The organism is Parasphingorhabdus sp. (assembly GCF_036568145.1).
Lineage (GTDB): Bacteria > Pseudomonadota > Alphaproteobacteria > Sphingomonadales > Sphingomonadaceae > Parasphingorhabdus.
In genome coordinates, this window is record NZ_DATCTC010000009.1 from 1 (window position 1) to 40,911 (window position 40,911).

General features: G+C 56.0%; 43 protein-coding genes and 1 tRNA gene. 21 read left to right on the plus strand and 23 right to left on the minus strand.

The features are described 5' to 3' along the window. Positions 1-27: 27 nt before the first annotated feature. The 4 genes from VIN76_RS01940 to VIN76_RS01955 are packed head-to-tail and all read right to left on the minus strand — an operon-like array spanning position 28 to position 1,764. Positions 28-771 (minus strand): YebC/PmpR family DNA-binding transcriptional regulator, encoded by a 744-nt coding sequence (locus tag VIN76_RS01940; RefSeq protein WP_332040133.1) that lies wholly within the window; start codon positions 769-771, stop codon positions 28-30. A 23-nt stretch (positions 772-794) separates the two neighbouring features. Further along, positions 795-1,115 (minus strand): heavy metal-binding domain-containing protein, encoded by a 321-nt coding sequence (locus VIN76_RS01945; RefSeq protein ID WP_332040134.1) that lies wholly within the window; start codon positions 1,113-1,115, stop codon positions 795-797. 44 nt (positions 1,116-1,159) lie between these two features. Beyond that, positions 1,160-1,402 carry a DUF2312 domain-containing protein gene (locus VIN76_RS01950; RefSeq protein ID WP_332040135.1) on the minus strand — a complete coding sequence of 81 codons (243 nt, stop codon included), beginning with the start codon at positions 1,400-1,402 and terminating at the stop codon, positions 1,160-1,162. 53 nt (positions 1,403-1,455) lie between these two features. Further along, positions 1,456-1,764: a DUF1244 domain-containing protein gene (locus VIN76_RS01955; RefSeq protein ID WP_332040136.1), complete on the minus strand. Its 309-nt coding sequence runs from the start codon at positions 1,762-1,764 to the stop codon at positions 1,456-1,458. 100 nt (positions 1,765-1,864) lie between these two features. On the opposite strand from VIN76_RS01955, the gene pyk reads away from it, so the two are divergent. Together pyk and VIN76_RS01965 are read left to right on the plus strand one after the other, a co-directional pair. Further along, on the plus strand, positions 1,865-3,316 hold the full coding sequence (gene pyk / locus VIN76_RS01960; RefSeq protein WP_332040137.1) for a pyruvate kinase: 1,452 nt from the start codon (positions 1,865-1,867) through the stop codon (positions 3,314-3,316). An 11-nt stretch (positions 3,317-3,327) separates the two neighbouring features. Beyond that, entirely contained in the window at positions 3,328-3,882 is a 555-nt protein-coding gene (locus tag VIN76_RS01965) for a manganese efflux pump MntP family protein (protein ID WP_332040138.1), read from the plus strand. Positions 3,883-3,910: 28 nt separating this feature from the next. On the opposite strand, the gene VIN76_RS01970 is transcribed toward VIN76_RS01965, so the two are convergent. Both VIN76_RS01970 and VIN76_RS01975 read right to left on the minus strand, forming a co-directional pair. After that, positions 3,911-5,305, minus strand: coding sequence for a putative O-glycosylation ligase, exosortase A system-associated (locus VIN76_RS01970; protein WP_332040139.1), 1,395 nt, complete (start codon positions 5,303-5,305; stop codon positions 3,911-3,913). Continuing rightward, complete coding sequence (locus VIN76_RS01975) at positions 5,298-5,465, minus strand: hypothetical protein (protein WP_332040140.1); 168 nt, start codon at positions 5,463-5,465, stop codon at positions 5,298-5,300. Before VIN76_RS01975 ends, VIN76_RS01970 begins: the two co-directional genes overlap by 8 nt. A gap of 109 nt (positions 5,466-5,574) precedes the next feature. Here VIN76_RS01975 and VIN76_RS01980 point away from each other — a divergent pair, with 109 nt between their 5' ends. Both VIN76_RS01980 and VIN76_RS01985 read left to right on the plus strand, forming a co-directional pair. After that, positions 5,575-6,807, plus strand: a complete 1,233-nt coding sequence (locus VIN76_RS01980) for a TIGR04063 family PEP-CTERM/XrtA system glycosyltransferase (RefSeq protein WP_332040141.1) — start codon at positions 5,575-5,577, stop codon at positions 6,805-6,807. 25 nt (positions 6,808-6,832) lie between these two features. Next, positions 6,833-7,807 (plus strand): hypothetical protein, encoded by a 975-nt coding sequence (locus VIN76_RS01985; protein WP_332040142.1) that lies wholly within the window; start codon positions 6,833-6,835, stop codon positions 7,805-7,807. Here VIN76_RS01985 and VIN76_RS01990 read toward each other — a convergent pair. Further along, positions 7,804-8,154, minus strand: coding sequence for a hypothetical protein (locus tag VIN76_RS01990; protein WP_332040143.1), 351 nt, complete (start codon positions 8,152-8,154; stop codon positions 7,804-7,806). The genes VIN76_RS01985 and VIN76_RS01990 overlap by 4 nt on opposite strands. Then, a complete protein-coding gene (locus VIN76_RS01995) occupies positions 8,144-8,332 on the minus strand; it encodes a hypothetical protein (protein WP_332040144.1) in 189 nt (62 codons plus the stop codon). The genes VIN76_RS01990 and VIN76_RS01995 overlap by 11 nt, the downstream gene beginning before the upstream one ends. Before the next feature lie 165 nt (positions 8,333-8,497). Between VIN76_RS01995 and VIN76_RS02000 the strand changes: the two genes are divergently transcribed. Together VIN76_RS02000 and VIN76_RS02005 are read left to right on the plus strand one after the other, a co-directional pair. After that, positions 8,498-9,202: a S24 family peptidase gene (locus VIN76_RS02000; RefSeq protein ID WP_332040145.1), complete on the plus strand. Its 705-nt coding sequence runs from the start codon at positions 8,498-8,500 to the stop codon at positions 9,200-9,202. Positions 9,203-9,260: 58 nt separating this feature from the next. Beyond that, entirely contained in the window at positions 9,261-9,923 is a 663-nt protein-coding gene (locus VIN76_RS02005) for an MBL fold metallo-hydrolase (protein ID WP_332040146.1), read from the plus strand. A gap of 25 nt (positions 9,924-9,948) precedes the next feature. On the opposite strand, the gene VIN76_RS02010 is transcribed toward VIN76_RS02005, so the two are convergent. The 3 genes from VIN76_RS02010 to hisC all read right to left on the minus strand — a co-directional run bounded on the left by VIN76_RS02010 (position 9,949) and on the right by hisC (position 12,225). Continuing rightward, a complete protein-coding gene (locus VIN76_RS02010) occupies positions 9,949-10,092 on the minus strand; it encodes a hypothetical protein (RefSeq protein WP_332040147.1) in 144 nt (47 codons plus the stop codon). Positions 10,093-10,192: 100 nt separating this feature from the next. Then, entirely contained in the window at positions 10,193-11,119 is a 927-nt protein-coding gene (locus tag VIN76_RS02015) for a prephenate/arogenate dehydrogenase family protein (RefSeq protein WP_332040148.1), read from the minus strand. Then, positions 11,119-12,225 (minus strand): histidinol-phosphate transaminase, encoded by a 1,107-nt coding sequence (gene hisC / locus VIN76_RS02020; protein ID WP_332040149.1) that lies wholly within the window; start codon positions 12,223-12,225, stop codon positions 11,119-11,121. The genes VIN76_RS02015 and hisC overlap by 1 nt, the downstream gene beginning before the upstream one ends. 122 nt (positions 12,226-12,347) lie before the next feature. Here hisC and metX point away from each other — a divergent pair, with 122 nt between their 5' ends. Genes metX through VIN76_RS02035 form a run of 3 tightly spaced genes read left to right on the plus strand, consistent with a single transcriptional unit; the run spans position 12,348 to position 15,906 of the window. After that, the gene (metX, locus tag VIN76_RS02025; protein WP_332040150.1) at positions 12,348-13,472 is read left to right on the plus strand and encodes a homoserine O-acetyltransferase MetX; all 1,125 of its coding nucleotides are present in this window, start codon (positions 12,348-12,350) and stop codon (positions 13,470-13,472) included. Then, positions 13,469-14,059, plus strand: coding sequence for a methionine biosynthesis protein MetW (metW, locus tag VIN76_RS02030; protein WP_332040151.1), 591 nt, complete (start codon positions 13,469-13,471; stop codon positions 14,057-14,059). Before metX ends, metW begins: the two co-directional genes overlap by 4 nt. Before the next feature lie 53 nt (positions 14,060-14,112). Continuing rightward, positions 14,113-15,906: an SLC13 family permease gene (locus VIN76_RS02035; RefSeq protein ID WP_332040152.1), complete on the plus strand. Its 1,794-nt coding sequence runs from the start codon at positions 14,113-14,115 to the stop codon at positions 15,904-15,906. A gap of 18 nt (positions 15,907-15,924) precedes the next feature. On the opposite strand, the gene VIN76_RS02040 is transcribed toward VIN76_RS02035, so the two are convergent. The 7 genes from VIN76_RS02040 to VIN76_RS02070 all read right to left on the minus strand — a co-directional run bounded on the left by VIN76_RS02040 (position 15,925) and on the right by VIN76_RS02070 (position 23,825). Further along, positions 15,925-17,496, minus strand: coding sequence for a peptide chain release factor 3 (locus VIN76_RS02040; protein ID WP_332040153.1), 1,572 nt, complete (start codon positions 17,494-17,496; stop codon positions 15,925-15,927). Positions 17,497-17,555: 59 nt separating this feature from the next. Then, positions 17,556-19,946: a phenylalanine--tRNA ligase subunit beta gene (gene pheT, locus VIN76_RS02045; protein WP_332040154.1), complete on the minus strand. Its 2,391-nt coding sequence runs from the start codon at positions 19,944-19,946 to the stop codon at positions 17,556-17,558. A gap of 115 nt (positions 19,947-20,061) precedes the next feature. Next, positions 20,062-21,180, minus strand: a complete 1,119-nt coding sequence (pheS, locus tag VIN76_RS02050; protein WP_332040155.1) for a phenylalanine--tRNA ligase subunit alpha — start codon at positions 21,178-21,180, stop codon at positions 20,062-20,064. Positions 21,181-21,321: 141 nt separating this feature from the next. Beyond that, positions 21,322-21,684, minus strand: a complete 363-nt coding sequence (gene rplT, locus VIN76_RS02055; RefSeq protein ID WP_332040156.1) for a 50S ribosomal protein L20 — start codon at positions 21,682-21,684, stop codon at positions 21,322-21,324. A 39-nt stretch (positions 21,685-21,723) separates the two neighbouring features. Further along, positions 21,724-21,927 (minus strand): 50S ribosomal protein L35, encoded by a 204-nt coding sequence (gene rpmI, locus VIN76_RS02060; protein ID WP_066741203.1) that lies wholly within the window; start codon positions 21,925-21,927, stop codon positions 21,724-21,726. Between the two features lie 173 nt (positions 21,928-22,100). After that, entirely contained in the window at positions 22,101-22,880 is a 780-nt protein-coding gene (gene hisN, locus VIN76_RS02065; RefSeq protein ID WP_332040157.1) for a histidinol-phosphatase, read from the minus strand. Between the two features lie 9 nt (positions 22,881-22,889). Continuing rightward, positions 22,890-23,825 (minus strand): ribose-phosphate pyrophosphokinase, encoded by a 936-nt coding sequence (locus VIN76_RS02070; RefSeq protein ID WP_332040158.1) that lies wholly within the window; start codon positions 23,823-23,825, stop codon positions 22,890-22,892. 262 nt (positions 23,826-24,087) lie between these two features. Between VIN76_RS02070 and VIN76_RS02075 the strand changes: the two genes are divergently transcribed. From VIN76_RS02075 to VIN76_RS02095, 5 genes are all read left to right on the plus strand, one after another. After that, positions 24,088-25,755: an NAD+ synthase gene (locus VIN76_RS02075; RefSeq protein ID WP_332040159.1), complete on the plus strand. Its 1,668-nt coding sequence runs from the start codon at positions 24,088-24,090 to the stop codon at positions 25,753-25,755. Between the two features lie 95 nt (positions 25,756-25,850). Beyond that, positions 25,851-27,188 carry a glutamate--tRNA ligase gene (gene gltX / locus VIN76_RS02080; protein WP_332040160.1) on the plus strand — a complete coding sequence of 446 codons (1,338 nt, stop codon included), beginning with the start codon at positions 25,851-25,853 and terminating at the stop codon, positions 27,186-27,188. A 53-nt stretch (positions 27,189-27,241) separates the two neighbouring features. Beyond that, positions 27,242-27,646, plus strand: coding sequence for a hypothetical protein (locus VIN76_RS02085; protein WP_332040161.1), 405 nt, complete (start codon positions 27,242-27,244; stop codon positions 27,644-27,646). Next, the gene (ribD, locus tag VIN76_RS02090) at positions 27,640-28,617 is read left to right on the plus strand and encodes a bifunctional diaminohydroxyphosphoribosylaminopyrimidine deaminase/5-amino-6-(5-phosphoribosylamino)uracil reductase RibD (protein ID WP_332040162.1); all 978 of its coding nucleotides are present in this window, start codon (positions 27,640-27,642) and stop codon (positions 28,615-28,617) included. The genes VIN76_RS02085 and ribD overlap by 7 nt, the downstream gene beginning before the upstream one ends. A 48-nt stretch (positions 28,618-28,665) precedes the next feature. Next, positions 28,666-29,280, plus strand: a complete 615-nt coding sequence (locus VIN76_RS02095; protein ID WP_332040163.1) for a riboflavin synthase — start codon at positions 28,666-28,668, stop codon at positions 29,278-29,280. A gap of 131 nt (positions 29,281-29,411) precedes the next feature. On the opposite strand, the gene VIN76_RS02100 is transcribed toward VIN76_RS02095, so the two are convergent. Beyond that, complete coding sequence (locus VIN76_RS02100; protein ID WP_332040174.1) at positions 29,412-30,296, minus strand: DUF1134 domain-containing protein; 885 nt, start codon at positions 30,294-30,296, stop codon at positions 29,412-29,414. A 317-nt stretch (positions 30,297-30,613) separates the two neighbouring features. On the opposite strand from VIN76_RS02100, the gene VIN76_RS02105 reads away from it, so the two are divergent. Beyond that, positions 30,614-30,705, plus strand: a tRNA-Ser gene (locus tag VIN76_RS02105). Positions 30,706-30,981: 276 nt separating this feature from the next. On the opposite strand, the gene VIN76_RS02110 is transcribed toward VIN76_RS02105, so the two are convergent. The 4 genes from VIN76_RS02110 to VIN76_RS02125 form a co-directional block, all read right to left on the minus strand. Beyond that, a complete protein-coding gene (locus tag VIN76_RS02110; protein ID WP_332040164.1) occupies positions 30,982-32,235 on the minus strand; it encodes a DUF5996 family protein in 1,254 nt (417 codons plus the stop codon). Between the two features lie 279 nt (positions 32,236-32,514). Then, complete coding sequence (locus tag VIN76_RS02115; RefSeq protein ID WP_332040165.1) at positions 32,515-33,417, minus strand: LysR family transcriptional regulator; 903 nt, start codon at positions 33,415-33,417, stop codon at positions 32,515-32,517. 164 nt (positions 33,418-33,581) lie between these two features. Beyond that, positions 33,582-34,466, minus strand: a complete 885-nt coding sequence (locus VIN76_RS02120) for a LysR family transcriptional regulator (protein WP_332040166.1) — start codon at positions 34,464-34,466, stop codon at positions 33,582-33,584. A 425-nt stretch (positions 34,467-34,891) separates the two neighbouring features. After that, positions 34,892-35,632, minus strand: a complete 741-nt coding sequence (locus VIN76_RS02125; RefSeq protein ID WP_332040167.1) for an SDR family NAD(P)-dependent oxidoreductase — start codon at positions 35,630-35,632, stop codon at positions 34,892-34,894. Between the two features lie 404 nt (positions 35,633-36,036). On the opposite strand from VIN76_RS02125, the gene VIN76_RS02130 reads away from it, so the two are divergent. From VIN76_RS02130 to VIN76_RS02155, 6 genes are all read left to right on the plus strand, one after another. Beyond that, entirely contained in the window at positions 36,037-36,681 is a 645-nt protein-coding gene (locus VIN76_RS02130) for a hydrolase (RefSeq protein ID WP_332040168.1), read from the plus strand. A gap of 65 nt (positions 36,682-36,746) precedes the next feature. Beyond that, positions 36,747-37,010: a putative quinol monooxygenase gene (locus VIN76_RS02135; RefSeq protein ID WP_332040169.1), complete on the plus strand. Its 264-nt coding sequence runs from the start codon at positions 36,747-36,749 to the stop codon at positions 37,008-37,010. Positions 37,011-37,026: 16 nt separating this feature from the next. Continuing rightward, the gene (locus VIN76_RS02140; RefSeq protein WP_332040170.1) at positions 37,027-37,857 is read left to right on the plus strand and encodes an alpha/beta hydrolase; all 831 of its coding nucleotides are present in this window, start codon (positions 37,027-37,029) and stop codon (positions 37,855-37,857) included. A gap of 6 nt (positions 37,858-37,863) precedes the next feature. Beyond that, positions 37,864-38,016 (plus strand): hypothetical protein, encoded by a 153-nt coding sequence (locus tag VIN76_RS02145; protein WP_332040171.1) that lies wholly within the window; start codon positions 37,864-37,866, stop codon positions 38,014-38,016. Further along, complete coding sequence (locus tag VIN76_RS02150) at positions 38,013-38,891, plus strand: pirin family protein (protein ID WP_332040172.1); 879 nt, start codon at positions 38,013-38,015, stop codon at positions 38,889-38,891. The genes VIN76_RS02145 and VIN76_RS02150 overlap by 4 nt, the downstream gene beginning before the upstream one ends. A 505-nt stretch (positions 38,892-39,396) precedes the next feature. Beyond that, on the plus strand, positions 39,397-40,863 hold the full coding sequence (locus tag VIN76_RS02155; RefSeq protein WP_332040173.1) for an O-antigen ligase family protein: 1,467 nt from the start codon (positions 39,397-39,399) through the stop codon (positions 40,861-40,863). Positions 40,864-40,911: the final 48 nt, after the last annotated feature.

Genomic DNA, 40,911 nt, shown 5'->3' on the forward strand with positions numbered 1-40,911 from the left:
CCCTCCCCTGAAGGGGAGGGGCTATGGTCACCCTAATTTCTCCAAAATTTCGTCCGACACGCTGTAATTGCCGTGTACATTCTGGACATCGTCATCTTCTTCCAGAGCGTCGATCAGGTTCAGCAAAGTTTCGGCCTGCGCTTCATCGACTTCAACCTCTACCGTAGGCCGCCATGCGAGCTTTACGCTTTCCGCTTCACCAAGTGTTTTTTCCAAAGCACCGGCAACTTCGTGCAGATCTTCCATCGCGGTCCAGATTTCGTGGCCGTCTTCATCGGAAGAAATATCTTCCGCTCCGGCTTCCATAGCCGCTTCCAGAACCTGTTCTTCGTCACCCGCAGATGCCGGATAGCTGATATAGCCGACCCGTTCGAATCCGTGGGATACCGAACCTGTCTCACCCATATTACCGCCATTGCGAGAGAATATGGTGCGCACATTGGTCACGGTGCGGTTGATATTGTCGGTCAATGTTTCAACGATCAACGACACGCCGCCGGGGCCAAAGCCCTCGTAACGGACTTCCTTGTAATCATCGCCCTCATTGGCCGATGCCTTGTCGATGGCGCGCTGAATATTGTCCTTGGGCATGGATTGCCCCTTGGCGTTGTTCACGGCCAGCCGCAGACGCGGGTTCATGTCGGGGTCAGGCATACCCGATTTTGCTGCCACGGTGATTTCGCGGCTGAGTTTCGAGAACATTGCCGAACGCTTTTTATCCTGCGCGCCCTTGCGGTGTTTGATGTTATTAAATTTACTGTGGCCTGCCATATTTTCTTAAACTTCCAATCTAGTCATTGTGCAATTACGGCGGTTCCGGATGCGGATACCATCAACATTGATCCCTTGTCGCCGACAACCTCATAGTCAAGATCGACGCCGACCACGGCATTGGCCCCCAGTTTTGCGGCCTCATCCTGCATTTCCTGTAGGGCTTCATCCCGTGCACGTTTCAGGACATTTTCATATTTGCCGGAACGGCCGCCGACAATATCCGTGATGCTGGCAAACAGGTCGCGGAAAAGATTGGCCCCGACAATAACCTCCCCGATCACAATACCGCGATAATCGCTTATCGTCCGTCCTTCGATACTGGGGGTTGTGGTAACAATCATATTTCGGCTCCCTGCTGCCTAAAGAAGTGATATTACTCTATAGATCAGGCCAAACCAAGCGCTGACTTATAGACATCAAGTATTGCTTCCATTTCCTGGCGGTCATGGGGCTCCATTTTACGCAGACGGACGATCTGCCGCATGATTTTTGCGTCATAACCCTGTGATTTTGCTTCGGAATAAACATCACGAATATCGTCGGCTATGCCCTTTTTCTCTTCTTCCAGACGTTCGATACGCTCAATAAACAGACGGAGCTGGTCCGCGGCGACATTGCCTTCGCTCATTATTTCATTCCCTAACAATATTTGAAATTTGATATTCAGATTCGCAACGCCTTCTAAGAGGCAGATGCGTTTTTGGCTATGCTTTCCTGCATAAGTTGCAGCTTTTCCGGTGTCGCTTCGCTTTGATATTTTTTCTTCCATTCTGCAGCGGGCATACCGTGTATCGCCTCACGCGCTTCATCCTTGGTCATATTACCGCCAGCTTCATTCGTGGCCTCCATAACCCAGTCGGCAAGGCAATTGCGGCAAAAACCGGCAAGACCCATCAGGTCTATATTTTCCGCGTCATGGCGGTGCTGCAAATGGGTAACAAGACGCCGAAAAGCGGCCGCGGCGGCTGTATCAGAAATTTCTTGTGTCATGTGGGGCACTCCCATTGCTTTTTGTTTTTACCCTGTCATTCTTTGCGGCTAACAGACACGTACTCAACATATCAAAAGCACCAGCAGACAGGAATTTTCGATGGTATCGCATATGATCCCCCGTGACCGCAAAGTAAAGGTGCTCGCAACCCTCGGTCCGGCCAGCGGAAGCCCCGAAATGATCGAAAAACTCTACCGCGCCGGGGTCGATGCCTTTCGCATGAATATGAGCCACGGGGAGCATAGCGCGCATGCCGAAAACGTAAAATCCATCCGCGCTCTGGAAAAGAAGGTCGGGCGGCCCATAGCCATTCTCGCGGATTTACAGGGGCCGAAACTACGCATCGGTACTTTTGCCAAAGCGCCAGTGATGCTGGAAACCGGTGCGACATTCACGCTCGACCTGAACAAGGCAAAGGGCGATACCAATCGCGTCGGCCTGCCCCATCCGGAAATTATCGAAACATTGCAACCCGGCCATACATTATTGCTGGATGACGGTAAAATCCGGCTGGTCGTCACCAAAACGGACGGTAAATCCGTGGAGACACAGGTCATTGTCGGCGGCCCGATATCGGATCGCAAGGGCGTGAATGTCCCGGAGGTTGTATTGCCGGTCAGCTCACTCACCGAGAAGGACCACAAGGATCTGACCTTTGCCCTGAAACAGGACGTGGACTGGATCGCGCTGAGTTTCGTGCAGCGCCCCGAAGATGTTGCCGAAGCCCGTCGTCTGATTGGCGGCAAGGCGGCTCTACTGGCAAAAATTGAAAAACCGGCGGCGATAGACCGGCTGGAAGAGATATTGGAGCTGTCAGACGCAGTCATGGTGGCGCGCGGCGATCTGGGCGTTGAATTGTTGCCTGAACAAGTGCCTCCGCTGCAAAAGCGTATTGTGGCCGCTGCGCGTAAACTGGGCCGACCGGTGGTTGTCGCGACCCAGATGCTGGAATCGATGATTACATCGCCCACCCCCACCCGCGCTGAAGTATCGGACGTTGCCACCGCGATTTATGACGGCGCGGATGCAATCATGCTGTCTGCGGAATCGGCAGTTGGGAAATGGCCGATCGAAGCGGCGACAATGATGGACCGGATTGCGAACCAGGTGGAAAGTGATGCTTCCTATGCCGATCGCATCCATTTCACCGAAACCGTGCCGGATGCTACCACCGCCGATGCGCTTGCCGCCGCCAGCTATAATATTGCGCGCACCATCCCGACTTCGGCGATTGTCTGTTTCACCAAATCCGGTTCGACCGCGCGCCGTATGGCCCGCGAGCGTCCTTCTGTGCCATTGCTGGTGCTGACACCTGATCGCCACACCGCCCGGCGCGCTGGCCTGTTATGGGGCGCGCATGCTGTCGTCACCCGCGATGTCAGCGATTTTGAAGAAATGGTTGCCAAGTCCAAACGCATGGCTCTTCGACACAAGCTGGGTGAGGCAGGGTCGCGTATCATTATCAGCGCGGGCGTTCCCTTTGGCACGCCGGGATCAACCAATCTGCTGCATGTCGTGCGGTTGAGCGGAAATGAATTGAAGGGCAAGTAGGGGCCCTGACTTTGGAACATTTTGCTGTCATTATATTTCTTGCCCTCGGCTTGGCAATGGATGCGTTTGCGGTCGCGGTTGCCCAAGGTGCTGCGGGGCATAGTTCTACGCTTAATGCCATCCGGACAGGTTTGGCTTTCGGCGTGGCCCAGGGGCTGATGCCCATTTTCGGCTGGTTACTTGGCAGCACATTTGTATCGCAGATTGCGGCATTCGACCATTGGATCGCGCTGGTCCTGCTTAGCGGGCTAGGGCTTAAAATGCTTTGGGAAGCGCGTCCCGGGGGCGAGGATGAGCCTGCCCCGAAACTTTCGGGATGGGCACTGGCAACAGCAGCGGTGGCGACCAGCATTGATGCTTTGGCGGCCGGCATTACATTCCCTACGCTCGAGCTGCCGGTTATATGGACCTGTATCGTGATCGGGGCGATTACCGGAATATTATCAGCCGCTGGCGTCTTTATCGGTGGAATCGCCAGCTCCCGCATCGGGAAATATGCCGAGGTCATGGGCGGCATCATACTCATCGCTTTGGGGATCAAAATCTTTATCGAGCTACAAATATAGCGATGTGATACTTTCCGCCAACCGCCTCTCAAAACCGCGCAGCGGACAATTTGCCTGCGGGGAAGCGCCCGCCGATCGGAATGGCTTTCGCTTCCTTCTCACGCCTGCCCAAATAGGTATCAAGCCCGATTTGCAGCGCAACCAGCATATAAACAAAGGGCTGAAAAGCGACGCCGACAAACAGGGATCCGGCCATATAAATGATATGTGCATTTTGCAGAGCGACGGCCAGCGGTGCGACCCATGTATCGCCCGGCTTCGCGCTGCTGCGATAGCGCCGATACAGCACTTCCATGCGCCAGATGCCGCCCAAGTGGATGAACAACCATAGGATAAGACCGGGATAGCCCTGTTCCCCCAGCATCTCGAAATAGCTGCTGTGAAAAGCGCGGCCTTCATCCGTCACTTCTACCGGACCAGTATCTTCCAGATCATATTCATATTCGTTCCCTGCCTCATTCTCGCTTTTGTCCGGAACCAGTTCATAGCGCAGCTTGTTGAGCCGATAGACATTGAATCCGCCGCCCATCGGGTTGGCGTTGGCATATTCTATGGTCCACTCCCACACAGCGATGCGGGTGGAGGCGGATTCGTCGGCTTTGTAATTCTGGATTGTTCCCATGCGTTCCGAGAAGCTTTGTGGAAGGAATGGAATCACCAAAAGGCCAGCCGCAATGGCCAGCCCGGCATAGAGAAAACGGTATTTGACGAAGCGCAGTTGTAATAACGCCAGCACGGCGATGCAGACCAGGCCGGTGCGGGCTTGCGTGCCTATGGGAATTAAAAGGGCGGCGAAAACCAGGGCCAAGGTGAAATATTTGACGCGCCAGTCCGGCGGAAAAATCGTGCCGTGTTTCGACAGCCATAGCATCAGCGGGATGATCGCAATCGCCACCATGGAAATGATGGAGCCCTCATAAAGCCCGGAATTGTCGTTGACCAGCAGGACCAGCGCACCATAGCCGCCCCCCGATGCCAGCGTCTTGATACCGCCGGTGATAATCAGCGTGGCGGCGCTCAGCACCATGAACAGCGCCAGCGCTTCTATCCTGAGCTTTGTCCTGAGCGTCAGCGGCAGGAATATCGCAAAGACCAGCGCCTTCCATACCCAGTCCCACTTTTCCATCGCATCTTCGGGCAAGGCACCCTGAAACGTGGTATATCCGCAATAGATCAGCAAGATGACCATCGCACCCTGCCGCACCGAAAAGCGGCTGTCCTGCTTGTCATCGGCAATGATGTAACCCAGAAAAGCCGCGGCAAAAACCAGCAGCGACAAGGGTATCGAATTGAGCATGAAATAGCTCAGCCGCTGCGGTGCGACAATATCGATATAGGCGTATATCAGCGTAAAAATAAACGGCCGCTTGAAAGCCAGAAGCAAAAGCAAGAGCAGATAGCCGACGAAAATCAGGTCACGCATCGGGGCGGTCCCGACTGCTTGGTCGCTTCATGTGAAAGCCTGTAGGCTGCCGATCCGGTTCGGGTGGTTCCTCTTGATCCAGATCGGGACGATGAATCAGCCGCCATACCGCAATGAGCAGCAAGCCATGTGTCAGAGCGATGGAAAGATTATCGATCATACGGGGTCAGGCGGCCTTACGCTAATGCACCAGATTCATGTCACTAACCTGGGCGATACAGGCTTTGGGTTGACGGGACGTTAATCCTTTTTGGGCAAGGAATTTCGCCATGACGCGGATTCTGCACATACTGGACCACAGCCTGCCCCTGCACAGCGGATATTGTTTCCGCACCCGGACCATTATGAAAGCGCAGATCGCCAGCGGCCTGCAAGTCGCCGCTGTAACCGGTGTACGCCAGAACCAGCATGGCTATGAAGCCAAGGCTCCTTTGGAACATTCGGACGGGCTGGAGTTTTACCGCACTTTGACGAAGGTAAACGGCCCCTCCCCGATTCGCGAGTGGCGCGAGATAGCGGCGCTTGCGGATCGTATCGTGCAAGTCGCAGATGAATGGAGGCCGGATGTACTGCACGCCCATTCGCCGGCGCTTAACGGGCTTGCCGCCTTGCGCGGTGCACGAAAGACCGGCCTGCCCCTGCTCTATGAAATACGGGCGTTTTGGGAAGATGCCGCGGTCGGCAACGGGACGGGCCGTGAAGGCAGTCCGCGCTATTGGCTGACGCGGCAGATGGAAAACCGCGTTGTTCATGCGGCCGATGCGGTGGCTGTTATTTGCGAAGGCCTGAAATCCGACCTGGTTTCGCGGGGCGTCGATAAAAGCAAGATCACCGTTTCCCCCAATGGCGTTGACATGGACCTGTTCGGCAATCCGCCTGCACCGGATGAAAATCTGCGCCGGGAATTGGGACTGTCGGGCAAATCCGTGCTCGGCTTCATCGGCAGTTTCTATGATTATGAAGGGCTTGATGACCTGATCGCGGCCATGCCGATGCTTCAAAAGCTAAGCCCGGAAGCGCATCTCTTGCTCGTCGGGGGTGGTCCGATGGAACAAGCCCTTAAGCAGCAGGTGGCTTCCTCCCCCGCTGCATCTGCCATTACCTTTACGGGCCGCGTGCCGCACGAAGAGGTAGAGCGATATTATAGCCTGATGGATGTCATGGTCTATCCGCGCAAATCGATGCGACTGACCGAATTGGTCACTCCGCTCAAACCCCTGGAAGCCATGGCGCAGGGGCGGATAGTGGCAGCGTCAGATATTGGCGGTCACCGCGAACTGATAGAAGACGGTGTGACAGGGACTTTATTCCCCGCCGAATCGCCTGAAAAAATGGCGCAAAAACTGGGCGAATTGCTCAAAACTCGTTCCTCTTGGCCACAAACCATTGAAACAGCACGAAAATTTGTTGAAGCAGATCGTAACTGGTCGTCAAACATTTTGCGTTACCATCCTGTTTACCAAAGGCTGATAGCGCATAAATCCTGTAAGCGGGCAGCCTGAAATGACGGAAAATATTGTGGGGCCTATGAATCAGAATATCGCACGATTGAAACAACCCGCTCTGGTCTTAACGGCAGGCATCGGGGCTGCATTGGCCATCATGGGACTGCCGCATGTCTATCTGGAAAATATCGTCGGCGCGGCTGGACTGCCCGATCTGATACCCGCCGCATCACCGCCGCTGGGTAACACTGCGCGCGGATTGGTCGCTGCAATGGCCTGTCTGGTGGCGGCATCGGCCGTTTATTATTTTTTAAATCGCAAAGGGGAATCCCAAATGACCTTGGCACTTCCGGAAAATATCGAGCATGCTGATCCAATGGAACAGGGGCAGCGGAAAGAAAGAAAAATCCGCTTCGGCTTGCCAAGGTTCGACGCCCGGTCGCTGACCCGTTTTCTGAAAAAACCGAAAAGCGATAGAGCGAGAATCATGGATCTGGCCGATTTGCCGCAGCTAAGGATACTCAGCCGCGAAGACGGTGAAGAGTACACGGGCAATTATAGCGAATATAGCGCCTTTAGCGAAACGCCCGTACGCGCGCCGATTTTTGCCGAAAGCGAAGAATTGCCGGTTGATAACTTGACCAGCGACGATCCGGTTTTTGAAGAATCTGTTTCTGCCATGGAAATACCGGTCGAAGAAACAGTAGCTGAAACGCCTCCGGTAGAGGAGTTGCCCGTAGAAGCGGTTGAAGAGACACAGGCCGATGACTTGGCAAATCTGACCATCGCCCAGCTCGCTGAACGTCTGGAGGCCGGCTTAAACCGCTTGAAGCAGCTTGAAACTGTTCTAGTCGGTGATGCTCCTGAGGCCCCGACTTTTGCCCAGCCCGATTATCCACAACCGCAAGTTTCGGAACCTGTGGCAACGCCGATCAACCAAGCGCGGGTCCATCAGGACGCAGGCCAGCGGGAGAATATGGAGTCTTCCCGTCAGGCCGATATGGATGCTGCATTGAAAGCGGCTTTGGGCACATTGGAAAAAATGACAGCCCGCTAGGTTCCAACCGGGCAGACAGGATCAATAATCGATAGAATCTCGATGGTCATTCCATCGACCAATATGTCGGCGACGAAATGACCGGGCAGGTCAAATTCATGTTCGGCGATTTGGTCAGCAAAGGAAGGCGGCAGCGTTGCTTCCCCTCCCTTGGCCTGGCTAATCAACAGACTATGACGGATTCCCGAAAAGGTGATACTGGCCCAGGGTCTTTCCCTGACCATCTGCACATCATGGCTGGGTCCAGCCAGCGCCCTGATTTCCTCTATCAATAGAGAACCCACATCCTTGCGGTGAATTTTCTGTGCGCTACGTGGATTATGTCCGTTTTTCTGTTCAACGCGCATGGTCGCTCCGCCACTTGTTCATGAAATGTTCTACTTTTAGTGAAATTTTTTTACCCGGTTCGCGGCCATTACGCAGGTCGTCAACAAAACGGGGATCGCGGACGGACAAGCGTCCAAATTTGGTCCACGCCATACCGGTTTCACGCAAGAATTTTTCTATTTCCCTCAGTAAATACATTGGCTGTCCTCCATATAGCGCCGGTCGTTTGATGCCATCTGATGCAGAGAACCCGCTTCCCGGCGACTCGCTTGCAATAGGTATATTCCTATTTGAGATGATATTTCCTACATGTCTAGGATATTTCCTATTGCCAATTCCGGTCAGATGGAATATAGTTAATATATGGCCCAGAAATCCTTTGCCCCTGACGACAATTTCCCGGGTGATGATCCGCGTGCCAATCTGGAGCATCTGATCCGGCAATATGGCCACGATTTTTCATCATTATCGCGGATGCTCGGCAAAAATCCCGCTTATATCCAGCAATATATAAGGCGCGGGACACCGAAAAAACTGGATGAGGAAGACCGTCGGAAACTGGCGGAATTTTACGGCGTGGATGAACAGATACTGGGCGCTGCCCTGCCTGCCCATATCGGCGCCCCGCACGCGGCCCGGGCAAATCACGCCATAGGAAACATGGTCCAGATCAAACAGCTAGAGCTTGGCGCATCCGCCGGTCCCGGCAGTTTGGCCGATGACGAACAGCCCCGGAACAGCATGGCCTTTAGTGCCAAATGGCTGAAACAGCTTGGTGCTGATCCGGCGAAACTATCGCTGATCTCTGTCGATGGCGATTCGATGGACCCGACATTGTGCGACGGCGATGATATCATGGTCGATCATAGCGCCGCCGAACGGCCACTGCGCGACGGAATCTATGTTCTGCGTATGGACGATGTTCTGCTGGTCAAGCGGCTGGCGCTGCGCCCGTCGGGGAAATTGTCGATCCGCAGCGATAACAAGCGCTATCCCGACTGGGACGATATTGAACCGCAGGACGTCCAATTCATTGGCCGCGTGGTGTGGACCGGACGGCGGCTGTGAAGCACATGATCGCATCACACCCCTTGCAACTTAACCCGCACGCCGCCAAATAGCCATCATGACAGACGCTCCATTGAAGGCCGTAATCATTCCGGTCACCCCGCTACAGCAGAATTGCACGCTTTTATGGTGCACCAAAACCAATAAAGGAGCGCTGAGCGATCCCGGCGGTGATCTTTCACGGTTAAAAGCTGCGGTGGCGGAACATGGCGTCGAGCTGGAAAAGATCATCATCACGCACGGCCATCTTGACCATTGCGGACAAGCAGGAATGTTGGCCGAAGAGCTGGGCATACCCATTGAAGGGCCACATAAGGACGATTTGTTCTGGATCGAAAAGCTGGACGGCGACGGCGCGCGCTATGGGATGGAGGCAAAAAGCTTTGAACCCGACCGCTGGCTCAATGACGGCGACCAGGTCACTGTGGGTGAACTGGTGCTGGATGTTATCCATTGCCCCGGCCACACGCCCGGCCATATCATATTTTATCACGAACCATCGAAACTGGCCATCGTGGGCGACGTGCTGTTTCAAGGCTCGATTGGCCGCACCGACTTTCCGCGCGGCAACCATCAGGATCTGATCAACGCGATTACACAGAAATTATGGCCGCTTGGCGATGATGTGACTTTCATCCCCGGCCACGGCCCGACCAGCCAATTCGGTTATGAGCGCAAGACAAATGCCTTTGTCGCGGATGATGTACTGGCGGCGCGTTAAGAGCTGACTGAAAGCTCGCAATAGTCTATTCGCGCGGTTCGCTTCTGCGCTCCTTTTTCCGGCGCTCTTCCTTGCGGCGTTCGACACCTTGATAGTTCGGATCATCGGCTATCCGGCGATCAGACTGACGCCTGTCGCCTTGGTCGTGCTCGTTACGGTCTCCTGACATTACCATCCCCTTCCGTTAATGGCGCGCCCCGGATGACAGATTATAATATAAATATTAATACGCAATATAGAAACGGCGCGGCCGCATGACGGCGGGTGATTTATTGTTTCGTACCCGTTCCGTCGTGGCTTCGCCCGAAATCGGGCGCGGCGTCATCCTGACCTTCCTCGATAATCCGGCGGCGGATGGCGCGGGTTTTGGTGAAAAGGTCAAACAGTTCGTCACCCTTATCCCACCGGATCGCCCTTTGCAGCGCAGTCAGGTCTTCTGAAAAACGCTGGAGCATTTCAAGCACGGCATCCTTGTTAGACAGGAATACATCGCGCCACATCGTGGGATCAGAGGCCGCAATACGGGTAAAATCACGAAACCCGCCAGCGGAATATTTAATCACTTCGCTGCTTGTGACATGCTCCATATCCGATGCAGTGCCAACAATGGTATAAGCGATCAGGTGGGGCAAATGGCTCGTCACGGCAAGCACCAGATCATGATGCTTGGCGTCCATGATCTCGATATTCGCGCCCAGTTTTTCCCAAAAGGCGCGCACGCGTTCAATATCGCCTTCCTGCGCGTCATCGGGCGGCGTCAATATGCACCAGCGGTCATGGAACAGCGTCGCAAAACCCGCATCGGGCCCGCTATGCTCGGTTCCGGCAACCGGATGGGCGGGGATGATCCGTGCACCTGGCAAGGCGGCGGAAAGAGTGGCAATCACCTGGCTCTTGGAGGAACCAACATCGCTGATAACCGCGTCTGTTGGCAAGTCTGCGGTAATATCAGCCGCAATCGCCGCCATGGCGCCCACCGGCACGCACAGCAAAACAAGATCGGCATCTATGACAGCGGCACCGGCACTATCGGCAAGATCATCACAAAATCCCAGTTCCTGCACACGGGCAAGAACCGCCGGATCGGCATCATAGCCGGTCACGCGGGCAGAGGGCATGCTGGCCTTAACGCCGTGTGCAATGGACGATCCGATCAGGCCAAGACCGATAATAGTGATATTCGCAAATGGCAGCATCAGTCGGCAGCTTCCAATATGGCGCGCAGGGCATCCACAAAGCCGCGGGTTTCTTCCTCGGTTCCGATGGTGATACGCAAGCCGTTTGCCAGCCCCTGCCCCGGTAACCAGCGCACGACATAGCCTTTTTCCATCAGCGCCTTGTTGGCTTCCTCCGCAGAGACAGCCCCTTCAAACAGAACGAGCAGAAAATTGGTATGCGATGGAACGGCTCGCAATCCATGATTGCCCAGTGACTCGATTTCAGCCGTCATCCAGTCGCGCCATTGGCGGTTATGCGTCCGGCTCCGCTCGACAAAAGCGTCATCCGCCAAAGCCGCTAACGCTGCTTGCTGACCGGCGGCGGTCACATTGAACGGTTGCCGGATACGGTTCATCGCATCAATAATTTCAGCCGAGGCATAGCCCCATCCAATACGCTCGGCAGCCAGGCCGTAAATCTTGGAAAAAGTCCGTGTAACCAGAACGTTGGCTGCCGTGCGGGCCAGTTCCAGCGCACCGTCATCTTCCTCCGTGTCCAGATATTCGGCATAGGCCCCGTCCAGCACCAGAACGACATTGCCGGGCAGCGCATCATGCAGCCGTTTAATCTCCTGCGCGCTGGACAATGTGCCCGTCGGATTGTTGGGGTTGGCAAGATAGACCAGCTTTGTCCTGTCCGTAACCTTAGCCAGAATGGCGTCAACATCTGTGCCATAATCACGGTCATCCGCAACGACCGGTGTGCCGCCATAGCGCCTTGCAGCAATTTCATAGACTGCAAAACCATAGCGAACATAGATGATTTCATCGCCCGGACCGGTAAAGACATTGGCGACCAGTTGCAGCACATCATCCGAGCCCGTTCCGCAGATGATCCGTGCGGGATCAAGGTCATATTTCGCGCCAAGGGCAGCGCGCAACGCACTGGAACCACCATCGGGATAGCGGTCAACACTGGCTGACGCAGCCTTGATCGCTTCTGCCGCATCCGGGCTGCACCCCAGCGGATTTTCGTTGGCCGACAGCTTAATCAGCTTTTTACCGTCTTCATTCCCCGCCTTGCCGGGGATATAAGCGGCAATTTCCATGATCCAGTCTTTTGGCTGCGGTGTCAGATTTCCCATAAGAGGCTCTCAATTGATATCCAAATATTAGGCCGGACTAGCCTTCACAGCCTGTCAGTCAACAGCAATATCGTTTGACCGGCGGCAAATCCCGCCTTAGCCCCAGAAATATGAGTAAAATTATGAGTCAAGATGCGCGTTTCGGGTTAGATAAAACGGTCCGCCTGCTCGGACCATTACCGCTGGACAGCGGAGCCGCATTAACCCCGGTTGAAATCGCCTATGAAACCTATGGCCGTTTGAATGCAGATGCCAGCAATGCGGTTCTGGTTTGTCATGCGCTGACCGGCGATCAATATGTCGCCTCAACCCATCCCCTCACCGGGAAAGGTGGCTGGTGGACACGCATGGTCGGCCCCGGCAAGCCGGTTGATACCGACCGGTATTTTGTCATCTGCGCCAATGTGATTGGTAGCTGCATGGGTTCATCCGGCCCTGCGACAATCAATCCGGCGACCGGACAGCAGTGGGGCATGGACTTTCCGATGCTGACTATCGCCGACATGGTGAAGGCACAGGCCCTGCTCCTTGATTATCTGGCCATAGAGCGGCTTCATGCCGTCATTGGCGGATCAATGGGCGGAATGCAGGCGATTAGCTGGACCGCGCTTTATCCTGAACGGGTAAAATCTGCGGTTATCATTGCGTCCGCCGCGCGTCACTCGGCGCAGAATATCGCCTTTCACGAGGTTGGCCGACAAGCGATTATGGCCGATGCGCGCTGGCGCAAGGGGGCCTATTATGCCGATGACAACCCGCCAAGCAGTGGCCTGGCCGTGGCGCGTATGGCCGCCCATATCACCTATTTGTCGGAGGCCGGACTTACCGAGAAATTCGGGCGGCGGCTGCAAGACCGCTCTGCCAAGACATTCGGCTTTGACGCCGATTTCCAGGTCGAAAGCTATTTGCGGCATCAGGGGATCAGCTTTGTCGATCGCTTTGATGCCAACAGCTATCTCTATATTACGCGCGCAATGGATTATTTCGACCTTGCCGAATCACATGGCGGCACATTGGCCCATGCCTTCAAAGGCTCAAAAACACGGTTCTGCCTGATCAGCTTTGATAGCGACTGGCTCTATCCGACAAGTGAATCGCGCCGGATCGTCCATGCGCTGAACGCAGCGGGCGCGGCGGCGAGCTTTGTAGAACTGTCCAGTCCCTTTGGCCATGACAGCTTCCTGCTTGAAAATCCGGAAATGAACCGGATTGTCGACGGGTTTCTGAAGGCGGGAGATCCCCAATGACCAAACTCCGCCCTGATCTTCAGATTATCGCCGACAATATCATCCCCAATTCCCGCGTCCTTGACATCGGATGCGGTGACGGATCACTGATGGCGGCACTGCGCGACCAGAAACAGGCCGATGCCCGCGGGCTGGAAATTGACCCGGCCAATGTTGCCACGGCTGTTAGCAGAGGTCTTTCTGTGGTGCAGGGAAATGCGGACACCGACCTTTCCGCCTATCCGGACAACAGCTTTGACTATGCGATCCTCAGCCAGACTTTACAAACTACCCGCCGACCCGATGTGATGATCAATGAACTGCTGCGTATCGGCAAACAGGCCTTTGTCAGCTTTCCCAATTTCGCGCATTGGCGAGTGCGTATGGCCCTGTTTTTCGGTGGACACATGCCCGTCACGCGGCAACTGCCCGAACGGTGGTATGATACGCCCAATATCCACCATGTCACAATAAACGATTTCCGCGCGCTGGTTCGCGACGGTAAATTTCATCAGGAAAAGGAATGGTTTTTAAGCGGCGATAAGCAGACCGGACACGCGATGGCCAATTTGCTTGCCGAACATGCAGTATTTTTGCTGAGAAAATGATGAATACCAATCCCTTTAGAAAGGGATTTAAACCCGAAACCTAGGAGCGAAATTTGGATTGGGCTTATTACTGGGAGGTTGCAAAGCCCTACGCCGGACTGGTGATATTATTCGCCTTGTTCGCCGCTTTTGTTGCTGAGCGCCGCCCCCCGGCAGTCACAGCCGTCGTCGCTGCAGCCTTTATGTTGTTGATCGGTTTGCTCGGCAGCAATGATTTGATGTCGGTCTTTTCCAACCCCGCTCCGCTGACGATTGGAGCAATGTTCATATTGTCCGGCGCACTGGTCCGTACCGGCGTGATCGAAGCGCTGGCTGGACTGGCCGCGCGCAAGGCGGAAAACCGGCCCTACTTGGCGATCGGCAGCTTCCTTGGCGGAACTTTTGTGTCTTCAGCCTTTGTCAATAACACTCCGGTTGTGATCATCCTGATCCCGATCATGCGAAAAATTGCCAAGGTAACGGGCATCGCGGCGAGCAAATTGCTCATCCCGCTTTCTTATATATCCATAATGGGCGGCAGCCTGACTCTGCTCGGCACTTCTACCAACCTGCTGGTGGATGGCGTGGCGCAGGAAAACGGGCAAGCAGCCTTTGGCCTGTTTGAAATCACCCAGGTGGGCCTGATTGCTGCGGCAGCCGGGATCGCCATACTTGCCATACTCGGGCCTCTGTTCCTGCCCAATCGCAGCAATGATAACCTGAGCGACCAAATACCGGAATCGCAATATCTGACTGATATTCGGTTCGATGACGACAGCGACTTTGTCGGCGAGAAAATTTCTGACATTAGCGCTTTCACACACTCGGGTATTTCCCTCATCGGCATACGCAAGGGAAATGTCATCGACCGATTAGGATTTGCCGACCATGTCGTAACAGGCGGCGAAACATTGGTGGCTGCGGTCTCGCAGGAGGAGCTGTTATCTCTGGCCGAAACCAACGGAATCAAATTGGGCTATGCGGGTAATATGAAACCTTCCGCACCGCTGGATGATGACAATACAAGACTGGTCGAGCTGGTGATCGGACCCTCCCATCGATCAGTTGGTAAGTCCTTGCCCAGCCTGCCGTTTCTTTCCCGTGTGCCGGCGCGCGTTCTTGGCCTGTCTCGCCCGCGCCATATTGCCGGACCGACGCTTTCCAGTGCTTTGATCAGGCATGGCGACAGCTTGCTGGTCCAGACCGACGACATATCGGTAGGCGTTTTGCAAGAGAACGCTGATCTGGTGCATTTACGCGAGCCGGATGCACAGGCTTACCGGCGGCGGCGCGCTCCCGTGGCCATTATGACTTTCGTCATCATCATGATCGCGGCAACTCTGGGCGTTATGCCAATAGCTGCTCTGGCAATGTTGGGCGTCGCCGCGGTATTGCTGACCAGATGCATTGACAGCGATGAAGCATGGACGGCGATTGACGGCAATGTGCTGGTACTGATTTTCGCAATGCTCGCCGTTGGCAAGGGACTGGAAAATGCAGGCACGATCCAGCTTATTATCGACGTGTTGCTGCCGCTGCTGAAGATGATTTCACCGCTCTGGCTGATTATTGCGGTATATTCTCTGACCTCCCTGCTAACCGAAACCGCGACCAATAATGCGGTTGCTGTTATCATGACGCCCTTGGTAATCGGTATTGCCGCACAAACCGGCGTCGATGTCCGCAGCCTGTTGGTCGCGGTGATGTTCGGCGCATCGGCAAGCTTTGCGACGCCGGTGGGTTATCAAACCAACACCTTGGTCTATGCGGCGGGTAATTACCACTTTTCCGATTTTGTCCGGATTGGCTTGCCGCTCAATATTGGCGTGGGCCTGGCGGCTTGTATGGCAATCTATTATGTTTTCTGATTATAATGGTGTTTGAAATCACCGTTCCCGCGTCGCGCTAAACTTGATTTCGGGATTGCGTTCTTCCTGATAATTCACGTCCCATCCCGATTTTGCCATGAAGACCAGATTATCATCGCGGTCGCGTGCCAGGTTGGCCTGGTTGATATTGGCAAAAGCGTCCAGAACAGCATCATCGCCGCTGATCCAGCGGGCGGTTTCGAACGGCGCGGCTTCCAGACCAGCCTCCACCTTATATTCCGCAGACAACCGGCTGATCAGCACTTCCAGCTGCAATTGGCCGACCACACCGATAATCCAGTTGGCCCCGATTGCGGGATAGAAAACCTGCACAACACCCTCTTCCGACAAGTCGTCGAGCGCCTTGCGAAGTTTCTTGGTCTGGGTCGGGTCTTTCAGGATCACACGGCGCAGGATTTCCGGGGCGAAATTGGGCAGGCCGGTAATCCGCACCTGGTTTTTCTCTGACAATGTATCGCCCACCCGCAATGTGCCGTGATTGGGGATGCCGATAATATCACCTGGTTCAGCCGTGTCGGCAATTTCGCGGTCTTGGGCAAAGAACAGGATGGGCGAATGGATCGCAATGGGCTTGCCAAGCCCCGACGGAATCAATTTCATACCGCGTTTGAACTGGCCGGAACAGAGCCGCATGAAAGCAATCCGGTCGCGGTGCTGCGGATCCATATTCGCCTGAATCTTGAAAATGAAGCCGGTGACATCGTTGCTTTCCGGGTCAATCGGTGCAGGTTCGGCTGGCTGTGGCCGCGGGCTGGGCGCATAGTCGGCAATCGCCTCGATCAACTCTTCAACGCCAAATTGTTTAAGCGCGGAACCGAAATATACGGGAGTAAGATCGCCATTCTGATAGGCTTCCAGGTCAAAGCTGCTATAGCCGCCCTGCGCCAGCTCGCCTTCACTCGTCAGCCGCTCATAAGCCTCCTCGCTGAGCACTTCGGCGAGCCGGGGATCATCCAGCCCGTCAAATTGCTGAACTTTGCCGCTATAGACCTTTCTCTCGCCCTCTGGCTGGTGAAGCTGGTTGCGGTATAGGTCGTAAACCCCTTCAAACTGCCCGCCCATGCCGGTGGGCCAGCTCATCGGGCAGACATCCAGAGCAAGCTTGTCCGCCACTTCGTCTAGCAATTCAAAAGGATCGCGGCCTTCGCGGTCCACCTTGTTGACGAAAGTGATGATCGGAACGTTGCGCATGCGGCACACTTCAAAGAGCTTCAACGTCTGCGCCTCGATGCCGCTGGCAGCGTCGATCACCATGATCGCGCTATCGACAGCGGTTAGCGTGCGATAGGTATCCTCGGAAAAATCCTCGTGCCCCGGCGTATCGAGCAGGTTAAAGACGATGCCGTTCCGTTCAAAAGTCATCACCGAGCTGGTCACGGAAATACCGCGCTGCTGCTCGATCTTCATCCAGTCGGACCGCGCCCGCCGGTTGTCGCCGCGTGCCTTTACCTCCCCCGCCAGATGGATTGCGCCGCCTTTCAGCAACAGCTTTTCGGTCAGCGTCGTCTTACCCGCATCGGGGTGGGAAATAATCGCAAATGTGCGGCGAGGGTTGGTGTTTTTTGTCATAATCTCATAATCTCGTCATACTGCCGCGCTTGATTAACGGTTCGCTTAGAATGACGAATCTATCCCCTCAGCTCCGCGCCCAGTTTCGCGGCGCTTGCCACAACCTTGTCCGAAACGGCTTTCAAATCCTCTTCGGTCAGGGTCGCGTCAACCGGCTGAAGGGTAATTTCCACCGCCAGCGACTTCTTGCCTTCGCCAAGACTTTCGCCCTGGAACAGGTCGAACAACCGCGCACCGGTAATCAGTTTCTTGTCCGCCCCTTTGACTGCGCGCACCAGATCGCCGGCCGGCAAATCCGCATCGACGATGAACGCAAAGTCACGGTTCACCGCTTGCAGCGCAGGCGGAGCAAAGGCTTCGCGCATATGCCCCTTGGCTTTTTTCACCGGAATGGCATCAAGGAATATCTCGGCAGCAACCACCGCGCCTTTCAGGCCCATCGCCTTTGTGACCGAAGGATGCAGCACGCCATAAGCGGCAAGAATCTTCTTTGGCCCAAGGCGCAATGTGCCCGACTGGCCGGGATGATAATGGGTTCCGGCTTCACCAAAGTCCATCAGCTTGTCTGTCGGCGCTCCGGCGGCTTCCAGAATCGCGAGCACTTCTGCCTTGGCATCATATGCGTCAAATCTGGTGGCCGCTCCCGATTGCCAGCTTCGCGCGCGGTTTTCACCGGCCAGCACCAGCCCAAGGGTCTGATGTTCCGCTTGCTCAAGATAACGGCGTCCCACTTCAAACAGACGGATGGATGACGCTCCGCGATCGGCATTGCGCTGCGCTGCCGCGATCAGGCCGGGCAGGAGCGAGGGGCGCATGACTTTCAGGTCTTCGCTTATCGGATTGGCAAGCGACCATATCCCGCCGCCAAATGGCGCGGCTTCTTTCTCGGAGATGAAGCTCCATGTTACCAACTCGTTGAGACCGCGTGCGGCAGCAGCCCGGCGGGCTTTACGTTCGGAAAGCTGCTCTGGCGATGCGGTTGGCTTGGCAACGCCGGGTTTGCGCGGAAGGGGGGTGGAGGAAATGGAGTCTAACCCCTTGATCCGTACAATCTCCTCAACCAGGTCCTGCCAGCCGGTGACGTCACGGCGCCAGCTTGGGACCGTGACCTGCCAGCTCTCATCGACAGTAAAGCCCAGGGCTTCGAGTATCGCCTTCTGTTCATCCGCAGGCACATCTACGCCGCCTAAATCCGCAGTTTTCTGCGGGTTAAAGCTGATGGCCCGGATCTCCACCGGCGGGGTTCCGGCGCGTGTTATCTCGCTGGGCGTGCCGCCGCAATGCTCGGTAATCAGCCATGTCGCTATCGCCAGACCGTCGTCAAGAAAAGCAGGATCGACGCCGCGCTCAAACCGCTGGCGCGCGTCGGAAGTCAGCATTAATTTCTGGCCCGTCCGCGCAATTTTTTCCGGCTTGAAATAAGCACATTCAATGAGCACGTCAGTCGTGTCATCACCCGCACCCGTCGCCGCGCCGCCCATGATCCCGCCAATATCATGCGCGCCATTGTCGTCCGCGATCACGGTCATGCTCTCGTCGAGCGTATATTCCTTGTCGTTCAGCGCGGTGAGCTTCTCCCCCGCTTTGGCCTTTCTGGCGACCTGTTCACCGTTCAGCTTTGCGGCGTCATAGACGTGCAGCGGCCGGCCCAGATCAAACATCACAAAATTTGTAATATCGACGAGGACATTGATCGGTTTCTGACCTGCGGATTTCAAATGGCGCTGCATCCAGTCCGGGGACGGGCCGTTGGTAACGCCGCTTACACTGCGGGCATAAAAGGCAGGGCAGCCTTCCGGATCATCGGTGCGAACATCGGGACCGGGGCCTGTGCCTGCAATATCCAGCTTTGCATCACGATACGCCGTGCTCAGCGATTTCAGCGTTCCCAATCCGGCAGCCGCCAGATCGCGGGCAATACCGCGCACGCCCATGCAGTCCTGACGATTGGGCGTGATGGACACGTCCAGCACCGGATCATCAAGCCCGGCATAATCGGCATAGCTCTGCCCGACAGCATCCGCCGCTTCGGCTGGAAGCTCGATAATACCGTCATGGTCATCGCCCAGTTCCAGTTCGCGCGCGCTGCACATCATCCCGAAACTTTCCACATCGCGGATTTTAGCGGGCTTCAGGGTAAAATCGCTGCCGGGAATATAGGTGCCGGGCGGGCCAAAAACGCCGATCATCCCCTGACGCGCATTGGGCGCACCGCACACGACCTGCCAGGGCTCGGCCGAACCATCGTCAACCTTTAACAGTTGCAGCTTGTCCGCATTGGGATGCGGCCCCGCTTCGAGCACCTTGGCAACGCGAAACGGTTTCAGAGCATCGGCGGGATTCTCGATCCCTTCCATCTCCAGACCAATATCGGTCAGCTTGTCGGTAATTTCGGTCAGGCTTGCGTCCGTATCGAGATGGGCTTTGAGCCATGAGAGTGAAAACTTCATTCTGCCTGCCCCCCAATCATGATAGAGATTTTTCCTGACTGAAAATGATGGAACTGGACCCCTGCCTTCGCAGGGGTGACGGGTGTTTTGTTTATAGGATGAATGGCCGTCAACTTCATGCGCCGACTCCTCCGCTCAATGTGGGCACGTCGAGCGCGCCAAAACCATAATGTTCGGCCCAGCGAAGATCGCCATCAAAAAAGGCCCGTAGATCGTCCATGCCATATTTCAGCATCGCCAGCCGATCGATGCCGCAACCAAAGGCAAAGCCCTGCCAGACATCGGGGTCCAGCCCGCAATTGCGGATGACATTGGGGTGAACCATGCCGGAGCCCAGAATCTCCATCCAGCCCCCTTCGTTGCTTCGCGCATCGCCGCCAATGATACGGCGGCCATTCTCGACCGAGAAGCCGACATCGACTTCGGCAGAAGGCTCCGTAAACGGGAAATAGCTGGGCCGCAGACGCAGTTCGATATCGTCACGTTCAAAAAACGCGCGGACAAAGGTTTCCAGCGTCCATTTCAGGTGACCCATGTGAATGCCCTTGTCGATCACCAGCCCTTCGACCTGGTGGAACATGGGCGTATGGGTGGCATCGCTGTCGCTGCGATAGGTGCGGCCCGGCGCGATAAGATAAATCGGTTCGCCAGAACCGCCGGTTTTCTTTGCAACGTCCACCATCGTGCGGATTTGCACCGGCGATGTGTGGGTGCGCAGCAATTTGGGAAGCTCCTCCGACCCTTCCGGTACAGGGAAATAGAATGTATCATGCATCGCCCGCGCCGGATGGGTTTCCGGGATATTGAGCGCGGTGAAATTATGCCAGTCATCTTCGATTTCCGGACCCGTAGCGACGGAGAAACCAAGATCAGCGAATATCTCGGCCAGTTCGTCCATGACCTGTGACACCGGATGGATGCTGCCCTTGGGAGCGGAAGGCGGCGGCAAGGTCATGTCGAGCTTTTCGGTGGCGAGGCGAGCGTTCAGCGCTTCGCTTTCCATCGCTTCCTTGCGTGCGGCGATGGCATCGGCCACGGCTTGACGGGCACCGTTGATTTTTGGTCCCTCGGTCTGCCGTTCTTCCGGCGTCATTTTACCAAGCGTTTTGAGCAGCAACGAAATCTCGCCCTTTTTACCAAGCGCGGCCACCCGGATCGCTTCCAAAGCATCGCCGGTCGAAACCGCTGCGATCTCGTCCAGATATTTATGTTTGATTGCTTCGATGTCGCTCATCGCTATGTCCTGTTTTATCTTCGCTGCTTGTCCAGTCAGGCCCCGTTTTGACACGCCACGTCTAGGCAAGTCTTGTCAAAAACCCAATAAAAAAGCGCCGCGAGATTGCTCTCCGGCGCTTCTTTTCAATTCTAATGAGCTTTAGGCTTTCGCCAGAGCATCCTGCGCCTGTTTGATGATACCGCTAAACACAGCAGGTTCATTCATCGCCAGGTCGGCAAGCACTTTACGGTCCAGTTCAATTCCGGCCAGCTTGGTGCCGTGAATGAACGTGCCATAGGTCATGCCTTCTGCGCGAACAGCAGCGTTGATACGCTGGATCCACAGGCCGCGGAACGTCCGCTTTTTAACTTTACGGTCGCGATACGCATATTGGCCGGCTTTTTCGACAGCCTGCCGCGCGATGCGGATGGTATTTTTGCGGCGGCCATAATAACCTTTGGCCTGCTCTAATAATCTTTTATGTTTTGTACGAGTGGTCGTACCCCGTTTTACACGTGCCATTTTCTATATCCTTGTAAGTTGCAAGTCGCTGCGGCGGGATTAACCCAGGCCGTATGGCGCCCATTTCTTGACTGTCCGAGCATCGGCATCACACAATTTCTTGGTGCCGCGGTTCTGACGGATATATTTGCTGTTATGGCTCATCAAACGGTGGCGTTTGCCGGCTACGCCGTGCTTCACCTTACCGGTTGCAGTGATTTTGAAACGTTTCTTCACACCGCTTTTGGTCTTCAACTTGGGCATTTTGGTCTCCTCTAAGAAAGTACCGTTACAGACACAGGTGGCAGCCCAACACTGGCCAGTGCGTCACATCGGAAGGGCGGCAATAGCCGGATTCGCCCGAAATGCAAGAGATATTACCAAAACAGGCCCGATTATTGCCCGATTGCTACCCGATAACTGATAGCGGCCCCGCATTAATGATGGCAGGCAAGCGCTTCCAGAATATCATCGACGCGCGCCTGATCCCCGATGGCCAGAACATGGCCGTCCGAATCCGCGTTAAGCGGCTCCCCGTTCCAGTCGCACATCATGCCGCCAGCACCATCGATAATCGGGGCAAGAGCGGCAAAATCATGAAGTTGCAGGCCCGCTTCACAGACCAGATCGACATGGCCGCTGGCCACCAGCCCGTAATTATAGCAATCACCGCCATAGATAATCTTGCGCGGCGCGACTTTGCTGGCCAGCCCCATGAAATGGTCGGCATCATGTTCGTCAAACAGATGCGGCGAGGTGGTGGCGAGCACGGCATCTTTCAGGTCACGGCAGCGCGCGGTTTGCACGGCGGCACCGTTAAACGTGGTTGGCCTCCCCACGACTCCCACCCAGCGTTCTCGGGCAATCGGCTGGTCAATGATGCCAATGACCGGCCACCCGTCCTGCATGAGCGCGATCAGCGTGCCGAAAATCGGGCGGCCCGCGATAAAGCTGGTCGTGCCGTCGATCGGGTCGAGCACCCATTGGCGCGAAGCCCCTTCGTTTATCGTGCCATATTCCTCCCCGATAATCCCGTCTTCGGGGCAAAGCGTTTCGATAATCTTGCGCATTGCGCATTCCGCGGCGCGGTCCGCGTCGGTGACCGGGGTGGAATCGCTTTTGGCTTCCTGGTCGAACTTTGCGCGGAAAAACGGCCGGATCGCTTCACCGGCTGCATCGGCAAGCTGTTCGGCAAGGGCAATATCTTTGGGGGTCATGAAAGGAGCTTAATCAAACAGGCTCGACACACTGCTTTCGTCGGCAATCCGTTTAATCGCTTCACCCAATAAAGGCGCGATGGTGAGGTGGCGAATCTTGTCGGACTCCTCGACCGCTTCGGTCGCACAGATGGAATCGGTAATGACCAGCTCCTTGAGCACGCTGCCATTGATCCGCGCCACGGCTCCGCCGGAAAGCACGCCATGCGTAATATAGGCGACAACCTCGGTCGCGCCTTTGTCTTTCAGCGCCTGAGCCGCGTTGCACAGGGTGCCACCGGAATCGACAATATCGTCGATCAGGATACAGAACCGGCCGGAAACATCACCGATGATGTTCATCACTTCCGATTCCCCTGCCCGCTCACGGCGCTTGTCAACGATGGCCAGCGGCGCGTTGTCCAGCCGTTTCGCCAAAGCGCGCGCGCGCACCACGCCGCCCACATCGGGGGAGACAACCATCAATTCGTGCCCCGAAAAACGGGCCTGAATATCAGCAGACATGACCGGAGCACCATAAAGGTTGTCGGTCGGAATATCGAAAAAGCCCTGAATCTGGCCAGCGTGCAAGTCGATGGAAAGCACACGGTCCGCCCCCGCTTCGGTAATCAGGTTCGCCACCAGCTTGGCCGAAATCGGTGTGCGCGGGCCGGGCTTCCTGTCCTGACGCGCATAGCCGAAATAGGGGATAACCGCCGTGATACGTTTGGCAGAAGCCCGGCGCAGCGCGTCAATCCCGATGAGCAATTCCATCAAATGGTCATTTGCCGGATGGCTGGTCGATTGCACGATGAACACATCTTCGCCGCGTACATTTTCATGGATTTCGACAAAAATCTCGTCATCCGCGAAACGCTTCATGCTGACATCGGTGAGCTTGATGTCCAGATAATCGGCGATGGATTGGGCGAGCGACAAATTGCTGTTGCCGGACATGAGTTTCATTGAGTGGCTTCCCCTGAAAGCGACCAACCATTATTTCAGAATCGCGGACGCTATGAAAATGTTGCGTGCCCCCTGTAGACAGATGCGCCGGGAATCGGAAGTGCCTTTTGTGCAATTGCGGCCATATTGTTACAAGTTTGTAACGGTGCACGAAAATATATTTGGCGAGACAGGTTTCGGGCTTGCGTGAGTTTGACGGATCTTGCCCACCTTTGCCCACAATTCATTTGCCCAGCGCAGCGCTGCTTTCTATCAAGAGAGCATGAACGCACAGCTTACCATCACCCTTGCCCAGATGACCCAGTCCGTTGGTGATCTGCAGGGCAATGCCGACGCGATGATCGCGGTTTACCAAACAAAACAGGACAGCGACCTGATTGTCTTTCCGGAGCTGCAACTGGTCGGTTACCCGCCGGAGGATCTGGTCCTGAAACCTGCTGTTGTGGAGCGGGCCGCTCTGGAACTGCGGCGGCTGGCCAAGGCAACGGCGGGCAATGCGCCTGCTATGCTGGTCGGGTCCATCTTTCGCGAGGACGACAAGCTGTATAACGGTATCGCGCTGCTGGAGGGCGGCGAGATCAAGGATGTGCGCTACAAGGTCGAGCTGCCGAACTACGGGACATTTGACGAAAAACGGATATTCAGCTCTGGCCCCCTGCCCGAACCCATTGAGTTTCGCGGCTGCAAGATCGGTTTGCCGATCTGCGAGGATGTGTGGTTGCCAAGTGTATGCGATCACCTGAAAGCACGGGGCGCGCAAATGCTGATTTCGGTCCATGGCAGCCCTTACGAGATTGAAAAGGACGATCACCGGCTTGGCCAGGTGGCGACGCAGCGCGTTCGGGAGACTGGCCTGCCGCTCATCTTTCTCAACCGCATTGGCGGTCAGGATGAAATCGTCTTTGATGGCGCCAGCTTTGTCCTCAATGGCGATACCAGCGTGATGCACCAGCTACCCGACTGGGATGAGGCGATTGTGGACACGCACTGGAGCATGGAAGATTCCGGGGAGCAATCCGGCTGGCGCTGCGCTCCGGGTGAAATCCACCGGCTGGATGAGCATCCGGCCGATATTTACAACGCGATGATAGTTGGCTTGCGCGACTATGTGAATCGCAACGGCTTTCCCGGCGTCATCCTGGGCCTGTCCGGCGGCATTGATAGCGCATTGTCGGCTGCGGTAGCGGTAGATGCACTGGGCGCCGACAGGGTGTGGTGTGTCATGATGCCCTCTCGCTTCACCAGTCAGGACAGCCTTGACCATGCGGCGGAATGTGCCAAAATGCTGGGCACGCGGCTTGATACGATTTCGATCGTCCCGGCGGTTGAAGGCTTCGACGCGATGCTGGCGGACAGTTTTGCCGATAGGCAAGTCGATAGTACCGAGGAGAATATCCAGTCGCGGATTCGCGGTGTGACGTTAATGGCCCTGTCGAACAAATTCGGTCACATGCTGCTCACCACGGGCAACAAGAGCGAGATGAGCGTTGGCTATGCCACCATCTACGGCGATATGGCGGGCGGATATTCCGTGCTGAAAGACGCGTATAAACTGACCGTTTTCAGTCTGTCGGAATGGCGTAATAACAACAAGCCATCGCTGGGCATGGGGCCAGACGGTCCGGTCATGCCCGATATCGTCATTAGCAAGCCGCCAAGCGCGGAGCTGCGGGAGGACCAGAAAGATAGCGATAGCCTGCCCGACTATGAAATCCTTGATCCGTTGCTACACGGCCTGGTCGAGGAAGAATTATCGGTAGCCGATCTGGTCGAGCGCGGCTTTGACCGTGATACCGTGATCCAGATAGAAAAACTGCTCTACACCGCCGAATATAAACGCCGCCAAGCCCCGCCCGGTGTTAAACTCGGCAGCCGCAATTTCGGCCGCGACCGGCGTTACCCCATTACCAATGCTTTCAGGACCATGTAGACTGCGTTTATAGTCCGCCGCGCCAACCCTTGCCCTGTCGCCCGGCACGCTAACAAGGCTTCGACAAGCTCGTCCTGAGCGGATAAGAGAAAAATATGACCATAAAAACCCGTTTCGCCCCTTCGCCCACCGGGCACCTTCATGTCGGCAATATTCGCACTGCGCTCCACAACTGGATGTTCGCCAAGAAAAATGGCGGCGAATTTCTGCTGCGGCTGGATGATACCGACAATGTGCGTTCCAAAGAGGAATATGTCACCGCTATCCGCGCGGACCTTGCCTGGCTGGGAATGCACCCTGATAGCGAGGAACGGCAATCCGCCCGCTTTGACCGCTATGAAGAACGGTTTGAGGAACTGAAAGCGGCTGGCCGGGTCTATCCCGCTTATGAAACGGCGCAGGAACTCGACCTGAAACGGAAAGTCCAGTTGGGCCGTGGCAAGCCGCCTATTTATGATCGCAGCGCACTGGATTTGAGCGAAATCGAAACAGCCGCTTTTGAAGCGGAAGGACGCAAGCCGCATTGGCGCTTCAAGCTGGATCATGACACGCCGATAGAGTGGACCGACCTGATCCGCGGCGATCAGCATTTTGACCCGGCATTGCTGTCCGACCCGGTAATCCGGCGCGAGGACGGGAGCTGGCTTTACATGCTGCCGTCCACGATTGACGATATTGATATGGGCATCACCCATGTCGTGCGCGGCGAGGATCATGTCACCAACACGGCGGTCCAGATCCAGATGTTTCACGCCTTTGGCGCGGACACGCCCGAATTTGCGCATGAGGCCTTGCTGGTCGGCACAGAGGGCAAGCTGTCGAAACGACTCGGCTCGCTGGGCGTAAACGGTTTTCGGGAACGTAATATCGAACCGCAGTCCATCATCGCGCTGCTCGCCCGCATTGGCACCAGCGATCCGGTGGAGCCGGTTGCCGATATACAGGCTCTGGTAGAGGGCTTCGACTTTTCCCGCTTCGGACGCGCACCGGCGCGATTCGATGAAGAGGAATTGGCACAGCTAAACCAGAAAATCGTGCATTTGCTGGAATATTCCGACGTTCAGGACCGGCTGCCCGACGCGATGACAGCCGATGCGTGGGAGGCCATTCGCCCGAATCTGCATCATATGGGCGAAGTCGCTACATGGTGGCAGGTAGTGACCGGCCCAATCACCCCCGGCGAACTGGCGCAAGAAGATCGCGACTTTCTGCGTCAGGCTTGCGAGACATTGAACAGCCTGAACTGGACAGACACGGTCTGGAAAGACTGGACCGGGGCGCTCAAGGAAAGCACTGGACGGAAAGGAAAAACTCTGTTCATGCCGCTGCGCCGGGCGTTGACAGGGCTAGACCATGGGCCGGATATGGGGGCGCTGCTCCCGCTTATTGGCCGTGACGCTGCTCTCGAACGCCTTATTTCTGCTACTTCATAAGCTCATCGGGGCTGGTCATAGGCGCAATTGCTCCCTATTTAGCGATTATGAAAATGTTAAAAGATGTTTCCGTTGGCGGCGGCTTAAGGGATTTGTTCACCCTGTTGCGCCGCCATCCCAAAGAGCAGGCCATGCCGGCCTTGCTGGCCTTTGGCTGTTCTGCATTCATGTTCTTTCTGTTCATCATCGACCCGAAGGTTAACACTGACGTGCCGCGGACACAGGAAATCATCTATGTCGAAAACTGGTCACTGGACCGCAGCGACGAAGAAATCATAAAGGCCCGCTGGGACGTGCAGTGTTTGAAAGACAAGCGCGATGAGAAACGGCGCGATGCCATGAAAACGCTGGGCCGGATGTCCGGCATGGATGTCGAGGCGATAGAGCGCGAAGCCGAAGCGAAAAGACTGGCCCGCGGTGATGTAGAGGTCGAGCGGCCAGCCGGGCTTTCATGTTGACCAGCAATCAGGACGCACGTTTCATGTCCGCTGCCATTGCTCTTTCCGAGCGTGGACGCGGACGGACGGGCGAAAATCCCAATGTCGGTTGCATCATTGTTAAAGACGGAATGATCATCGGTCGCGGCTGGACCCAGCCGGGCGGACGCCCCCATGCCGAGGCTATGGCACTGGCTCAAGCCGGGTCAGAGGCACAGGGCGCTGATATATATGTCACGATGGAACCTTGCGCGCACAAGAGCGAACGCGGACCAACCTGCGCTGATCTGGTTAAGGACGCGGCGCCTGCGCGTGTAATTGTCGCCACGCTGGATATTGATGAAAGAACCCGGCGGCACGGTATCGACCGGCTGGGCGACGCGGGCATTTCGGTTTCGGTCGGCGTTCTGGAGCAACAGGCTCACCGCGCGATGGCGGGATTTTTTACACGCATGGAAAAAGGTCGTCCCTATGTGACGCTGAAACTCGCCATGTCGCTGGACGGGTGCATCGCCATGGCGGACGGAACCAGCAAATGGATTACCGGTGACCGCGCCCGCGCCCATGCCCATCTTGAGCGGGCGCGCTGTGATGCCATATTGGTTGGTGCCGGCACGGTTGCGGCGGACAGGCCCGGCCTTGATGTGCGGCTGGACGGGCTGACTGACCGTTCGCCCAAACCTGTGGTGCTGGGCAAGGCCGAGGTTCCGGAACATTGGGCAGAGATTTCCGAGCCGCATGCCATTGCGGAACTGGGTCAAATCAACTGGCTGTTGATCGAGGGAGGCGCAGCAACGGCGGCTTCTTTCCTGAAAGCCGATCTGGTGGACCGGTTACTGCTTTACCGTGCGCCGATCATCATTGGCGGCGGTTTGACGGGCGTTGCAGATATTGGTCTTGAGAATCTGGACAGCGCGCATGGCCAGTGGAACCGGCTGGACCGCCGCAACCTGGGCCAGGATGTGCTTGAGATATATGAACGCGCCGCCTAGGTTCGCGGCTTGAACTTTTTGGCCCGGCATTTTTGAAAAAGGCTTCCCATGTTTACAGGCATAATTTCCGATATCGGCACCATTAGCAAAGTGGAGGAACGCGGCGACCTGCGGCTGACCATTTCCTGCCATTATGACATGGACAGCGTGGATATCGGTGCATCCATCGCCTGTTCGGGGGCCTGCCTTACGGTTGTGGACAAAGGTGCAGACTGGTTCGCGGTTGATGTTTCGGCAGAGAGTATATCAAAAACAGCCAATTCCATGTGGGCAGAAGGGCGCAAGCTCAATCTGGAGCGCGCCCTGAAAGTCGGCGATGAGCTGGGCGGGCATATTGTCACCGGCCATGTCGATGCCGTGGGCGATGTTGTCAGCATAGAGACACAGGGCGATTCGCACCCCGTCCGTATCCATGCCCCTGCCGCAATCGCGTCCTATCTCGCTCCGAAAGGGTCCATCACGGTCGATGGCATCTCGCTAACCGTCAACACGGTTGAGGATCAGGCGGATGGCAGCACTATTTTCGGGCTGAATATCATTCCGCATACGGCCAGCGTGACGACCTTTGCCGACCTGAAAACCGGTGATCAGGTCAATCTGGAGATTGATATATTGGCGCGCTATTTATCGCGGATGGAGCAATTACGTCCTGCCAAGGCATGACGTCTGGCGGGTGCCCCCTTGCCCTTTCAGACACGAAACATACCGTTAGTCCTGAGCCTGTCGAAGGGCGTTGACTGCCGTGATACCGCGCTTGATCTAAAGGCGCACTTCAACTTAAGCCAGTTCGCCTCTTAAAACGGCAGCCACTTCTGGTTCTTGCTGAACTTCATATAACCGATATTCGCACCTAGTCGCAGTCCCGCGCCCATTCTTACCGGGATCAGCACTTTATCGCCGCTGCGCAAATAGCTCACATGGAAACCGCCAACGAAATAGGCCGCGCCCTCACCCGCCGGATAGCGCTTGAACAGATCTTCCGTATCATAAAGGTTATAAACGAGCACAAAGGTATTGGCCGCATTGGCACCCACATCAAATCCGACAGAAGGTCCGGTCCAGTAAACCGGGCGGGTGCCCTCGATCTTGTGGTGCAGTTCGCCGGAACCATAGCGCAGGCCGACAACAAAAGCGCCCGATGCTTCGCGGCCCGTAATATAGCCATTGGGGCGGCCCTGTTTCTTGAGCAGATCCTCGATCAGTCCGGCCAATCCCTCGGCACCCTTGCCAAAGACACCTTCTGCCGCGCCGATCAGGTCATCTTCCTGGTAAGTCGCGCTGTCTTCCACGGGTGTCCCAGTATTCGGGGCAGCGCTTGCAACGGCTCCGCCATTCTGGGCCGCGTTATTCTGGTCCCAACTATTTTGATTATAGCTGTTCTCGTTCAGGGCATCATCATAAGTCGTGCCTTGATCCACCTGTCCCGGCTGGGCAAGGTCGCCATCAATATCGCCAGTTACCGGTGCATCCGGGGCGGGAGGGGCCGTGGTTGTCGGGGCATCATAATTTCCGGTCAGGCCCGGATCATTCAGGTCGGCATCAATCGCATCATTGGGATCAATTGTTTGCATTTGTGCAAAAGCAGGGGCCAAAGTCGGCGCCGATGCAAGTGTCACAACGGCAAGTAAACCTAATAACTTCCGGCCGAGAGTCTCGCGGGGGTATTTTTTCACAGACATTTCCTTTGGGCACGACTTAGTCATGGGTAACTCCTTCCCATACCAGCCGCCTGCGACTTTTGGCACTTGGCGATGACTGTGCAATGAACGCACGACGATCCGAGTCGATTTTGCGACCTGTTGAGTGCGGCCGCTCATATTCGCGCACGTCTGGCATGAAACCTGATGTATTCAAGCCCGGATTGATCCACAACGTTACAGTCTGGGCGCGCTTTTTTGCCGGGCATGGATATAGGGGCACGATATCAGGCACTTTACCCATTGCAGCCGATGCAATGCCCCGTTATAGCGCATGGCCTTGGCCAAGCCAGTCATGCGGACACGTGGGTGAGCGGCTGAAACCACCTCCCTGCTAAGGAGGCAAGGGCCTCACGGTCCTTCGAGGGTTCGAATCCCTCCGTGTCCGCCATTTACTTATCGTTTAAATTCAATGATTTATATGGTTAGCCTGCCGAGACGGCGAGGTGCTTTTTCAGATGCGAAAAGTTAGATGAAACGTCCAACAATTTCTCGTGAGGATCGACTTACTCATCCGGCAAGAATTGGGCCGATTACGACCGGGCAGCTCTGGGCCAGACAGTTCGGGGCCAGTCAGTTCTGAGGCAATCAGTCCAGATAGCGGACACAAAATACTGAGCAGCTGCGATGACAGCTTCCCCTTGGCTCGTCAAATGCCGACATCAGCTTATGACCGGCGCAGGACGTCCTGCCATTCTGGATGACGGTCGATCTGCGCTTTTGCGAACGGACAAAGCGGAATGATGGAGATGCCATCGCGTCGGGCATCTTCGACTGCCTGACGCACCAATTGCACGCCAACCTTTCGGCCACGCAAGGCGTCGGGAACTTCTGTATGATCGATGATAATCAGCTTATCACCTGCCCGGCTATAGGTCATCTCGGCTTCGATGCCGTCGACGAGCGTCCAGTAGCGGCCCTTTGACGGGCCATCCTCCCGTTCGACTTTTACGTCGGAAGATGAAAGGACCTGCTTCGGCAGCTCGGCGTGCGGTGGGCGCACCCGCCTTGGCTGGCCTTGTTCGCAATCCAGAAGGTCGCGGTCCCATCCTCCGAGATCGGCAGCGGCCTCGTAGGTCGATACAAGAAACGCCAGAAGAGCCTCGTCGCCATCGTCTGCCGTCTGCACGGCTTCGTAGGGCAGGATGAACTCCGACATCTCATTATGCCAGAATGCAGCCTCCGGCCGGACCGATGCGTCTTGAAAGCCGTTCGGCATCGGATAGGCATAGGAGTAAAAGGCTGGATAATCGATGCCGCCCCCGCCCGGCCAAAATCCTGCCGAAGAAACTTCGCGGTCGTAAGCTTCCTGCGCCACGTCGTCTGGCAATGCAGGTATGCCGCCGGCATGGAGAGGAGCGCGCCGCCCAGAAAAGCGGGTGACCGCCAGATCGAGAGCACCCCAGAACAGGTGAACGGGGCTGGATTTACCGAGAAAGGAAGTCCGGAACGTCTTAAACACCCTGTCGACCGCCATACATGCGTGATGGTACCGTTGAACGGCGTCGCGGTCATAAGGCCGGTCGCGGTGATCTTCGCTGAACGGTACGGGGTCGGGCACTTCGTTTGGTTGGCCGTCGAAGGCAGGCGTGCCGCCGAGTTCAGAAACCAGCTGGACAAAACTGGCATGAAATTCCGCGACCGTGGTCTCTCCGAGCGCAAAAGATGCCTTGCGGCCATCGCCGCAAGTGCCCTCCACCATATGGTCTCTGAGGTTAAACAGAATTTCGATGCCGGGGCCGTCAGGGATCATTGAGGAGGTCAGGCCGAGTGGCGTGACGTAGAAGGTCGCGTTCCAGGAATGGTTAAGCCATGGGGTATGAGCGAGACGATATTTCCCGGCGACCTGCAGGTAAAGATGCAGTGCAGAGCAGGTCTCACGCCAGCTGAGGTAGTCGAGGTGGGGCCACTTGTTGCTCATTCCGCTTCCTTCATTTAGATTCAAAACGGATAGCAACTCCGGCCTCGCTCCTTGCCGATGAGAAGACCAGTGCCAAGCTTCCGTCACAGTTCATAGCGCGAGCGGATTATGTCCTACCCGCCCGGCCACTATATGAATTATCGCGTAGTCCTTTAAACAGCTAGCCATGAAAAGGGCCAAGCTGTGTCGCAAAAAGTGGAACGTGCAACCAATTTAGCTGCGGTCGGTAGCCCGCAGGAGAGTCAGCGCCGAGCATCGCTTGCCGAGGCTTCATTGATGTCAACGATTTGCCCGTACAGGCCCCCATAGATGAGGATTTCGTTCGATATGATCGATTAGTAATTCAGTTAATATCCCTATCTTCCGTACCGGATGAAGACTCGGCGGGCGGATGACATATGCACCCGCTGGCGGTGCCGGATAACGTGTCATGATCGGAACGAGAGCTCCGGAGGCCACATAGTCATAAGTGATCAAATCGGGAAGCGAGGCGATGCCGAGTCCTGCCACTGCGGCAGCGGCAAGCGCCATGGCGTTGTCGGCCTTGAACCTGCCCTGCGGGTGAACCGTGACGATCTTGTCGCCATTCATGAATTGCCAATCTTCGGTTCCCTGCAGGAGCGCCTGATGGGCGGTGATTTCCTCAGGAGTCTCAGGCGAGCCATTCTCTTTGATATAGTCTGGGCTGGCAACCAGTGTTCCATGGATCGCTCCGACACGCCTCGCGATCAGGTTGGAATCCTGAAGGTGGCCAACCCGTATCGCACAATCAAAGCCCTCAGCGATAAGATCGACAAAGCGGTCGCTATAGGAAGCATGGACCCGGACTTGCGGATGGCGCTGGGCCAGAAGGGCTAATACCGGGGCGAAGTGGGTCGGGCCGAAAGACAGAGGCACCGAAATTCTTAGACGACCACGAATGTCACCGGAGGGGAGAACCATTTCCAAAGCCGTCTCGATCTCAGTACCTACTCGGACTGCGTGTTCGTGAAATGTGACCCCGGCTTCCGTAAGAGCGGCGCCGCGGGTCGTACGGAGAAAAAGCTGGACACCAAGCTCATCTTCAAGTCGAGATAACCGGCGGCTGACAATTGACTTGGAGAGGCCGAGCCGACGTGCGGCCGCCGAAATCCCTCCGGTGTCGGCGACTTCTACGAATGTATGGAGATCATTGATGTCCACGTACTCGTTCCCCCTTTCGCAACACAGTGTGTCACAAGGCGGCACTATTGCATAACTAGCTGAAATGGCAATATAGATTGCACATAATACGTCTAGGAATGGTACGTCTAGGTACGTGTCTTCCAGAATAACGGCGGAATGACCGAATTTCCTCAAAAGGCGTTTTACATTACTTCGCCCATCGACGATCCAAAACGCTCAATGAGCATCTCCGTCAGCACCCGCACTTTGCGCAAGGGGTGCTGATTTGGCGGGCTGATCACATAAATAGCTAGTTCTGGAACCGGGTAGCGGGTCATGACAGGCACAAGGGCACCGGAATCGAGATGCTCTTCAATCGCGGGGACAGGAAGGCCGACAATCCCTAAGCCGGCCAAGGCCGCAGGAACAAGCGCAATGCCGTTGTCGCCTTTGAAACGACCGTTCGGTTTCATTTCGACAAGCTTGTCGCCATCCATCGCCAGCCAGACCTCGTTGCCCTGCAAGAGTGCCTGATGGGCCATCATTTCCTCTGGAGTTTCAGGCGATCCATGCTTTTCGATATAGGTTGGGCTGGCGACATACATGGCGCTCAACGGTCCGACGCGCCTTGCGAGTAGACTCGAGTCTCGCAAACGGCCGCACCTGATGCCACAATCGAAGCCTTCCGCTATCAGGTCTACGAACCGGTCAGTATAGCAGGTGTGGACTTGCAACTCCGGGTACTTGAGCGCCAGAGCCGCGAGCACCGGAGCAAAATGCGTGCAGCCGAAAGTCAGCGGAGCCGCCACGCGGAGTAGCCCACGCAGATCGCCAGCGGGCAATATTGTTTCCTGGGCGATGTCGATTTCTGCACAGACTTTCGCAGCATAGTCCCGAAATGTGATACCAGCTTCCGTGAGCGCGGCGCCGCGAGTAGTTCGCGCCAGCAACTGAACGCCGAGATCCGCCTCCAGGCGAGAGAGACGGCGGCTAACGAGGGATTTGGATAAACCAAGCCGCCGCGCTGCGGGTGTCACACCCCCGGTGTCGGCGACCTCTACGAAAGTTCGTAGCTCTTCTATATCCATGTCACGCCCCCTGAATTTGCGACTCAGCGGGTCGCACGGAGAATCTGTTTATCACAAATAGAAATGGCGCTGTCCACTCGAACATCATCGCACGCGAGGTCCATTGAGCAAGAACGGTGGGAGGAGCTTGAAGGCATGGATACCTGTGGGAATAGCGGTTGTTGGGCCACCCTGCATGTTCTGCCGCTGGCCGACATATAATAGAAGCCGCGCACCATGTTCGCACGCACGCAGCGCAAGCGAACTCTCGCAATCAGCGGGAGGATCAGTCCAGTCCACCCTAGTCGCTATCAGCTGCTCGCCGGAAGAACCGGCTTCGACATCCCCGTCAATCACTACGACGAAAGCATTATAGGAAGCAGGCAGCTGCGGCGCGAAGATAGCTCCCTGCGCCAATCGGATGTCGGCCAGCGTAACCGGGACGTTCAGGCGATTGCGCCCCCGTCAGCCGCTAGAATCGCGCCCGTGATTATACTTGCCGCGGGGCTAGCGAGAAAGACTACTGCGTTCGCGACTTCGGACGGCTCGCCAAAGCGCCCCAAAGCCGTCAGGCTTCGTTGAAAATCGGCACCCTCTCCATCAGCCGGGTTCGCATCCGTGTCAGTCGATCCAGGCAGCACAAGATTCACGGTGATACCGTTCGGGCCGAGTTCGCGCGAAAGACCGCGGGTGAAAGAAAGAAGCGCGGATTTGGACATCGCGTAGGCTGTCACCCCCGGAAACGGGACGCGCTCCGCCAAACCCGAGCCAATTGAGATAATGCGTCCGCCGGCAGTGAGATGGGGAATCACCGCCTTTGCAAACAGCACCGGACCTCGCACGTTAACGTCCATCATTGCCTGATATTCATCTACATCGATGTCGGCGATCGGTCCGTTCAGGGCGATAGCTGCGCTGTTGACCAGAATATCGACTCCACCAAGCGCCGAGACCGCGTCGCTCACGGAGCGCGTGATGGCCCTAGGGTCGGTGCTATCAGCTTGAATAGCGACTGCACGGCGCCCCTTGCTTGTGATGGATTTCTTCACTGCCGCAGCCCGGTCAGCCGAGACCTGATAGGTAAAAGCTACGTCCGCGCCATTCTCCGCCAACGCTAACGCGATTGCAGCCCCAATACCTCGCGACCCTCCCGTCACCAGCGCTCGCTTCCCATTCAGATCAATCATCGCTCATTCCTTTATAAAATTCATAGAAGTTACCGGCATAAAAATTGTCGCCGCCGACACTTCACGTTACTTAATGCATGGCCCCACACGGCGGTAGCACTGGCCGACAAGTAGCTGTGTCGCTCAATGCGGAACGCTTCTTTCGCAGAAGGTCATTTCATGATCTGACTATTATGCGTTGCCGCGTCCATGCGAACTGCCTCGCCTCATCAACGACAGTTCGCATGGTATGGGAGCCATCGCGCCGTAGTGCCGAATGCGCGGCCAGAGTTCCCAATTCTGCAACACAGCATTCCACCTGACGGAGCTACCGTGCCCTTTCTGGAAAGAATATAGTCCGTGATCAGTAACTAGCCCCAAGCGTTGTTCACTGAATTAATTTCTAATCCGAAGAGGAACCAATAATGACAAGCGAGACAATCCGAAATCCCCTTACTGACCACCTTTTGTCACCGGACAATTCGACCCTGATCATTATCGACTATCAGCCGATCCAGGTCTCCTCGATCCGCTCAATGGCGCGCGAAGAGCTCGTCTTCAACATCACCAGCGTCGCCAAGGCGGCGATGAATTACGACCTTCCGATCATTCACTCGACGGTCAACGTCGCTACCGGCCGTAACAAGCCGCCTATTCAAGAGTTACAGGACGTCATTGGCCACCTGCCGACCTATGACCGCACCTCGATCAACAGCTGGGAGGACACCGAGTTCAAGGAGGCCGTGAAGGCGCTCGGCCGCCGCAAGCTCATCATGACAGCACTCTGGACCGAGGCGTGCCTGACTTTCCCGGCCCTCGACGCCATCCAGGAGGGCTACGAGGTTTACGTGCCGGTCGATGCGGTGGGCGGCACTTCGCTCGCGGCGCACGACACCGCGCTGCGCCGGATGGAGCGGGCAGGAGCAAAGTTAATCAGCCGTGTGCAGATGTATTGCGAACTCCAGCGCGACTGGTCGCGTGAGGCGACTGTCCCCGGCTTCATGGACGTTTTCGAGAGTTTCGACGGCTTTAACCCTGAAAAGGCGAAGGTAGCGATGCACGCGATTTGAACCGCTGACTATCAATTACGGCGGCGGCAGCGAAAGCCGCCGCCGTCCGCTGAAAGGAAACAGGCATGAGCGAGTTATTCATCGTCGTTGGCCTCAAGACCACAGCTGGCAGGGAGGACGAGTTGCGCCGCGACCTGTCGGTACTTGTCGAGCCATCGCGTAACGAAGATGGCAACGTCCTTTCTGATCTGTTCGAAGATAAGGCCGAACCGGGGCGCTTCGCGTTTATCGAGGCGTGGTCTCCATGGGTAGCAAATTGCTCCACAGCCGTCGGCGTGAACACTGGACCACAGTCACTGCCGTTCCTGCGAGAGCCAAATTCAACTTGAAAGAGGAGACCTATCTATGTCGGCCATAACAACTGCAGACGGTGTCAACATCTTCTACAAAGACTGGGGGCCGAAAGACGCGCAGCCGATCATGTTCCACCACGGCTGGCCACTGAGTTCGGACGACTGGGATAGCCAGATGCTGTTCTTCCTAGGGGAGGGATACCGTGTCATCGCGCACGACCGGCGTGGCCACGGGCGCTCCGCTCAGACCGATACGGGGAACAACATGGATAGCTACGCAGCCGATGTAGCAACACTGGTGAGCGCACTCGACCTGCAAAACGTCCTTCATGTTGGCCACTCGACGGGCGGCGGCGAAGTCATCCGCTATGTCGCGCGCAGCGAATCCGGTCGTGTGGCAAAGGCCGTGCTTATCGGTGCCGTGCCTCCCATTATGCTGGCGACTACGCAATATCCAGACGGCTTGCCAATGTCGGTGTTCGACGGGTTCCGTCAGGCGTTGTCCCAGAACCGAGCGCAATTCTTCCTTGAGGTGCCCTCCGGCCCATTTTACGGCTTCAATCGTGATGACGCCGCCGTAAACGAAGGGTTAATTCACAACTGGTGGCGGCAGGGCATGATGGGCGGCGCCAAGGCCCAATATGACTGCATCGCAGCTTTTTCGGAGACGGACTTCACCAAGGATCTTCAGGCCGTCTCGCTACCCGTGCTCCTCATGCACGGCGAGGAGGATCAAATAGTACCGATCGACGCCTCGTCCCGCAAGGCGATCAAGCTGCTGTCGAACGGCACACTCAAGACCTACGCAGGCCTCTCGCACGGGCTCTTCGCCACGCATCCCGACCTCGTCAATGCGGACCTTTTAAACTTTTTCAGGGAGTAACAAAACATGAATGAATTCAATAACTTTCCCGTCAGGGGGCGCTTTGAACTGGCGATTGTCGGCAGTCACGAGATTGCCGCAGACTATTATCGTCTGAACGGCGAGCAAATCCTCCTCACCCACAGCATCATTGCGGAGAGAGTAGGAGAGATCGTATGATCGAGATGGTTATCAATCAGCGGCGCCGCGACCTTGGCGGCGGATTCGAAATCGGCCGGGTGCTTCCGTTTGCGAAGCGGCGCATGGTCGGCCCTTTCGTCTTCTTCGATCATATGGGTCCACTCGATCTGGCACCTGGCATTGATCGAAGCATGGATGTCCGTCCGCATCCGCACATTGGCCTGTCAACCGTCAGTTACCTATTCTCGGGCGAGATAATGCACCGGGACAGCCTCGGGTACGAGCAGCCGGTCAGACCCCATGAAGTCAACTGGATGACAGCAGGTAGCGGTATCACCCACAGCGAACGGCTCGAAAAGGCTCGTGCGCACGGCGATCGCCTACATGGCATTCAGGCCTGGGTCGCGCTGCCTGACGGTCAGGAGGAAATCGCACCATCCTTTTCACATCATTCAGGGGATGACCTACCGCAATGGAACGAGGGAGGCGTGGTCGGTCATCTCATTGCCGGCAGCGCCTATGGCCTGACTGCCGGAGCAAAGGCGCTTTCGCCGCTATTCTACGCGCATATCGACATGGCACCGGGATCCACTGCAGAGATCCCGGATGGCCACAAGGAGCGTGCTATCTACATCGCCGCTGGCTCCGTAGAGATGGACGGATCGCGCTACGAGGCCGGGACGATGCTGGTGCTCGGTGCGGGAGCTTCACACGTGCAGGCGCTGGAGCAATCATCCGTTATGATGCTGGGCGGCGAGCCGGTCGGAGAGCGCTTCATCTACTGGAACTTCGTTTCTTCGTCGAAGGACCGGCTCGCGCAAGCCGCAGCGGATTGGAAATCGGGGCGGATGAAGCTGCCCGATGCCGACAATGAGGAGTATATTCCGCTACCCGGCGAGCCGGCGATCTCGTGATCGATCTGACGAAACGGCGCGGCTCCGAAATCAAGACGGTTGCCAAGCTGCGTGAGAACTGCGTCTCAGCATGACCTAATCGAACAGAAACGCCCTGACCTTTGCGGCGGCCTCGAGGGCGAACGCATATTGCCATTCGCGAAGCAGCATACGGAAAGCAAGCCTTGGTAACTCTGCGATGTGCCCAAGCCTAGCCCGCACTCAGGACAAGTCTTGGTCCGGGTTCATGCAACTTCAATCAACCCCCGCCGTGATCAACAGATCGCTTACGATCGGTTGGTGGATGCCTGAGATCATTTCGAAGCAGATTCTATATTCTGCGCCGCGATCCATTGCCGATAGCCGTTCAAGGAGCAGCCACTTTTCCTATATTGTCAAACGGACTTTTTCCAGAACCCCGTTGCCAAGCACAAATATGGTGGCTACCGAGATAGGCTAAGCCATTCAGGTGAACGCGATGGCCTCCTTTTGTGCTAACAGCTTTTTTGCTAATGGAAGTTTCTTAATGTCCGGAAGTTTAACAAAAAAGTTCGGCAAGCTGCAAAAACGGTTCAGCGGGAATGAAATGCAGCTTTATGTTTTTGCTGCATTCATGACCATCTTGTTTTTCACCGGAGGCAGCTCGCGTGATGATGTGCAGTCGCTGGTTTTCTTGCGGCCTCTGGCGATATTATTTGGCGCTTATGCCTTGACCCGCATGGATCGCGAAGCGTGGAGAGGCCGGACATTTCCTCTTATCATCGCGCTGGCATTGGCCGGGTTGATGGTGCTGCAATTAATCCCCCTACCGCCGCAAATCTGGACTGCGCTCTCCGGCCGGCAGATATTCGCCGATATTGCGGATCTTGCTGGTATTTCGCAGCCCTGGCGGCCGCTGACGCTATCTCCGTCGCGTACTTTGAACAGCCTGTTTTCGCTCGCCATCCCGATTACGGCGATGATGCTATACCTCAACCTTGATGGACCACGCAGGAAACAGGCCGTTGCAGTCCTTATCGTGCTTGCCTGTATCAGCGCTCTATGGGCTGCGTTCCAGCTGACAGGGTCGCCGCGCGGCCCCCTTTACATATATAATATTACCAATAATGGCTCAGCGGTCGGTTTGTTTGCCAATCGCAATCATCAGGCTGTGCTTCTGGCAGCGGCCATTGTCATGCTGGGCTGGTATGCCGCGTCCCATCCCGTGGCTGCGAAGCTGGCCTCGTTGAAATTTTATGCCGGCATTTCGGCTATTTTTGTGCTCGTTCCGCTGGTTTTTGTTACAGGATCGCGGTCGGGCCTGCTTTTGATGGCGCCTGCTCTGGTTGCTGCCATCATATTGGTTTATTTCGGCCGATATACAGCCGAAAGCCAGCTCTCTGCGACAACTCAGTCTTCCTCAAGGAGGCGTCACAGGAAAAAGCGGTTCAATTCTCGTCAGATCATTTTGTTTTCCAGCATTACACTTGTCATTATATTGGCGGCACTCTCCATTTATTTCTCCCGGTCATTGGCATTTGACCGGCTTTTCGGCCGCGCCGATGTCGAAGAATTACGCGGCCAGCTTGTGCCAATTCTCACCAGAATGATAAGCGACTATTTCCCGTGGGGAAGTGGATTTGGCAGTTTTGAGCATGTATACCGGATATATGAACCCCAGGAGTTTCTAACCCCCAATTATCTTAACCAGGCCCATAATGATTGGCTGCAATTCCCCATCGAAGGCGGCCTTCTCGCAATATTGATCGCCGCTGCGGCTTTAATCTGGGGCGGCAAGCAACTGTTCGTTCTGGCCCGAAACTGGAAATATACGCACTATACCAAATATGCAGCGGTCATGGCCGCAATAGTCATGCTGTTATTCTTGGTGGGCAGTATCGTTGATTATCCTTTACGCGTACCCTCGTTAATCGCCCTGTTTGCGGTGATGGCATGTATTTTTAGCGATAGTATGCAGGCTGTTCAGCGCAATGCAATTAAAGCCCAATCATAAACCTTACATATTGTCATTAGGCTCACCTCGTCTATGAACAGTTTACGC

What these genes read in the sequence shown, in the direction of transcription:
- VIN76_RS01940 (WP_332040133.1), bottom strand. Translation starts at nt 771, where the DNA reads ATGGCAGGCCACAGTAAATTTAATAACATCAAACACCGCAAGGGCGCG.
- VIN76_RS01945 (WP_332040134.1), bottom strand. Translation starts at nt 1,115, where the DNA reads ATGATTGTTACCACAACCCCCAGTATCGAAGGACGGACGATAAGCGAT.
- VIN76_RS01950 (WP_332040135.1), bottom strand. Translation starts at nt 1,402, where the DNA reads ATGAGCGAAGGCAATGTCGCCGCGGACCAGCTCCGTCTGTTTATTGAG.
- VIN76_RS01955 (WP_332040136.1), bottom strand. Translation starts at nt 1,764, where the DNA reads ATGACACAAGAAATTTCTGATACAGCCGCCGCGGCCGCTTTTCGGCGT.
- pyk (WP_332040137.1), top strand. Translation starts at nt 1,865, where the DNA reads ATGGTATCGCATATGATCCCCCGTGACCGCAAAGTAAAGGTGCTCGCA.
- VIN76_RS01970 (WP_332040139.1), bottom strand. Translation starts at nt 5,305, where the DNA reads ATGCGTGACCTGATTTTCGTCGGCTATCTGCTCTTGCTTTTGCTTCTG.
- VIN76_RS01975 (WP_332040140.1), bottom strand. Translation starts at nt 5,465, where the DNA reads ATGATCGATAATCTTTCCATCGCTCTGACACATGGCTTGCTGCTCATT.
- VIN76_RS01980 (WP_332040141.1), top strand. Translation starts at nt 5,575, where the DNA reads ATGACGCGGATTCTGCACATACTGGACCACAGCCTGCCCCTGCACAGC.
- VIN76_RS01985 (WP_332040142.1), top strand. Translation starts at nt 6,833, where the DNA reads ATGAATCAGAATATCGCACGATTGAAACAACCCGCTCTGGTCTTAACG.
- VIN76_RS01990 (WP_332040143.1), bottom strand. Translation starts at nt 8,154, where the DNA reads ATGCGCGTTGAACAGAAAAACGGACATAATCCACGTAGCGCACAGAAA.
- VIN76_RS01995 (WP_332040144.1), bottom strand. Translation starts at nt 8,332, where the DNA reads ATGTATTTACTGAGGGAAATAGAAAAATTCTTGCGTGAAACCGGTATG.
- VIN76_RS02000 (WP_332040145.1), top strand. Translation starts at nt 8,498, where the DNA reads ATGGCCCAGAAATCCTTTGCCCCTGACGACAATTTCCCGGGTGATGAT.
- VIN76_RS02005 (WP_332040146.1), top strand. Translation starts at nt 9,261, where the DNA reads ATGACAGACGCTCCATTGAAGGCCGTAATCATTCCGGTCACCCCGCTA.
- VIN76_RS02010 (WP_332040147.1), bottom strand. Translation starts at nt 10,092, where the DNA reads ATGTCAGGAGACCGTAACGAGCACGACCAAGGCGACAGGCGTCAGTCT.
- VIN76_RS02015 (WP_332040148.1), bottom strand. Translation starts at nt 11,119, where the DNA reads ATGCTGCCATTTGCGAATATCACTATTATCGGTCTTGGCCTGATCGGA.
- hisC (WP_332040149.1), bottom strand. Translation starts at nt 12,225, where the DNA reads ATGGGAAATCTGACACCGCAGCCAAAAGACTGGATCATGGAAATTGCC.
- metX (WP_332040150.1), top strand. Translation starts at nt 12,348, where the DNA reads ATGAGTCAAGATGCGCGTTTCGGGTTAGATAAAACGGTCCGCCTGCTC.
- metW (WP_332040151.1), top strand. Translation starts at nt 13,469, where the DNA reads ATGACCAAACTCCGCCCTGATCTTCAGATTATCGCCGACAATATCATC.
- VIN76_RS02040 (WP_332040153.1), bottom strand. Translation starts at nt 17,496, where the DNA reads ATGACAAAAAACACCAACCCTCGCCGCACATTTGCGATTATTTCCCAC.
- pheT (WP_332040154.1), bottom strand. Translation starts at nt 19,946, where the DNA reads ATGAAGTTTTCACTCTCATGGCTCAAAGCCCATCTCGATACGGACGCA.
- pheS (WP_332040155.1), bottom strand. Translation starts at nt 21,180, where the DNA reads ATGAGCGACATCGAAGCAATCAAACATAAATATCTGGACGAGATCGCA.
- rplT (WP_332040156.1), bottom strand. Translation starts at nt 21,684, where the DNA reads ATGGCACGTGTAAAACGGGGTACGACCACTCGTACAAAACATAAAAGA.
- rpmI (WP_066741203.1), bottom strand. Translation starts at nt 21,927, where the DNA reads ATGCCCAAGTTGAAGACCAAAAGCGGTGTGAAGAAACGTTTCAAAATC.
- hisN (WP_332040157.1), bottom strand. Translation starts at nt 22,880, where the DNA reads ATGACCCCCAAAGATATTGCCCTTGCCGAACAGCTTGCCGATGCAGCC.
- VIN76_RS02070 (WP_332040158.1), bottom strand. Translation starts at nt 23,825, where the DNA reads ATGAAACTCATGTCCGGCAACAGCAATTTGTCGCTCGCCCAATCCATC.
- VIN76_RS02075 (WP_332040159.1), top strand. Translation starts at nt 24,088, where the DNA reads ATGAACGCACAGCTTACCATCACCCTTGCCCAGATGACCCAGTCCGTT.
- gltX (WP_332040160.1), top strand. Translation starts at nt 25,851, where the DNA reads ATGACCATAAAAACCCGTTTCGCCCCTTCGCCCACCGGGCACCTTCAT.
- VIN76_RS02085 (WP_332040161.1), top strand. Translation starts at nt 27,242, where the DNA reads ATGTTAAAAGATGTTTCCGTTGGCGGCGGCTTAAGGGATTTGTTCACC.
- ribD (WP_332040162.1), top strand. Translation starts at nt 27,640, where the DNA reads ATGTTGACCAGCAATCAGGACGCACGTTTCATGTCCGCTGCCATTGCT.
- VIN76_RS02095 (WP_332040163.1), top strand. Translation starts at nt 28,666, where the DNA reads ATGTTTACAGGCATAATTTCCGATATCGGCACCATTAGCAAAGTGGAG.
- VIN76_RS02100 (WP_332040174.1), bottom strand. Translation starts at nt 30,296, where the DNA reads ATGTCTGTGAAAAAATACCCCCGCGAGACTCTCGGCCGGAAGTTATTA.
- VIN76_RS02110 (WP_332040164.1), bottom strand. Translation starts at nt 32,235, where the DNA reads ATGAGCAACAAGTGGCCCCACCTCGACTACCTCAGCTGGCGTGAGACC.
- VIN76_RS02120 (WP_332040166.1), bottom strand. Translation starts at nt 34,466, where the DNA reads ATGGATATAGAAGAGCTACGAACTTTCGTAGAGGTCGCCGACACCGGG.
- VIN76_RS02125 (WP_332040167.1), bottom strand. Translation starts at nt 35,632, where the DNA reads ATGATTGATCTGAATGGGAAGCGAGCGCTGGTGACGGGAGGGTCGCGA.
- VIN76_RS02130 (WP_332040168.1), top strand. Translation starts at nt 36,037, where the DNA reads ATGACAAGCGAGACAATCCGAAATCCCCTTACTGACCACCTTTTGTCA.
- VIN76_RS02135 (WP_332040169.1), top strand. Translation starts at nt 36,747, where the DNA reads ATGAGCGAGTTATTCATCGTCGTTGGCCTCAAGACCACAGCTGGCAGG.
- VIN76_RS02140 (WP_332040170.1), top strand. Translation starts at nt 37,027, where the DNA reads ATGTCGGCCATAACAACTGCAGACGGTGTCAACATCTTCTACAAAGAC.
- VIN76_RS02145 (WP_332040171.1), top strand. Translation starts at nt 37,864, where the DNA reads ATGAATGAATTCAATAACTTTCCCGTCAGGGGGCGCTTTGAACTGGCG.
- VIN76_RS02150 (WP_332040172.1), top strand. Translation starts at nt 38,013, where the DNA reads ATGATCGAGATGGTTATCAATCAGCGGCGCCGCGACCTTGGCGGCGGA.
- VIN76_RS02155 (WP_332040173.1), top strand. Translation starts at nt 39,397, where the DNA reads ATGTCCGGAAGTTTAACAAAAAAGTTCGGCAAGCTGCAAAAACGGTTC.